The organism is Kosakonia pseudosacchari, assembly GCF_900184035.1.
Taxonomy (GTDB): domain Bacteria; phylum Pseudomonadota; class Gammaproteobacteria; order Enterobacterales; family Enterobacteriaceae; genus Kosakonia; species Kosakonia pseudosacchari.
In genome coordinates, this window is the sequence record NZ_FXWP01000014.1 from 114,235 (window position 1) to 169,764 (window position 55,530).

At 52.5% G+C, this 55,530-nt stretch carries 58 protein-coding genes, 1 tRNA gene and 1 pseudogene (2 of these 60 cut by a window edge); 21 read left to right on the forward strand and 39 right to left on the reverse strand.

The genetic code is table 11. The features are described from left to right. The 3 genes from BN2591_RS13710 to BN2591_RS13720 all read left to right on the forward strand — a co-directional run. Positions 1 to 758 carry the 3' portion of a LysR family transcriptional regulator gene (locus BN2591_RS13710; RefSeq protein ID WP_086872330.1) on the forward strand. It extends 178 nt beyond the left edge of the window, so the window shows 758 of its 936 coding nt (coding positions 179-936); the start codon falls outside the window, past its left edge; it ends in the stop codon at positions 756 to 758. Between the two features lie 78 nt (positions 759 to 836). After that, the gene (locus BN2591_RS13715; RefSeq protein ID WP_086872333.1) at positions 837 to 1,790 is read left to right on the forward strand and encodes an aldo/keto reductase; all 954 of its coding nucleotides are present in this window, start codon (positions 837 to 839) and stop codon (positions 1,788 to 1,790) included. Between the two features lie 494 nt (positions 1,791 to 2,284). Further along, positions 2,285 to 3,178 (forward strand): WYL domain-containing protein, encoded by an 894-nt coding sequence (locus tag BN2591_RS13720; RefSeq protein ID WP_086872335.1) that lies wholly within the window; start codon positions 2,285 to 2,287, stop codon positions 3,176 to 3,178. A 106-nt stretch (positions 3,179 to 3,284) separates the two neighbouring features. Here the strand turns inward: BN2591_RS13720 and BN2591_RS13725 are convergent, their stop codons facing one another. From BN2591_RS13725 to BN2591_RS13735, 3 genes are all read right to left on the reverse strand, one after another. Further along, positions 3,285 to 3,680: a (R)-mandelonitrile lyase gene (locus BN2591_RS13725; RefSeq protein WP_086872338.1), complete on the reverse strand. Its 396-nt coding sequence runs from the start codon at positions 3,678 to 3,680 to the stop codon at positions 3,285 to 3,287. A gap of 222 nt (positions 3,681 to 3,902) precedes the next feature. Then, positions 3,903 to 5,066, reverse strand: a complete 1,164-nt coding sequence (locus BN2591_RS13730; protein ID WP_086872340.1) for a multidrug effflux MFS transporter — start codon at positions 5,064 to 5,066, stop codon at positions 3,903 to 3,905. 110 nt (positions 5,067 to 5,176) lie between these two features. Next, on the reverse strand, positions 5,177 to 5,779 hold the full coding sequence (locus BN2591_RS13735) for a helix-turn-helix domain-containing protein (RefSeq protein ID WP_086872342.1): 603 nt from the start codon (positions 5,777 to 5,779) through the stop codon (positions 5,177 to 5,179). Positions 5,780 to 5,824: 45 nt separating this feature from the next. Here BN2591_RS13735 and BN2591_RS13740 point away from each other — a divergent pair, with 45 nt between their 5' ends. The 4 genes from BN2591_RS13740 to vapC all read left to right on the forward strand — a co-directional run bounded on the left by BN2591_RS13740 (position 5,825) and on the right by vapC (position 8,166). Beyond that, the gene (locus BN2591_RS13740; RefSeq protein ID WP_086872344.1) at positions 5,825 to 6,517 is read left to right on the forward strand and encodes a B3/B4 domain-containing protein; all 693 of its coding nucleotides are present in this window, start codon (positions 5,825 to 5,827) and stop codon (positions 6,515 to 6,517) included. A 10-nt stretch (positions 6,518 to 6,527) separates the two neighbouring features. Next, positions 6,528 to 7,409 carry a dihydrodipicolinate synthase family protein gene (locus BN2591_RS13745; RefSeq protein WP_086872347.1) on the forward strand — a complete coding sequence of 294 codons (882 nt, stop codon included), beginning with the start codon at positions 6,528 to 6,530 and terminating at the stop codon, positions 7,407 to 7,409. Positions 7,410 to 7,519: 110 nt separating this feature from the next. Then, entirely contained in the window at positions 7,520 to 7,762 is a 243-nt protein-coding gene (gene vapB / locus BN2591_RS13750; RefSeq protein WP_162494953.1) for a type II toxin-antitoxin system VapB family antitoxin, read from the forward strand. Further along, positions 7,762 to 8,166: a type II toxin-antitoxin system tRNA(fMet)-specific endonuclease VapC gene (gene vapC / locus BN2591_RS13755; RefSeq protein WP_086872353.1), complete on the forward strand. Its 405-nt coding sequence runs from the start codon at positions 7,762 to 7,764 to the stop codon at positions 8,164 to 8,166. The genes vapB and vapC overlap by 1 nt, the downstream gene beginning before the upstream one ends. On the opposite strand, the gene BN2591_RS13760 is transcribed toward vapC, so the two are convergent. After that, positions 8,163 to 9,233, reverse strand: a complete 1,071-nt coding sequence (locus BN2591_RS13760) for an AbrB family transcriptional regulator (protein ID WP_086872356.1) — start codon at positions 9,231 to 9,233, stop codon at positions 8,163 to 8,165. The genes vapC and BN2591_RS13760 overlap by 4 nt on opposite strands. An 864-nt stretch (positions 9,234 to 10,097) precedes the next feature. Here BN2591_RS13760 and BN2591_RS13765 point away from each other — a divergent pair. Beyond that, positions 10,098 to 10,772: a helix-turn-helix transcriptional regulator gene (locus BN2591_RS13765; RefSeq protein WP_086872359.1), complete on the forward strand. Its 675-nt coding sequence runs from the start codon at positions 10,098 to 10,100 to the stop codon at positions 10,770 to 10,772. A 114-nt stretch (positions 10,773 to 10,886) separates the two neighbouring features. Next, complete coding sequence (locus BN2591_RS13770) at positions 10,887 to 11,990, forward strand: alkene reductase (RefSeq protein WP_086872361.1); 1,104 nt, start codon at positions 10,887 to 10,889, stop codon at positions 11,988 to 11,990. 48 nt (positions 11,991 to 12,038) lie between these two features. Here BN2591_RS13770 and BN2591_RS13775 read toward each other — a convergent pair whose 3' ends face one another. Both BN2591_RS13775 and BN2591_RS13780 read right to left on the reverse strand, forming a co-directional pair. Continuing rightward, complete coding sequence (locus BN2591_RS13775; protein WP_065369673.1) at positions 12,039 to 12,320, reverse strand: hypothetical protein; 282 nt, start codon at positions 12,318 to 12,320, stop codon at positions 12,039 to 12,041. A 274-nt stretch (positions 12,321 to 12,594) separates the two neighbouring features. Beyond that, complete coding sequence (locus tag BN2591_RS13780; protein ID WP_086872364.1) at positions 12,595 to 12,903, reverse strand: SymE family type I addiction module toxin; 309 nt, start codon at positions 12,901 to 12,903, stop codon at positions 12,595 to 12,597. Positions 12,904 to 13,036: 133 nt separating this feature from the next. On the opposite strand from BN2591_RS13780, the gene BN2591_RS13785 reads away from it, so the two are divergent. The 3 genes from BN2591_RS13785 to BN2591_RS13790 all read left to right on the forward strand — a co-directional run bounded on the left by BN2591_RS13785 (position 13,037) and on the right by BN2591_RS13790 (position 14,954). Beyond that, positions 13,037 to 13,228, forward strand: a complete 192-nt coding sequence (locus tag BN2591_RS13785) for a toxin-antitoxin system HicB family antitoxin (RefSeq protein WP_086872366.1) — start codon at positions 13,037 to 13,039, stop codon at positions 13,226 to 13,228. A gap of 308 nt (positions 13,229 to 13,536) precedes the next feature. Further along, a complete protein-coding gene (locus BN2591_RS24280) occupies positions 13,537 to 14,112 on the forward strand; it encodes a hypothetical protein (RefSeq protein WP_143468250.1) in 576 nt (191 codons plus the stop codon). A gap of 479 nt (positions 14,113 to 14,591) precedes the next feature. After that, entirely contained in the window at positions 14,592 to 14,954 is a 363-nt protein-coding gene (locus BN2591_RS13790) for a hypothetical protein (RefSeq protein ID WP_086872368.1), read from the forward strand. On the opposite strand, the gene BN2591_RS13795 is transcribed toward BN2591_RS13790, so the two are convergent. From BN2591_RS13795 to gmk, 11 genes are all read right to left on the reverse strand, one after another. After that, entirely contained in the window at positions 14,951 to 15,784 is an 834-nt protein-coding gene (locus BN2591_RS13795; RefSeq protein WP_086872370.1) for a DUF4225 domain-containing protein, read from the reverse strand. The genes BN2591_RS13790 and BN2591_RS13795 overlap by 4 nt on opposite strands. 15 nt (positions 15,785 to 15,799) lie before the next feature. Next, positions 15,800 to 16,264, reverse strand: coding sequence for an Hcp family type VI secretion system effector (locus tag BN2591_RS13800; RefSeq protein ID WP_086872372.1), 465 nt, complete (start codon positions 16,262 to 16,264; stop codon positions 15,800 to 15,802). Between the two features lie 198 nt (positions 16,265 to 16,462). Continuing rightward, positions 16,463 to 16,557, reverse strand: a tRNA-Sec gene (locus BN2591_RS13805). 506 nt (positions 16,558 to 17,063) lie between these two features. Beyond that, positions 17,064 to 17,972: a lipid A hydroxylase LpxO gene (lpxO, locus tag BN2591_RS13810; RefSeq protein WP_086872374.1), complete on the reverse strand. Its 909-nt coding sequence runs from the start codon at positions 17,970 to 17,972 to the stop codon at positions 17,064 to 17,066. 101 nt (positions 17,973 to 18,073) lie between these two features. Then, positions 18,074 to 19,810: an AsmA family protein gene (locus tag BN2591_RS13815; RefSeq protein ID WP_086872376.1), complete on the reverse strand. Its 1,737-nt coding sequence runs from the start codon at positions 19,808 to 19,810 to the stop codon at positions 18,074 to 18,076. Positions 19,811 to 19,930: 120 nt separating this feature from the next. Next, positions 19,931 to 21,316: a nucleobase:cation symporter-2 family protein gene (locus tag BN2591_RS13820; RefSeq protein WP_086872378.1), complete on the reverse strand. Its 1,386-nt coding sequence runs from the start codon at positions 21,314 to 21,316 to the stop codon at positions 19,931 to 19,933. Between the two features lie 124 nt (positions 21,317 to 21,440). Continuing rightward, positions 21,441 to 23,522, reverse strand: a complete 2,082-nt coding sequence (gene recG, locus BN2591_RS13825; RefSeq protein ID WP_086872380.1) for an ATP-dependent DNA helicase RecG — start codon at positions 23,520 to 23,522, stop codon at positions 21,441 to 21,443. Positions 23,523 to 23,525: 3 nt separating this feature from the next. Continuing rightward, a complete protein-coding gene (trmH, locus tag BN2591_RS13830) occupies positions 23,526 to 24,215 on the reverse strand; it encodes a tRNA (guanosine(18)-2'-O)-methyltransferase TrmH (protein WP_086872382.1) in 690 nt (229 codons plus the stop codon). Between the two features lie 4 nt (positions 24,216 to 24,219). Beyond that, entirely contained in the window at positions 24,220 to 26,331 is a 2,112-nt protein-coding gene (gene spoT, locus BN2591_RS13835) for a bifunctional GTP diphosphokinase/guanosine-3',5'-bis pyrophosphate 3'-pyrophosphohydrolase (protein ID WP_086872384.1), read from the reverse strand. Positions 26,332 to 26,349: 18 nt separating this feature from the next. Next, entirely contained in the window at positions 26,350 to 26,625 is a 276-nt protein-coding gene (gene rpoZ / locus BN2591_RS13840) for a DNA-directed RNA polymerase subunit omega (RefSeq protein ID WP_007369481.1), read from the reverse strand. A gap of 54 nt (positions 26,626 to 26,679) precedes the next feature. After that, complete coding sequence (gene gmk / locus BN2591_RS13845) at positions 26,680 to 27,303, reverse strand: guanylate kinase (protein ID WP_086872386.1); 624 nt, start codon at positions 27,301 to 27,303, stop codon at positions 26,680 to 26,682. Positions 27,304 to 27,560: 257 nt separating this feature from the next. Between gmk and ligB the strand changes: the two genes are divergently transcribed. Continuing rightward, positions 27,561 to 29,240 carry an NAD-dependent DNA ligase LigB gene (ligB, locus tag BN2591_RS13850; protein WP_086872609.1) on the forward strand — a complete coding sequence of 560 codons (1,680 nt, stop codon included), beginning with the start codon at positions 27,561 to 27,563 and terminating at the stop codon, positions 29,238 to 29,240. Here ligB and BN2591_RS13855 read toward each other — a convergent pair. Continuing rightward, positions 29,234 to 29,851, reverse strand: a complete 618-nt coding sequence (locus BN2591_RS13855; protein ID WP_086872388.1) for a trimeric intracellular cation channel family protein — start codon at positions 29,849 to 29,851, stop codon at positions 29,234 to 29,236. The genes ligB and BN2591_RS13855 overlap by 7 nt on opposite strands. Before the next feature lie 649 nt (positions 29,852 to 30,500). Here BN2591_RS13855 and BN2591_RS13860 point away from each other — a divergent pair. Both BN2591_RS13860 and BN2591_RS13865 read left to right on the forward strand, forming a co-directional pair. Further along, complete coding sequence (locus tag BN2591_RS13860) at positions 30,501 to 31,211, forward strand: DUF3800 domain-containing protein (RefSeq protein ID WP_086872390.1); 711 nt, start codon at positions 30,501 to 30,503, stop codon at positions 31,209 to 31,211. After that, positions 31,208 to 31,681, forward strand: a complete 474-nt coding sequence (locus tag BN2591_RS13865) for a hypothetical protein (protein ID WP_086872393.1) — start codon at positions 31,208 to 31,210, stop codon at positions 31,679 to 31,681. Before BN2591_RS13860 ends, BN2591_RS13865 begins: the two co-directional genes overlap by 4 nt. A gap of 1,848 nt (positions 31,682 to 33,529) precedes the next feature. Here the strand turns inward: BN2591_RS13865 and BN2591_RS24910 are convergent. The 13 genes and pseudogenes from BN2591_RS24910 to BN2591_RS13930 all read right to left on the reverse strand — a co-directional run. Continuing rightward, a pseudogene (locus BN2591_RS24910) lies at positions 33,530 to 33,601 on the reverse strand (single-stranded DNA-binding protein); the annotation flags it as partial. A gap of 374 nt (positions 33,602 to 33,975) precedes the next feature. Continuing rightward, positions 33,976 to 36,732, reverse strand: coding sequence for a TOPRIM and DUF927 domain-containing protein (locus BN2591_RS13875; protein WP_086872397.1), 2,757 nt, complete (start codon positions 36,730 to 36,732; stop codon positions 33,976 to 33,978). After that, positions 36,725 to 37,066 (reverse strand): hypothetical protein, encoded by a 342-nt coding sequence (locus tag BN2591_RS13880; protein WP_086872399.1) that lies wholly within the window; start codon positions 37,064 to 37,066, stop codon positions 36,725 to 36,727. The genes BN2591_RS13875 and BN2591_RS13880 overlap by 8 nt, the downstream gene beginning before the upstream one ends. 9 nt (positions 37,067 to 37,075) lie before the next feature. Next, entirely contained in the window at positions 37,076 to 37,666 is a 591-nt protein-coding gene (locus BN2591_RS13885) for a hypothetical protein (protein WP_086872401.1), read from the reverse strand. Then, positions 37,663 to 37,863, reverse strand: a complete 201-nt coding sequence (locus BN2591_RS13890; RefSeq protein WP_086872403.1) for a hypothetical protein — start codon at positions 37,861 to 37,863, stop codon at positions 37,663 to 37,665. The genes BN2591_RS13885 and BN2591_RS13890 overlap by 4 nt, the downstream gene beginning before the upstream one ends. Next, positions 37,860 to 38,123, reverse strand: a complete 264-nt coding sequence (locus tag BN2591_RS13895; protein WP_086872405.1) for a nicotinic acetylcholine receptor subunit beta — start codon at positions 38,121 to 38,123, stop codon at positions 37,860 to 37,862. The genes BN2591_RS13890 and BN2591_RS13895 overlap by 4 nt, the downstream gene beginning before the upstream one ends. After that, positions 38,120 to 38,989 (reverse strand): host cell division inhibitor Icd-like protein, encoded by an 870-nt coding sequence (locus BN2591_RS13900; RefSeq protein WP_244173011.1) that lies wholly within the window; start codon positions 38,987 to 38,989, stop codon positions 38,120 to 38,122. The genes BN2591_RS13895 and BN2591_RS13900 overlap by 4 nt, the downstream gene beginning before the upstream one ends. Continuing rightward, on the reverse strand, positions 38,950 to 39,537 hold the full coding sequence (locus tag BN2591_RS13905) for a BRO-N domain-containing protein (RefSeq protein WP_086872407.1): 588 nt from the start codon (positions 39,535 to 39,537) through the stop codon (positions 38,950 to 38,952). Before BN2591_RS13905 ends, BN2591_RS13900 begins: the two co-directional genes overlap by 40 nt. 13 nt (positions 39,538 to 39,550) lie before the next feature. Next, positions 39,551 to 39,985 (reverse strand): hypothetical protein, encoded by a 435-nt coding sequence (locus tag BN2591_RS13910; RefSeq protein ID WP_048994681.1) that lies wholly within the window; start codon positions 39,983 to 39,985, stop codon positions 39,551 to 39,553. Continuing rightward, complete coding sequence (locus BN2591_RS13915; protein ID WP_047026876.1) at positions 39,985 to 40,203, reverse strand: helix-turn-helix transcriptional regulator; 219 nt, start codon at positions 40,201 to 40,203, stop codon at positions 39,985 to 39,987. The genes BN2591_RS13910 and BN2591_RS13915 overlap by 1 nt, the downstream gene beginning before the upstream one ends. Positions 40,204 to 40,304: 101 nt before the next feature. Next, on the reverse strand, positions 40,305 to 41,201 hold the full coding sequence (locus tag BN2591_RS13920; RefSeq protein ID WP_047026877.1) for a hypothetical protein: 897 nt from the start codon (positions 41,199 to 41,201) through the stop codon (positions 40,305 to 40,307). Between the two features lie 91 nt (positions 41,202 to 41,292). Further along, positions 41,293 to 42,561, reverse strand: coding sequence for a tyrosine-type recombinase/integrase (locus BN2591_RS13925; RefSeq protein WP_060683763.1), 1,269 nt, complete (start codon positions 42,559 to 42,561; stop codon positions 41,293 to 41,295). Between the two features lie 189 nt (positions 42,562 to 42,750). Further along, a complete protein-coding gene (locus BN2591_RS13930; RefSeq protein WP_086872409.1) occupies positions 42,751 to 43,614 on the reverse strand; it encodes a YicC/YloC family endoribonuclease in 864 nt (287 codons plus the stop codon). Between the two features lie 122 nt (positions 43,615 to 43,736). Here BN2591_RS13930 and rph point away from each other — a divergent pair, with 122 nt between their 5' ends. Together rph and pyrE are read left to right on the forward strand one after the other, a co-directional pair. After that, positions 43,737 to 44,453 carry a ribonuclease PH gene (gene rph / locus BN2591_RS13940; protein WP_086872411.1) on the forward strand — a complete coding sequence of 239 codons (717 nt, stop codon included), beginning with the start codon at positions 43,737 to 43,739 and terminating at the stop codon, positions 44,451 to 44,453. Positions 44,454 to 44,636: 183 nt separating this feature from the next. Further along, positions 44,637 to 45,278 carry an orotate phosphoribosyltransferase gene (pyrE, locus tag BN2591_RS13945; RefSeq protein WP_086872413.1) on the forward strand — a complete coding sequence of 214 codons (642 nt, stop codon included), beginning with the start codon at positions 44,637 to 44,639 and terminating at the stop codon, positions 45,276 to 45,278. 33 nt (positions 45,279 to 45,311) lie between these two features. Here the strand turns inward: pyrE and BN2591_RS13950 are convergent, their stop codons facing one another. The 4 genes from BN2591_RS13950 to coaBC form a co-directional block, all read right to left on the reverse strand. Next, on the reverse strand, positions 45,312 to 46,328 hold the full coding sequence (locus tag BN2591_RS13950; RefSeq protein WP_086872415.1) for an SMP-30/gluconolactonase/LRE family protein: 1,017 nt from the start codon (positions 46,326 to 46,328) through the stop codon (positions 45,312 to 45,314). A gap of 179 nt (positions 46,329 to 46,507) precedes the next feature. Continuing rightward, on the reverse strand, positions 46,508 to 47,104 hold the full coding sequence (gene slmA, locus BN2591_RS13955; protein WP_017458168.1) for a nucleoid occlusion factor SlmA: 597 nt from the start codon (positions 47,102 to 47,104) through the stop codon (positions 46,508 to 46,510). Between the two features lie 124 nt (positions 47,105 to 47,228). Beyond that, the gene (gene dut, locus BN2591_RS13960) at positions 47,229 to 47,687 is read right to left on the reverse strand and encodes a dUTP diphosphatase (protein WP_017458169.1); all 459 of its coding nucleotides are present in this window, start codon (positions 47,685 to 47,687) and stop codon (positions 47,229 to 47,231) included. Next, positions 47,665 to 48,879 (reverse strand): bifunctional phosphopantothenoylcysteine decarboxylase/phosphopantothenate--cysteine ligase CoaBC, encoded by a 1,215-nt coding sequence (coaBC, locus tag BN2591_RS13965; RefSeq protein ID WP_162494954.1) that lies wholly within the window; start codon positions 48,877 to 48,879, stop codon positions 47,665 to 47,667. Before coaBC ends, dut begins: the two co-directional genes overlap by 23 nt. A 170-nt stretch (positions 48,880 to 49,049) precedes the next feature. Here coaBC and radC point away from each other — a divergent pair, with 170 nt between their 5' ends. The 4 genes from radC (at position 49,050) to mutM (ending at position 51,244) form a co-directional block, all read left to right on the forward strand. Then, positions 49,050 to 49,718 (forward strand): RadC family protein, encoded by a 669-nt coding sequence (gene radC, locus BN2591_RS13970; RefSeq protein WP_086872417.1) that lies wholly within the window; start codon positions 49,050 to 49,052, stop codon positions 49,716 to 49,718. Positions 49,719 to 49,934: 216 nt separating this feature from the next. Then, entirely contained in the window at positions 49,935 to 50,171 is a 237-nt protein-coding gene (rpmB, locus tag BN2591_RS13975; RefSeq protein ID WP_002436699.1) for a 50S ribosomal protein L28, read from the forward strand. Positions 50,172 to 50,191: 20 nt separating this feature from the next. After that, entirely contained in the window at positions 50,192 to 50,359 is a 168-nt protein-coding gene (rpmG, locus tag BN2591_RS13980; RefSeq protein WP_003024094.1) for a 50S ribosomal protein L33, read from the forward strand. Between the two features lie 75 nt (positions 50,360 to 50,434). Further along, positions 50,435 to 51,244 carry a bifunctional DNA-formamidopyrimidine glycosylase/DNA-(apurinic or apyrimidinic site) lyase gene (gene mutM / locus BN2591_RS13985; protein ID WP_086872419.1) on the forward strand — a complete coding sequence of 270 codons (810 nt, stop codon included), beginning with the start codon at positions 50,435 to 50,437 and terminating at the stop codon, positions 51,242 to 51,244. Between the two features lie 12 nt (positions 51,245 to 51,256). Here the strand turns inward: mutM and coaD are convergent, their stop codons facing one another. From coaD to BN2591_RS14005, 4 genes are all read right to left on the reverse strand, one after another. Further along, positions 51,257 to 51,736, reverse strand: coding sequence for a pantetheine-phosphate adenylyltransferase (coaD, locus tag BN2591_RS13990; RefSeq protein WP_086872421.1), 480 nt, complete (start codon positions 51,734 to 51,736; stop codon positions 51,257 to 51,259). A 3-nt stretch (positions 51,737 to 51,739) separates the two neighbouring features. Next, positions 51,740 to 52,510, reverse strand: a complete 771-nt coding sequence (locus BN2591_RS13995; RefSeq protein ID WP_086872423.1) for a glycosyltransferase family 2 protein — start codon at positions 52,508 to 52,510, stop codon at positions 51,740 to 51,742. After that, on the reverse strand, positions 52,510 to 53,784 hold the full coding sequence (gene waaA, locus BN2591_RS14000; protein ID WP_083126951.1) for a lipid IV(A) 3-deoxy-D-manno-octulosonic acid transferase: 1,275 nt from the start codon (positions 53,782 to 53,784) through the stop codon (positions 52,510 to 52,512). The genes BN2591_RS13995 and waaA overlap by 1 nt, the downstream gene beginning before the upstream one ends. 172 nt (positions 53,785 to 53,956) lie before the next feature. Next, a protein-coding gene (locus BN2591_RS14005; protein WP_086872425.1) for a sulfatase-like hydrolase/transferase crosses the window boundary here: on the reverse strand, positions 53,957 to 55,530 show its 3' portion. The gene runs 61 nt beyond the window's last position; only the last 1,574 of its 1,635 coding nucleotides appear in the window; its start codon lies off the right edge, out of view; its stop codon occupies positions 53,957 to 53,959.

The following is a 55,530-nucleotide window of genomic DNA, read 5'->3' on the forward strand; positions in this document are numbered from 1 at the left end:
CCGAAGGGGAAAAATATCTCCCTTTCGCGCAGGAGATGCTGGCGGTCGTCGCCGCTGGTGCGGAGAGTTTGCACAGCGGCGATAAAGAGATTCAGGGGGAACTGCGCGTGGCGGTGCCTTCCGATATTGGCCGTAATGTTCTGCTGCCGCTGATTACGCGCTTTTGCGAGCAGCACCCCAACGTGTCGCTGCGGCTGTCGCTTTCCGATCAAATCAGCGATGTCTTTCGCGATCCGGTGGATATCGCCATTCGTTACGGCGTGCTGGATAACAACAGCTATGTCGCTTTGCCGATCGCCGAAGATAACCGCCGGGTGCTGGCGGCGGCACCGGCGTATCTGGCGAAACACGGATGCCCGCAAACGCTGGATGATGTGGTCAATCACCACTGTTTACTCTTCACCATGAACAGCCAGGTGTATGACAAATGGAGCTTTCCGGAAAACGGCATGCGCCGCCAGTTGATCGTCAAAAGCCGGATGCTGTGCGACGACGCCGATGTTGCCCGCCGCTGGGCGCTGGAAGGCATGGGCGTTATTTACAAATCGTGGATCGATATCAGCGCCGATGTGCTGGCAGGGCGGCTGGAAGTGTTGTTGCCGCAGCACCCCGGTGAAGCCACGCCGCTGAACCTGATTTGCCCGCATCGCAAGCAGTTTTCTCCGGCAATTCGCCATCTGCATAGCGTGCTGCGTGATCATCTGCGGCCAATCACCGCGCTATTACATACTCACCCGGCCTTTAAACCGCACGGATGACCAAAAAATGTACGCCACGGCGCGCCAGGATTAACCTCTTTGCGTAGAACATTACGCACTCTTACGGAGGTTAAGCACATGGCTTTACGTTCACTGGGCACAACAGGGTTACAGATCCCGACACTGGTTTTCGGCGGCAACGTTTTTGGCTGGACGGTTGATGAAAAACAGAGCTTCAGCTTGCTGGATGCGCTGCTGGAGCGAGGTTTTACCGCTATCGACACCGCCGATGTTTACTCGCGCTGGGCTGCGGGCAATCAAGGCGGCGAATCGGAAACCATTATTGGCAACTGGCTGGCGGCGCATCCTGCCGCGCGCGACAAAGTCACGCTCTTTACCAAAGTCGGCGCGGATATGGGCGAAGCGGGTAAAAAAGGGCTTTCGGCGCGCTGGATTGCCCAGGCGGTGGAAGATTCGCTTCGCCGCCTGAAAACGGACTATATCGATCTCTACTTTTCTCACTGGCCGGATAGTGAAACGGCCTATGACGAAACGCTCGACGCGTATGAAAAACTGCTGAAAGCCGGGAAAATCCGCGCCATTGGCGCATCTAACCTGAATGCTGAGCAACTGAGCGAATCGCTAAAAGTGGCAGATGCCAACGGCCTGCCGCGCTACCAGGTGCTGCAACCGGAATACAATCTTTATGACCGTTCCAGTTTTGAAGGCGCGTTGCAGGATTTAACGATACGGGAAAACATTGGCGTGGTGACCTATTACAGCCTCGCGTCCGGTTTCTTGTCCGGCAAATACCGCAGCGAAAAAGATTTGAGCCAAAGCCAGCGCGGACAGGGCATTGCCAAATATCTTAACCCGCGCGGTTTCGCCATTGTTGAGGCGCTGGAGAATGTCGCGGCAAACCACCAGGTGAAACCCGCCGAAGTGGCGCTCGCGTGGCTGATTCAGCAACCGGGCGTGACCGCGCCGATTGCCAGCGCCACCAAACTGGCGCATATCGACAGCTTTGTCACTGCCGTGTCGTTAAACCTCTCCACCGATGAAATCGCCGCGCTGAATAAAGCGGGTGCCTGATGCCCTCGCCCGGCGGCGCCTGCTGCCGGGCTGCATAATCTTGTGCGCAATTGAGCTATCACTGCGCACCACTCCAGATTTCCCTGCCCGCTTTAAAACAATGCGAAGCAGAAAGGTGACGCGACTTATCTGCCCTCTTTTTGGCGGCGCGGGTTTTGCGCTTTTTTGCACGCCGGGTTTACACCCTGCCCCTTCCTTTGCTCATCGAACCGTCGTCTGTCTCGCGTATACCTTTCGCCATGAGCACGATGGTAACGCACAAAAAATCCCCGAATGACACGCCCTGTCAGCACGATCATTTACCTTTCCCTGAGCGAAATCATGGCGTTGTGTAATTGTTGCGCTTTGGGCGGAAATTTCATTTTAGTTTTTCGCATTCCTGCCGTTAACCACTATGAAAAAACAAGGTTTTATCTGAAAGCAGGGCCGTGGCGCGAGGGTCAGGCCGTAACCGTTAACGTCCTCTGAGACTTTGTATTCCGGAACCCGTCACAATGAAGGAAAGTCACGACAGAAAACACGACCCGTTGATTGAGCGGCTGTGCGAGATCTTCGCGGCGTTGTATCAGGGAAAGATCATCGATAAAGCGTGGTTGTGCGAAAAATTCGGTATCACTGAACGTACGGCTTATCGCGATCTGGCCCGGCTTGGGCATATTCTCGATCAGGTTTCGCCGGGGCGGTATAAGCTCAGCGTCCATCTTCTTCCTGCTTTACATAACGGCCATTTGGCAGAGTTCGCCGATTTTACCGGCGTGGCGCACCTTTTTCCGCGCAATGATGGTCAATCACTGCGTAACAGTATGCAGCACCGCAACAATATTACGTTTCACGCGCCCACTAGCCGGGAGAACCGGCAAATCGAAGATCTGCTTAACCAGCTTAATCACGCCATTACCGGACATTGTGAAGTGGAATACCACTATCGCGATAAACCCCGGTGTGCGCAGCCCTACCGGCTGATTAATCAGTACGGCCTCTGGTATCTGGCGGCGGTGGAAAATGGGCGACTGAAAGCGTTTGAAGTGGCGAGAATCGAAAACCTGAAAAGTACGACGCGTCATTTTGCACCCCACGCAGAGGTGCTGGAGGAGCTGGAGAACAGCGTCGGTATCCGCTTTGGCTCGCGGGTCGAAGCGCTGCTGCGCGTCTCAGCGCACGCCGCCGAGTATGTTACCCGTCGGGCGCTGTTTCCGGCACAACGCATTGTTGAACAGCATGATGACGGCAGCTTAACGCTTGCCACCGCCATCACCGATCCGCACACGCTGTTTCGCTGGTTGCGCTACTGGTTGCCGGATATTGGCATTCTTTCTCCGGCGTCGCTGCGTGAACAGTTCGAGCAGGATCTGCACCTGCGCTACGCCCACGGCGTGGCGCAGAGATAGCGCCGCGCTTATCACGCTTACTTACTGGTCGGGAAACTGACACTGTTTGGCCAGTAATACCGGGTCACGCGGCGAATACGCCATTAAGCGGCGGGTGTTCGGGTGATTAGCCGTGATACTGCTCGTCGGTAACATGCTCAAGCCAGGTAACCGGGCTGCCGTTCAGTGATTCGGCAATAGCGATGTGGGTCATTGCGTTTGTGGCTGTTGCGCCGTGCCAGTGCTTCACGTTTTCCGGGATCCAGACAATATCGCCCTGGTTCATCTCCTGAACGGCTTCACCTTCGCACTGAATCCACCCTTTACCGTGGGTAATAATCAGCGTTTGGCCCAGCGGATGGGTGTGCCACGCGGTTCTTGCGCCGGGTTCAAACGTGACCGTCGCGCCGCCAACGCGTGCGGGTTCGTCGGCTTTAAAGGGCGCGTCGATACGTACGCGGCCGGTGAAATAGTCCTGCGGCCCTTGCGCAGAGGGAACCGATGCACTGCGGATGATTTTCATACTGCTCTCCCGTATTTGGATACGTTTTAAAGCGTAGCTGGCAGGCGAGAAATTATTGCAGGCAGCGCCCGTTCGCGATCAGAACCGCGACTGACGCCGGTCATTAACCCGGTTTTCTGCGCCCTTATCCACTTCGTCTGAAAAAGTGACAGGGCGATCATAATCCTCACCGATTACCGGCACTATGGTGGTAAATCGGCATGATCTTATGCGTAACACTCATTAATGGCGGCGTAGCACCATTACGGCACTCGCAAGGGTAAACAGCGCCATGATCCACGCCATCGCCCAAGGCGTTCCGTCGCGAAACCACGTCAGTAGCAGCGACGAGATAATACCGCTGCCATATTGCAGCGAGCCAATCAGCGCCGAGGCGGAACCGGCGATAGCGGGTACGGCGTCGAGCGCGGCGGCGGTTGAGGTGGCAGCGATAATGCCGTTCATAGAAAAAAACAGGAACACCGGAATGATCACCGCAGCAATACCGCCGAACTGCAACTTCACCGCCAGCGCCAGGGTCACCGTTGCCAGCGCAGCAATCGTGACGGCAATTTTCAGTAACTTATCCAGCGGATGGCGCTGCACCAGCCGCCGGTTCAGAAAGCTCACTCCCATTAAGCCGACAATATTGATGGCAAACAGCCAGCCGTAATATTGCGGATCAATGCCGTAATAGCGGATGTAAACAAACGGCGAACCGGTAATAAAGGCATAGGCGGAGACGTAGAAAAAGGTCACACACAGCGTGTAACGCATAAACGCGCGGTTACGCAGCAGTGCGAAGTAGTTTCGAAACGCGCCCGGCAGCGAGGCTTGGGTGCGCTTTTCGGTGGGTAAGGTTTCCGGCAGGAAATAGAGAGAAAGAAACATCAGCGCGCCAATCCCTGCCAGCAGCCAAAAAATGGCATGCCAGCTGGTGATTTGAATAATTTGTCCGCCCGCCAGCGGCCCAACGATCGGCGCAATCGCCATAATGATGGTTAATGTGGAGAGCATTTGCGCCGCGCGGGTGCGGGCAAACAGATCGCGGATCATCGCCCGCGCCAGCATCGGGCCGGTGCAGGCACCGAAAGCCTGAAACACGCGCCAGAACACCATCTGATGGATTTCAGTGGAGAGCGCGCACCCGGCAGAACCTATGATAAACAACAGCATACCGATAAACAGCGGAATGCGGCGGCCGATCGCGTCGCTGATTGGCCCCCACACCAGCTGCGCCAGCGCGAAGCCGACCAAAAACCCGGTGATGGTCAGTTCGATATCGCCCTGGAGCTCTTTTGCCATCAGGGGCATTGCGGGCAGGTAAATGTCCGTCGACAGGGAGGTAAAGGCCATCAGCGCGCTGAGGATCGCGAGAAATAGCGGCCCGTGGAGCTTGTTGTTCATAAAATCCTGATTAAGTCACGAAGGGAACGCCGACAAAGGCGGAACGGTATCTTAATCAGTGCGGCACAAATGATAACGCCATTAAATCATAATGACGTTATGAGCCAGATTCATGAGTGGCGCTCGCTTACCGTCATGGTGAAAATAACCGGTTGGCTGCTTTCATTGGCGTAGTGGTGCGCGGTGTCGGTTTGCGCCACGGCGGAACAGCCTTCACCCACAACGAGCGCCGTTTGCCCCACCTGAATGTGCAGCGTACCGTGCTCAACGTGCAGCAGTTCCATGGTGCCGGAAGGGTGTCCTGGCGAGGCGAACCGTTCGCCGGGGAACATCTCCCAGCGCCACATCTCCAGCATATCCGGCCCGCTGGTGCCTGCCAGCAACCGCGCAGTGCCACCATTTTCGCCCTGCCACAATGTGGGAATGTCTTCTTTTTCTATCAGATGCGCGGTCGGTTTACTGGCGACATCGACAATATCTGCGACGGAAACCCCCATCGCGGCGGCGATTTTACACAGCAGGGCGATGCTCGGATTGGCGAGACATTTTTCGATCTCTACCAGCATGCCTTTGCTGACGCCCGCGCGGCGGGAAAGCTCATCCAGCGAGAGTTTTTGTTGTTTACGAAACGCTTTAATACGCGTTGCCACCGCTTCACTGACGCGATGCACATCTGCGCCGGAGTCGGTCGGTTTATTGACTTTTTTGGTCATCGGTCGATACTGTGCAATAAAATGGTCACTAAAAAGGATTATCCGATGCTTTCCGTTCAGCCGTCAATCGATGCCCGTCTTGCCGCCATCGCCCCTGGTTTTCGCGCGCTTAGCGTGTATGTTGATGCCGCACCGCTACTGAACCCGCACGTGGGCGAAGCGGCACTGGCGAGTGCGTGTGAATGTGTCGCGGCGGGCGACCCGACCTGGTCGGACGCGCATCTGGCGGCATGGGATGAGGTGTTTAAGCGCTTCGGCGCGAAGCCAAAACGTACGCCCTGTTCGGCGCAGGCGCTGCGAAAACGTGTGCAGCGCGACGGCGTGGTACCTGCAATTGACCCGGTGGTGGATCTCTATAATGCCATCAGCCTGCGCTACGCTATTCCGGTGGGTGGTGAGAACATTGCCGCCTATCACGGCGCGCCGCGTCTGACGCTTGCTGACGGTACTGAGCTGTTCGACATGATGAAAGAGGGCGAGCTGGCGCACGAGTCGCCGGAGCCGGGGGAAGTTATCTGGCGCGATGACACAGGCGTAACGTGCCGCCGCTGGAACTGGCGCCAGGGTGTGCGCACCCGCCTGAGCGCTGCCGACAGCCAGATGTGGTTTATCCTCGAAAGCCTGCCGGAAATGCCGCTGGACGCATTATGTGAGGCAGGCGACGAACTGATCGCCGGATTGCAACGTATGATGCCGGGCTGTCGTGTTGAAAAAACCATGCTCGGATTTGATCTCTGAAGGGGGAAGAATGGATTTCACAGGATTGAGCGCATTTCCGCTGTCGCCGCTGCGCGATGAACGGCTGGATGAAGCGGCTTACGTGAAGTTGATTGAACGGCTGCGTGTCGCCGGCGTCGATTCGATTGGCGCACTGGGTTCGACGGGGTGCTACCCCTATTTCAGCCGCACCGAGCGAGCCAATGCGCTGCGCCTGGCGACGGAACATTCCGGCGCGGTTCCGGTGATTGCAGGAATTGGCGCCTTGCGCACGCGCGATGTGCTGTGGCTGGCGGAAGATGCGCAGAAAGCGGGCGTTAGCGCCGTGCTGCTGGCACCCGTTTCCTACCACGCGTTGACCGAAGACGAAGTGTTCAGCCTGTTTGCCGCTGTGACGCGCGAACTCTCCGTGCCGCTCTGCGTGTACGATAACCCCGGCACCACCCATTTTACCTTTAGCGACGAGCTGCTGCTTCGTATTGCGCAGTTGCCCAATATCGGCTCAATCAAAATTCCACCGATTTCCGCACCCGAGCGGGCTGCGCGCCTGCGCCCGCTAATCCCACAGAGCATCACGCTGGGTATTAGCGGCGATGCCGTCGCGGTTGACGGTCTTAGCGCCGGATGCGGCGTCTGGTATTCAGTGCTGGGCGGCCTGTTCCCGCAAGCGGCGCTGGCGATTTCCCGCGCGGCGCAGGCCGGTGATTTTGCACAGGCGCGCGCCCACTCTGACGCATTGCAACCGTTGTGGGACATCTTTAAACGTTACGGCGGCAGCTTGCGGGTAATGGCCACTGCGGCAGAACTGCTGGGTTTAGCGGGCGCATCGTCCCTGCCTGCGCCATTGCGGACGCTCACCGGCGATGCGCGCCGCCAGGTGGCGGAAGTGATTGAGCAACTGCGGTTAGTCTGACGCTTACTCGTTGAACGTTCCGTTTTGCTCCGTTGCATGAGGTATTTTGTATATCCCATTGACATATCCCATTGATAAATTATGCTGTCATTCAGTGTGAAATTTCACCAATGGAGGCGCGTGTGGAAAAAACGACAGTTTTCAAAAGCAACCGGAGTCAGGCCGTGCGTTTGCCAAAGGCAGTTGCGCTGCCGGAGGACGTGAAACATGTTGATATCATTGCCGTAGGAAGAACACGCATCATTACCCCCTCCGGGGAGGCCTGGGATAGCTGGTTTGATGGTGAAAGTGCGTCACCAGATTTTATGGCTGCACGGGAGCAGCCAGAGGAGCAAGACAGGGAAGACTTTTGATGCTCAAATTTATGCTGGATACGAATATTTGCATTTTCACTATCAAGAACAAACCTGAAATCGTCAGGCAGGCTTTTAATCAGCACAGCGGGCAGATGTGTATCAGCTCTGTCACCTTGATGGAGCTGATTTATGGTGCCGAGAAATCGGCCATCCCCGAAAAAAATTTGCGGGTTGTGGAAGGGTTTACAGCACGCCTGGAAGTGCTGCCATATGGTGTCGATGCTGCTGTTCATACAGGCCAGTTGCGTGCGGAGTTAGCCAGAGCAGGTACGCCAGTAGGGCCATATGATGCCATGATTGGCGCACATGCTCGCTCACTGGGACTGGTACTTGTCAGCAATAACACTCGCGAGTTTGCTCGTATACCTGGCTTGCGCTTGCAGGACTGGACCTCGCATTAACCTGATGATTGCGCCCCCAGCCGTTTCGCCACAAACCGTGAGATTGCCGGGCCGGTTATCAGCACCAGGATAAACCGCCCGGTCTGCATCGCCATCACAAACGAGATATCCACATGGCTTGACGAGGCGATAATCGCCACCGTATCCGCGCCGCCGGGGCTGGTGGCAAGGTAGGCGGTAAGCGGGTCGATTCCGGCGAACTGCACCAGTAGCCAGGCAAAACCGCAGCACACCGCGACGAGCGTCAGCACCGACAGCAGCACGCGCGGCAGTGCGCGGGCGGCGTAGCAGACAATTTCGCGTGTAAAACGCAAGCCGATACTCCAGCCAATCATCGCGTAGGAGAGCGCCAGCAGCCATGGCGGCAACTCCAGCGTCAGCAAACCGGTATCTTCAACCATTATCCCCAGCGCTAACGTTATCAGCATTGGGCCGGAGGGGATTTTGACGCAGCGGGCAATCAGATAACCTGCGGCAATCACCAGTAATGTCCCGGCAAATGGCAGCCAGCGCACCGGGCTAAATAAGGTGAAAGTGGCGACCGCATGATCCGCGCTCTCCGTTCCCATCCATATGCGGGTCACCAGCACCGCGACCAGCGCCACGATCATCACCCGCAGATACTGCATAAACGCCACCAGGCGGACATCCGCGCCAAAGCTCTCGGCCATAATCGTCATCGCCGCCGCCGCACCTGGCGACGATCCCCAAATCGCTGTTGAACCGGGGAAAACCTGCAATTTCGCCATGATCCAGCCAAGAATGGCGCTGGCGAAAATAACGGAGAAAATACAGCTGATAAAAAGCGGCCAGTCGGCGGCGATGCGGCCAAACACTGACGGCGGGATCGCATGCGCAATCATCGCGCCGACCACCGCTTGCGCGGCGGCGAAGGATTTTTTACTGACGGTAACTGGCCGGTTGAAGATGGCGAGAAGAATGCCGGAAAACATCGGACCCAACAGAAGCGCTGCGGGCAGATGGATCAATTCCATCACAGCAACGAAGAGCAATGAAAGGACGATAAGCTGTAACCAGTTGCGAAACCAGGGGACATGTGTCGCCATTAGCGGCACTCCCTGCACGCTACCGAAGCGGCGGTAAAATCAATCAACGGCATAGCGCTTCCCGAAAAATAACATGTTGAAAAGCAAGGTTGGGTCTTTGAATGTAAGTGTTCTTCACCCTCCCTGCAAATGTGCTGTTCCTCACGGCAACCGGGTTTAACAGACCTTACTCGCTTCCCGGCGGAATTTGCCGGCCGCGTATTCGCAGTTGTCTGCCATTGATTAACCCTGCGCCACCAGTCGATTTAGCTCGCGTTGGAACGGAGCGGTTTATTAGCGGAGAGTATTTATTCAAGAGAATATATTTTTTCTAATTCAACTATTTTCTGCTTTCGTAATAAATTGATTGGTATAGGCTATTCTAGCTATAGGTTTTGATATTTATGAAAATTCCTAATCTCTTGTTAGCTTCCTTGCGTTATGTAACCGCAGTGACTAATTTTTTATTACTCTGTGTCACTGTTGTTATTTTAGAAGTGTTAACTTATTAATTTTTTAATGTTTTTTCTTATTGATGATTACATCAATTTTTAGTGCTGTATTTTTATTTAAGTTAAAAATAATACTTTTGGGCCATTGCTTCCTAAAACTTCGTTCTTTCCTAAGCGAAATTGAACTCAGGCACCCATGATTTCTGTTATGGATTAAATGGCTATCTTTATGGATTTTGTGGCTGCTACTGGGGTGTTCGTTTCATCTTTTTTTGGCGAAAGCCAGGGGCGGTAGCATTTTTCATTTTAATTATTTTCCAGGTTAATAATGGTATCTCGTTGCCAAACGCGATATAACATTCCAAATTAAACGGAAGCATAATTTCGCTTTCGCTAAAATTCGCTGGCAAATAATATTTCCCGGAGGTTGGATATGTATATCATCTCTCAGGATAGCTATTTTGTCATGGGCATGGATAAGCTGCTTAAAGCCATTAACCCGCATGCAACGCATACACTGGTTGCCTTTGATCGCGGTGATGGAAAGATATTGTTTTTTAGTATGAATTCATTGCTTTATATTTTAAGTGAAGAAAAAGGGTTTAATTCATTTATTTGCACTCGATTTATTTCAATCGATAAATCTTCATCTGTATCTTTGCTACGGCACGAGATCAGAAAGATACTTAATTTCCTCAAGGGTCATGAGGATATATATTCCTTTCGCGAAGTCCATTTTAGCGCGACGGAGTATAAAATTATGCTGCGGTTTCTTGAGTACCAGTCCAGCGACACCATTTCGCAATCGCTCGGCATTGATAAAAAGATCGTCAGTAATTATAAAAACGCGATACTGCGTAAACTGGGTTTAAACAGTATGGCGGAACTTATCCATATTTATAATAACTGGAACGACTGTTTTTGCTGCTCCGAAGGAAAAGTCATGGCAGATGCGATATTTCTTCCCCGCGTCGGGACGAATGAGCTAAAGATGATTAGACGCGGGAATAACCACGTTTCAGAACCTGTGGTTTCGTCTCTTTATTCTGGCAGCTTTTCTCATATACCCGCGCTGCGGACTGGTCAGCGTTCTTTATTAACCATATAGCAATAGTTTATTGCTTTTATTGCTGTTTATTCAAAATTCTTGTGCGCTTATCCTGCTTCGTATCGGGTTGCTAACCGCAGCCACAGTGACCGAATCAAGAAAGGATAAGCCATCATGTTATTCGATAACTATTCCCTGAATACGCTCGCATTGACTAACCGTATTGTTATGCCACCGATGACCCGCTCCCGCGCCGGAGCTGGCGATGTGGCAACCGATATGATGGCGGATTACTACGCCCAACGCGCCAGTGCCGGGCTGATTATCAGCGAAGGCACGCAAATCAGCCAGCAGGGTCAGGGCTACGCCTGGACGCCGGGTATTTACAGCGACGCGCAAATTGCGGGCTGGAAAAAAGTGACCGATGCGGTGCATCGCGCAGGCGGTAAAATCTTTGACCAGTTGTGGCATGTGGGGCGCGTGTCCCACACCGTTTTGCAGCCGGGTAATGCGGCACCGGTTTCCTCGTCGGCGATTCAGGCCGAAGGCGTAAAAGTGTTTGTCGATGTGGAAGGGCGCGGACCGGAAAATGGCGTCGGTGATATGGTTCAGCACTCGATGCCGCGCGCATTAACGGTGGAAGAAATCCCCGCCATTGTTAACGATTACGCGCAAGCGGCGCGTAACGCGATGGCCGCCGGTTTTGATGGTATTGAACTGCACGGCGCTAACGGCTACCTGATTAACCAGTTTATTGATTCGCAATCGAACCTGCGTGACGACGAATACGGCGGTTCGTTGCAAAACCGTCTGCGCTTTATGAAAGAGGTGGTCGAAGCCGTTTCGGCGGCGATTGGTAAAGAGCGTGTCGGCATTCGTCTGGCACCGCTGACTACGCTGATGGGTTCGCGCGACGATACGCCGGAAGCCACGTATCTCGCGGCGGCCAGCGTACTGAATGAGATCGGCATTGCTTACATTCACATCGCTGAAGCGGACTGGGACGACGCGCCGGTGATGCCTGCGGCTTTTAAAGAGGCGCTGCGTATTATTTTTCACGGCACGCTGATCTACTCTGGCAAATACACGCCGGAGCGCGCCGAAGAAGCGCTGGCAAAAGGCTGGGCGGATCTGATTGGTTTTGGCCGACCGTTTATCGCTAACCCGGATTTGCCGTACCGCCTGCAACATAACCTGCCGCTCAATGAACCGATCAGGGAGAAATTCTTCGGCGGCGGCGCAGAAGGCTACCTGGATTATCCATTGCAGAAAGCGTAATAACGAACGGGGGCAAATACCCCCGTTTTTGCGTGCCGCAAACCGCTGTCAGAAATCGTAGGCATTAATCACTTTCATTAATGCCGCGTCATTCTTATATTTTTCCCGCAGCGTTTTGAGCTGTACCACTGCTTTGCCACAGGTGGCTTGCAGGCTGGCATCCAGCTCTTTCTGGCGCTGCTCGTCAAGATCCGAATCCTGTTCGCCGGCGAAATGCTCGCACTCTTCGGCAAGATTACGAAAATCCTGAACGTCTTTCGGCAGCGGGGCGGCGGCAAAACTGGTGTTGAAAATAAAGGCGGTGGAAAGAATAAAAAGGAAGCGCTTCATCGGTTGTTGTCTGTCGGAATATCGGGGCGCTTATTTTACGCCTTAATAGTGGCGATGAAGAGAGGGAAACGAACGACTTTTTACGCGTTTTCTCAGGTGATGATGTGTAGCTGATGCCGTCGTTATACCTGACCACGACGTTTGCGGGTGCTGTGTTTTTTATCGCTTTTTCTGTCTATACCTGAGCAGGAAACCATCTGGATTTATTTCCGTCAGTGCCAGCAAACAGAGCCTGTTGCAGGCTCTGTTTGAGATGCGGCAAACGCGTCGGGATTCACTCTGACCGTGATTGCAGCCAGGCGTTTTTCACCACCCCTTTCACTTCCCTGAGCTGCTTGCGCGTTTTATCAAGCGCCGTCGCCAGCCACTCCTCTTTATCACTGTATTTCACCAGCACGATGCAGCCCTGCATCACTTTCACCAGAATATGTTGCCCGGTATTAAACCCGGCATCGCGCAACCACTTGCCGGAAAGCGTAATACTCGGCGTGCTCGCGTCGCCCTGATTCGGGCGATATCGCACAATTACGTTGTGCTCGGTTCCGGCGATGGTGAAGTCTGAGGTAGAATGCGGATCAGCCATTATCAACTCCTTGATAGTTGGGGATGGTTAGACGCTCCGGTTGTGTTCCTGCACATCGGGGCGTTGTTTAGATAGGAAGGAATCCTTTTAGGTGGCCTCCTATAAAGGTGAGAATAGTTAAATAGGTGGCCCCATGTCAATCATATCCCGCGAGAAAAAACCGAAAGGTGGCGGCCAGTCACCGCAGTTTAAAATGCGCATAGATCCAGCGTTGAAAGAACAGCTTGATGCCGTGGCGGCAGAAGAAGGGGTAAGCCTCGCCAGTTGGTTAAAGGAACTGGCGAGGGAGGCTTTGCGGGCTAAGGGGATAGAGCCAAAAGGGTAATATCTTCGATATCCAAATATTATTATCTTTGTTGTTTTGCTTTTATCCTGTATTTGATGCGGTTCAAACTAATTTTTGAGTAAAGCCCTTTGTATTAATGAAAAGACTTTATTATTTTATAATCGGCAAAACAATTAAAAATCTAGTCTTTTAATTTTGTTAGGCGGTTTTGATATTTAACTTTGGAAGAAAACTTGAGCCATTAATGGGCTTTTATTGTTACACGTTGATTAAATTAGCTGTGATATGATTATTTCAATTTCATGTATTAAACTTAATTACTATATTAATGTATGTTGAGGTATGCCATGGATAATAAAGAATTTGCTGAAGCGCTAAAGGCAAAAAAGGCGTTAATCGTTCATTTTTCAAATCTTGCAAGTATGTCAAGGAATCAGCCATTCCCCGATGATCTTAAAAATGTGATCGAATCACCCACTTCAAATCCATTATCATGTTGTATTGTCTGGCCTGGTCATACGATGAGTCTGCCTGGTAGCATTGGTGTAATAATTGAACCTGCTTTACCTAATATTCATGGCGTTTGTGCAACAGATGCTGGAACTTCTGATAATAATGGAGAAATAAATTCATTCGCGAAGCCACTCTCGCAAGAAATTTTAGAAGAAATATATGCATTTTCAGATCCGTATAACGAATGTATCGTTATCAAACCTAAAGTCATTGGTATTTATATTGATAATATAAATTATATTAGTGTCAGGAAGAAACAAGAATTGCGATGTGGTGATTATTTCGAAAGTAATATCGGTCCAATGGAGGGATATTTATCAGAAATTTTCGATTGTTTTGAAGGTCTCAGTATTTTTACTTTCATTGATGGCGAAATCGTTTCAATCAATAGACAAACACCTTATTTATAGCCCATCTCTAACTTTTGGCGGAAGATCACAGGAGTCACCATTTATTCATAACTATTTGATTTTATTGATTTTATATTTTTATCGTTATTCATGTTATACACATTTCTATACATGTTTATAACGATGTTTATTTTTTCATCAAGCGTTGCTATAAGAAAAAGTTTTTGAATTTAACTGTTCACACTATACATCTTGCCATTTTATGATTTTTAATCAATGGGATAGCAGGTTATGAGTTGATGAAGAGTGCACAGCTTAGTGTTCACTGTTTACGAATTCTAAGCAGCGGCTTAGAAGTTAAATCGTGAGTGGAGAGATTGATGCTTTTTAACAGGCACAAGAAGAGAGAAGGGGCTAAGATAGAGCTTACTATGCTGAGGCACACGTCAACGTTTTTAACACTTTAAGCAGAACTCTGATCCTTTTGAAGGCTTTTTATCGTAAAATATCAAGGTATAGATATGCTATAGGAACAGATAATGTCAGATTACAAAGCAAAGGTTGCAAATGCCGGGTTTAGTAAACAAGAGCTTTTAGGGTTCAAGCGCCAGTTCGGACAATTAAAAGCAACTTATCATCCTAACCTTACCGCCGAACTGACGCTTCCAGCACTGATAAAGGAAGAGGCGAGAAAGTCAATTATCATGACCAGATATTATATTCTTGCGATTTTCTTGTTTACCCTTGCTGCGGCTATGTTTGGTAATTGGTCTTATCTGTACATGCCTGCCGGTATGCTCTTTTTTGCTTTACTGGACGTACGTTCCTCCGCCAGAGAGGAGGATCGCACGATAGCCTGCCAAATCAAGCTCATGATATTGGCTGTAAAGTTGTGGTTTTAATCGTCGAATTTATAGCCACCATCAATAAACTCGGCTTTAAATTTATATACAGTGCTCCCGGTAAAATATAGTTTCATTGCAGCGTTTTTACTAGCCCATTTAGATATAAAATCATTACTCACATGTCGGAATAATTTTCCGGTTCCAGGCTGTTCACCCAGATATTTAAGGACAAGTCTGTTTGGGTTTTGGCTAAGTACCGGGGTTCTGATTGCGGCATATAATGTCAATGAAAGCTCAACACCACTATAAGCTAAGTCCCCCGCATCATCATCAAACCCTGCTATTTTTGCCGCTTCTCGGTAAATTTTGCGTAATACCCCTGCTTCATTATGTTCATATATTAGGGGAGAAACCGATTCGTAGACGTTATTTGTACCGTGGGCTACTAACATTAAACCTACTCCACGCATAGCTTTAAGGTTGAGAGATTTACCTAGTTTGGTTAATCGATATCCGCCCCATGCTTCAAGTCCACCACCAACCACGCCACCAGCGATCTTTGCATATTTCAGTACTCCATGTTCTTCGAACACATCTGTAACAGCATAGATTACTCGGTCTTTCATCCTTAGCATCTGATACTCTCTTTGCGTGAGTTTCAGTTCTGCTTTTAGCTCTTCGATTATCTCCATCTTTTTTTGCGGATTCATCTCCGCATCAAAACGGGACTGATAATCTCTAACACTCGCATCAATATCACGTAAATATTCATTACGAATTATTGAATCTTTTATTATAAAAGAGGCAGCAATAGTAGCCACACGTTGTAATTCAACTATGTAATTATTAAGATCATATCTAAGGTGAGAATATGCACTAGTACCCATGTTAGCCTCTGCATATCAGAAGTAAGATGTTGAGTTCTTTATATCCCAACCCATGCGTGTCTCTGCGCCTTTTCCTCCCATTCCACCTTGTTCCCAGTACTGAAATTTCACTTTTTCTGCTTCAAACTCGTATTCAACGTCAGTTGTAACACCATGATCACTCAGTAGAACTTCTACAAGAATGACATTCTCTAGTGTAATTCTGTAATACTCCATTTGCCCACCGCCTGCTTTACAGGCTGACAACTCAACAGTTCTGATCCTGTTACCATTTGAGGAGTATAATAGAGCACCTGCAGTCGTCTTATCTACTTGGCAATGTACACTCAGATTATGGTAATTCACTTTCCCCGTTCCTCCGGGGGCACCGTTATTTCTTTTTGAACCCCAAGAATAGGAGTTCACATCAGTCCATCCTGGATGCTGAGCATCTTTTGATTCACCGTTAATTCCATCAATTCTCAAGAAAATATTGTTCATCTAGTATCTACCTTATGGTTATTTCAGCCTTTATCTTAATATGTTGCAGAGAAGTGAGATAGTAGCTGCTTCTTTGTTGTAGTAATACCTCGTAAAGCGACCTCTAACACAGTCTGTATTGGGTGGGATCAGTCCAAACTATAGGGCAGGATCGTCTACCGGGGGTCAGTCCAATGGGGGAATTCAGGGGAGGCAAACTGGCGGAAGATCACAGGAGTCGAACCTGCCCGGGACCGCTGGCGGCCCCAACTGGATTTGAAGTCCAGCCACCTCACCGGAGATGACGATCTTCCGCGCCTGCATTGCTACATGGAGGCGGGGCGCATTATAGCTACTTTCAGGCATTTACCACATACCCTCGCCATAAATTTTCTCATTGTGCTCCCGCCGCAAACGGCTGTTTAAGATAAATCCTCATCGTTTCCAAGGCTTAGCGATTTTATGCCGCAAAGGAAGTGCTGTGATACATAAGGAGAAAGGTTCGCTAAACACCGAAAATTCGCATGAGCTGACTGAAATTCAATCAGTCACCCTCTCTGAAAAGGGCTTTCTGAACATTTTGCAGACGCATAGGAAACAAAATGGACAGTCCAGTAAGAAAAGCTGGCCAGGGCGTATTTCTTGCCCGCTACGCTGTTTTAAGGCGGTAAAAGCGCGCCGCAACCGAACGCTGTACTTGCCTAATCTGGATGTACTGGAAGCCGCGCAATCTGTCTGCGAAAGGGAGGCGCATCGGCGAAAAACTATTACGCCGTGCTTTCCCGTGACTCCCCGCTTAGCGGTGCGGATAGGGGCTTTGTTATAGCAGGCTTGGGACAATAATGGCGGCGAAAATTGCCGCAATAGCGAGATATTTCACCGCATAGTAGAGCTTGCGGCTGCGTTTTTTCAGCCGCTGGCCGCCTTCGCGAAGGGCATAAACATATTTGAAGATGCGATTGATCGCACCGGTGCGGTCGCCTTCGTCATTTGGCGAACTGGCGGCGGACATTACCGTTGAGCCAATCCAGTGATTTACCGCCTGCGCCCAGCGCCATTTCATGGGGCGCTCGATATCGCAAAACAGAATAATGCGCGTCTGGTCGGTTTTATTTTCTGCCCAGTGAACGTAGGTTTCATCAAAGATCACCGCTTCGCCGTCTCGCCAGCTATGACGCTGGCGGTCTACTTCAATAAAACAGCGGTCATCATTTGGCGTTGCTAACCCAAGGTGATACCGCACAGAGCCCGCATAAGGATCGCGATGTTTTCCCAAATACGCGCCCGGCGGCAGTTCGGCAAACATTGCCGCCTTAATCGAGGGGATCTGATTCACCAGCCTGGTGGTGACCGGGCAAAGGGGTTGCGCCGAAGGGTGCGCGTCGCTGTACCATTTCAGGTAGAAGCGTTTCCAGCCGCGTTTAAAAAAGGTGTTAAAGCCCGCGTCATTATTCGCCTGCGCCGCTTTAATGTGATCCTGCAAACGCAGCGCCTCTTCACGAATAATCTGCCAGTTAGCCGTAATTTCCTGCAGTTCCGGAAAAGTCGCGTTGTCAAAAAACGGCTGTTTCGGCGGCAGGCGCGAAAAGCCGGTCATAAACATATTGATAGGCGCCATAAACGTTGAATGATCAAACAACTGGCGTGAAAGTTTCTGCTTCTCTATGCCACGGGAATGCGCATAGATCACGCTGATAACAAAAATGGCGAGAATAATAACGGCAACCATCGTGACTTTCCTTCCTGAAAAATTCAGAAAAAGCGTAGATCACCGTTTTAGCGCCTTCCACGTTCCCACGCGAAAGGCGCAATTTTTGTTAAAGCCATGTTTCAGGGGTTCGCGGGGGCGGGTTGAGAAGGTGTTTCCGTGGCTGGCGGAGTGACCACACCCCCGGTTACCACGCCGCCATGCATGCTCTGCTTGATTTGCTGTTTCTGCACGTTAATGGCAGAAAGCTCGGCGTTCACCGACGGTTTAAGCGGCGCATCGGCGCGTACGCTGCCGCTGGCGGTGAGCTGTAAATTCCCGTCGCCGCTGATCGGCAGCGCCGGCCAGCCCCACTCCTGTAACACATTCACCGGCACGCCGCGCCCGTTCAGGCTGAGATTGACGCTGCGATCCGGCGTTTGCGCAACCACGGCTTTGGCTTCCAGCAGGCCCTGGCCGGTAAAGGCGCTCAGTTCGGTGATGTTAACGACACTGCTGTTGGCATTCAGCGCCAGCGACGGGCGGCGCACATCCACGCGGTTAAAGGTGGCGGCGGCGGCATTCAGCTTCGCTGTGCCACCCCATACGCCCCATTTGCGCTCGCGCACCAGTTGCAGGTTATCGCCGTAGCCGTCCAGCGCCGTCAGTTGCCACGGGAAAGCCGGATCGATATCAATCACCAGATTGCGGCTGGCGCTGAATTTTTTCAGCGTTACGGTGTTCAGCCACGGTGGTAAATCCTCCATCCATAGCTGCTTCCAGTTTTCCGGCAGGGTGTATTCCAGCCCGGCGAAAGCGGTGTCGTCCAGCACCAGCGCATGACCCGCGCGATACCAGTTGCCGGAGGTGCGCACCATGCCGTTTTCCCAGCGCGAAGTGAACTGTTGCAGTGCAATGCCCTGCGGCGAGAAGTTAGCATTGAGGATCGGATCGAACAGATGCAGCGAGCCGTAAATAAATTCGCTGGCATTCATCGACAGCCTGCCATCTTCGCTTTGCCAGTCGCCTTTGGTCAGCGTCAGGTTGCGCAAACTTAAATCCAGATCGGTGACGGCCCAGCCCGGCCCCTGCAAACGGGCGTCTGTCACTTCGACACGGCCAATTTTCAGCGAGGGTAGCGTCATCAGTGGGCTAAAGAAATCGAGCAGGGATTTATCACTTTGCAGGCGGATATCGTTCAGCCGCAAATTATTCACTACCCAGCTTCCATCCGCTGCGCGTTGCGCATCGCCGGTCAGAGAGCCGCGCGCCATATCCGCGCCAATAGTGGTGAGCGTGACGACATCTTTATCGATACTACCCTGAATAAGCACATTACTGGCGGGAACGCCGTTTAAGGTCAGCGAACCGGCACTCATCTGAATTTGCGCCTTGCTACCCAGCACATTGCCAGCAACCGGCTGCCACGGCGCAACGCCGCCGGTGACGCGTTGAGCGCTGAGATCCCAGCCGGTGGTCGGGCTGTTAAAGGCCATATTGGTCAATTGCAGGCGATCGGCCTGGAAGGGCAGCGGCGCGGCGGACGGGGAGAAATTCAGCGTGCCGTCCTGTAACAAAATGGTGTCGGCGTGCAGCGGATCGGTAATCTGGCGGCTGCTCAGGCCAATATCCACCGTTTTGGCGACCAGCGTTGCTGGTTGACCTTTGCGGCCAAAATTAACGCCTTTTAACAACACATGGGAAGGGGAGGAGAAGCGGTGATCCATCGCTTCAAAGGTCAGGTGATAGCCGCTGTTATCATTCACCCACTTGCTGACCTGCGTTGCGCCCCAACGGGTTTGCAGCAGGAAATAGCAGGCGATGACCGCCACAAGCAGAGCGATAACAACGAAAAGGAGCAGCTTTCCAAGAAATTTCATGATCTTCCATCCCCAGTTGCCAGTCTGGCAGTTATGCACGATTTATGCGCAATGCTCAAGGGCGGAATGATGAAAGGAGATTACGGCGGCAACGGTTTCGCCCCGTTGCCGCGGGGGTTATCAGTTTTTCTCTGGCGGAAAAATCAGATTCAGTACAATCGCGGTGATCCCACCTGCGGCAATACCGGAAGAGAGCAGGTTTTTCAGCCAGTCCGGCGCGAATTGCAGAATTTGCGGCTGCTGGGAAACACCCAGGCCCACAGCCAGCGACAGCGCGATAATCAGGATCGCACGGCGGTTCAGCGGTTCGCGGGAAACAATGCGCACACCGGATGCGGCGATAGTGCCGAACATCACCAGCGTTGCACCGCCCAGTACCGGCTCAGGCAGTTGCTGCACAAACGCACTCACCGCCGGGAACAGGCCGAGCACCATCAGCATCACCGCGATGAAGAAGCCGATATAGCGGCTGGCAACGCCGGTCAACTGAATAACGCCGTTGTTCTGGCCGAAGCAGGAGTTCGGGAAGGTGTTAAAAACCGCGGAAACAAAGGAGTTAAGGCCATTTGCCAGCACGCCACCTTTCAGGCGTTTCATATACAGCGGGCCAGCGACGGGCTGCTCGGAGACGTCAGAAGTGGCGGTGATGTCACCGATGGTTTCCAGCGAGGTGATCATAAATACCAGCATCAGCGGCAGCAGCAGGGTCCAGTCAATGCTCAGGCCGTAGTAAAGCGGCGTTGGCACCATAAAAGACGTTGCCGGTGCGCTATATTCCGGCAGCATGCCCATAAACATCGCCAGCACATAGCCAACCGCCATGGCGATCACCAGCGATGCAATGCGCAGATACGGGTTGCGCTGGCGGTTAAGCAGAATAATCAGCCCTAAAACCACGCCTGCCAGCAGCAGGTTTTTCGGCGCGCCGAAGGTGTGGTTGCCCATCGCGGCAAAACCGCCGCCAACGGAGGTCAGCCCCACCTGGATCAGCGACAGGCCGATAATCATCACCACCACGCCGGAAACCAGTGGAGTAATAATGCGACGCGCAAACGGCAGAATGCGGGAGACGACCATTTCAGTGCAGCTGGCCAGCATCAGGGTGCCGAACAGCGCAGCCATCATCGTGGGCACGTCCGCACCGCCGGTTTTCAGCGCGGTACCACCCATAATCAGTGGCGCAACAAAGTTAAAGCTGGTGCCCTGAATCGAGAGCAACCCGGAGCCGACCGGTCCCCAGGCTTTGATCTGAATAATAGAGGCGACGCCCGAGGCGAACAGCGACATGCTGATAATGTGCTGAGTGTCCTGAGCCGGTAAACCCAGCGCCTGGCAGATGAGCAGCGCGGGCGTGATAACGCCAACAAACATCGCCAGCAGGTGCTGTAACGCGGCAAACAGGGTCTGCGGCAGCGGCGGGCGATCTTCAAGGCGGTAGATCAGTTCGCTGGGTTGAGTCTGCGCAACCGGTTGCGCACTTTCTGACTCGATGGTGTTTACGGACATCTCAAGCAATCCCCTGATGGAAAAGCGCTGATTTTATCGGACTGTTTGGTAAAAGCAAACGGTTGCTTTGCTAAAAACATACTTTTCTAAGGGGTGTTATTTTTACGGGATAAGGTTCTAAAACTCAGGCGTTGGAATAGCGTTCTGTTTCCGGCATCCAGCGGTCAATCAGCGCTTCGGCAAGCTGCGGATAACGCTCATGAATATGACGCGCCACGCGTTGCACTTCCGGGATCATCGCCTGGTCGCGCAGCAGGTCGGCGACTTTGAACTCCGCGTTGCCGGTCTGGCGGGTGCCAAGCAGTTCGCCGGGGCCGCGAATTTCCAGATCTTTTTGCGCAATCACAAAGCCATCGTTACTGTCGCGCAGCACTTGCAGACGCTTTTGCGCGGTTTTGGAAAGCGGGGATTTGTAGAGCAGTACACAGTGCGACGCAACCGCGCCGCGCCCAACGCGACCACGTAGCTGGTGGAGTTGCGCAAGTCCCAGCCGCTCCGGGTTTTCGATAATCATCAGGCTGGAATTCGGTACATCGACGCCCACTTCAATTACCGTGGTGGCGACCAGCAGATGCAGCTCGCCCTGTTTGAATGCCTGCATTACCGCCTGTTTTTCTGCCGGTTTCATGCGGCCATGCACCAAGCCGACATTTAGCTCCGGCAACGCCCGTTTTAACTCTTCCCAGGTCGCTTCCGCCGCTTGCGCTTCCAGCAGGTCGGACTCTTCAATCAGGGTACAAACCCAGTAGGCCTGGCGGCCTTCACCGGTGCAGGCGCTGCGCACGCGGTCGATAATCTCGTTGCGGCGCGTATCCGGAATGGCGACGGTAGTGACCGGTGTACGGCCCGGCGGCAGTTCGTCGATCACCGAGGTGTCGAGATCGGCGTAGGCGGTCATCGCCAGCGTGCGCGGGATCGGTGTTGCGGTCATGATCAACTGATGCGGGTGAAAACCCTGCTGCTGACCTTTTTCCCACAGCGCCAGCCGCTGGTGAACGCCAAAGCGGTGCTGTTCGTCGATAATCACCAGCGCAAGGCCGTTAAACTGCACCTGTTCCTGGAAAATCGCGTGGGTGCCCACCACCATTTGCACCTGACCGCTGGCGATCGCTTCCTGCTGCGCCTGCCGTGCTTTACCTTTTTGCTTACCCGCCAGCCAGCCCACTTCCACGCCGAGCGGGGCAAACCAGGTGCGGAAATTGTTGGCGTGCTGCTCGGCGAGCAGTTCGGTAGGCGCCATCATCGCCACTTGTTTGCCATTGGCAATCGCCCGCAGGGCTGCCAGCGCGGCAACCAGCGTTTTACCGGAACCGACATCACCCTGCACCAGGCGCATCATAGGTATATCCAGCGCCATATCGCGTTCGATCTCCGCGACCACGCGCGCTTGTGCGCCAGTGGGTTTAAACGGCAATGAAGCCAGCAGGCGGTTTTTCAGTTCATCTTTGGCGCTGAGCGGTTGCGCATGATATCGCTGCGCGCCAGCGCGCAACGCCAGCATGCTGAGGTTGTGCGCCAGCAACTCTTCAAGGATCAAACGGCGCTGCGCCGGATGCTGCCCGCTTTCCAGATCGCTTAATCGCAGCGTTGGTGGCGGGCGATGCAGCGTGTGCAGCGCCTCTGGCAGGCTCATCATGCCCTGCGCCAGTTCCGGCGGCAGCAGTTCGTTGATAGCACAGGTCGCCAGCAGTTCCAGCGCCTGGTCGGTGAGCTTGCGCAATGTCGCTTGTTTGACGCCTTCGGTGGTCGGATAAACCGGCGTCAGGGTTTCCTGCAATTCCGGTGTGCTGAGATCGCCCTGCACGCGGTATTCGGGATGGATCATCTCCGCGCCATACTTCCCGCGTTTCGCTTCCCCGTAGGCCAGCACACGGCGACCGGTGGCGAGACTGTTTTTCATCGCCGCGTTGAAGTTGAAGAAACGCATGGTGAGGATGCCGGAACCGTCGCTAATCTGGCAGGTCATCATCCGGCGGCCGCCGAAGGTGATATTGCAGTTCAGCACCTCGCCTTCCACCGTGGCGTAAACGCCCGGCAGCAAGTCGGCAATCGGGTAAAGCTGGGTGCGATCTTCGTAGCGTAGCGGGAGATGAAGCAGGAGATCCTGAACGGTATGCAGGCCGATTTTCGCCAGCTTGCTGCTCTGCGCCGCGCCGACACCCGTCAGCGAACTTAATGGCACCGCATCGAGCAGCTTACCTTTCATTGTTTATCCTGCCGCCTGCATGGTTGCCCACCACGTCGGGTCGGCTTCGATTTGGCCTTCCGTATTAACGTGAGGGTAAGGCAGGCCCTTGCGTTTCGCGACTCTCGCCAGCACCGGGTAGCCGCCTTCAAACAGCAGGCGTTGCTGAACTTCATCCGGCAACATGCTGTTTTCACGCTCATACATACCGGTGTTTTGCCGCTGGCGCTGCGCTTCGTAAAGGATCAAGGCGGATGCCACAGAAACATTCAGCGACTGCACCATGCCAGTCATCGGGATGATGATGTCCCGATCCGCCAGATCCAGCGCTTCCTGAGTGATCCCGGTTTTCTCCTGGCCCATCAGAATGCAGGTCGGGCGGGTGTAATCGATCTCGCGAAAATCAACGGCGTTATCAGACAGATGGGTGGCGAGGATTTGCATGCCGCGCGCTTTCAGCACGCTGACGGCATCGGCAATGGTGCGGTGGGTTTTCACTTCCACCCAACTGTTGCTGCCCGCAGCGGACGAGGCCATGGTGCGCATGCGGTTACCCGGCCAGACGGCGTGGACTTCATGCACGCCAACGGCGTCTGCGGTGCGGATAATGGCGGAGACGTTATGAGGTTTGTGAACCTGCTCCATGCAGACCGTCAGGTCAGGCTGACGCCTGGCGAGCATCTCGCGGATACGCGCATAACGCTGAGAATTCATAAAGTTAGTTTCGGTTGCGGGTGACTTTTATCACATCCGGCATCACGCGGATTTTACGCATGATATTCGCCAGATGAACGCGATCGCGCGCCGTCAGACGGATGAACGCGCTGTAGACGCGGCCGTCCTTCTCTTCGGTATTCAGGCTTTGAATGTTCGAAGAGGCCGTATTAATCGCTGCCGTCAGGTTCGCCAGTGCGCCCTGATGGTTAAACATATCTACCTTGATCTCGGTGATAAATTCCTGCGCGGTCTCTTTATCCCACTCGACTGCCATGAATTTCTCTGGCTCTTTCTGGTAGCCACGAATGTTGCGGCAGGACTCATGGTGAATAACCAGCCCTTTGCCGGGGCTGACGTGCGCGACAATCGGGTCGCCAGGAATGGGGCGACAGCATTTGGCAAAGGTGATCAGGACGCCGTCTGCGCCTTTAATTGGCAGATGACCGCTGCCTGAGGTGGCCTGTGTTGCTTGTACGGCTTCCCCTTGTTGCAGGTTTTTTGCTACCACGACGCTCATAGCGTTGCCGAGGCCGATTTCTGCCAGCAGATCGTCGAGCGAAGCGAGTTTCATGCGATCCAGCTCGCGCTGCACATGTTCCTGCGGGATTTCAGCCAGTTTACGGCTGCCGCCCAACGCGTGATTCAGCAGACGGCGGCCGAGGCTCACCGAGTCGTCACGCTTGAGGTTTTTCAGCATCTGGCGGATTTTGGCGCGCGCTTTCGAGCTGACGACAAAGTTCAGCCACGCGGCATTCGGGCGTGCGCCTGGTGCGGTGATGATTTCTACCGTCTGACCGCTGGAAAGCGACTGCGACAGCGGATACGGCTGGCGGTCAACGCGCGCACCAACACAGGCATGACCGATATCCGTGTGCACCGCATAGGCGAAATCCACCGGCGTCGCGCCAGCGGGCAGCTCGACAATACGGCCTTCCGGGGTGAAAACATAAATCTCATCGGGGAAGAGATCAGATTTAACGCTCTCGATAAATTCAAACGAACTACCGGCGCTCTGTTGCAGCTCCAGCAGGCTTTGCATCCAGCGCTGGGCGCGGATTTGCGCGGTGGTACTGCTTTCGCCATGCTCTTTATATGCCCAGTGCGCGGCAACCCCCATCTCTGCCATCTGATCCATATCTTCGGTACGGATCTGCACCTCAACCGGCACGCCATGCGGGCCAATCATTGAGGTGTGCAGAGATTGATAGCCGTTCGCTTTGGGAATGGCAATATAGTCTTTCACGCGACCAGGACGCGGCTTGTACAAGCTGTGCATCTGGCCCAGAACGCGATAACAGGTATCCAGATCGTGAACAATCACGCGGAAAGCGTAGATATCCATAATCGAGTGGAAACGCTGCTCTTTCAGCACCATTTTGCAGTAAATCGAATACAGGTGCTTTTCGCGACCGCTGACGCGGCAGGGAATGCCCGCTTCCTGTAAACGCCCTTCGATTTCCGAGAGGATTTTTTGAATCATCTCTTTACGGTTGCCACGCGCGGCTTTCACCACTTCTTTAATAACGCGGTAGCGGTTCGGATACAGCGCTTCAAAACCCAGCTCTTCGAGTTCGGTTTTGATGTGATGGATACCCAAACGGTGCGCCAGCGGACTATAGATTTCGAGGGTTTCACGGGCGATGCGGCGACGCTTGTCCGGGCGAAGAGAGCCCAGCGTGCGCATGTTATGAGTGCGGTCGGCAAGCTTGATAAGAATGACGCGAATGTCCTGCACCATCGCCATAATCATCTTGCGAAAGTTTTCAGCCTGCGCTTCTTTCTTATCCTGAAACTTGAGCTTATCAAGCTTCGACACCCCTTCCACCAGCTCGGCAACGCTTTTGCCAAACAGCTGCTCCATATCCTGGTAGGTGGCGGGGGTATCTTCAATCACGTCATGCAAGAGCGCAGCCATCAGCGTTTCGTAGTCGAGTTTCATCTCGGCCAGAATACAGGCCACCGCGACCGGGTGCGTGATATAAGGTTCACCACTTGAACGTGTCTGTCCCTCGTGAGCGTCACGTGCAACGAGATACGCCTGCCTGAGACGTTTGATTTGGTCTTCAGGCAGATAGTGTTGAATCAGCTGATTCAGGCTTTCAAACAGATACAAGGGTGACCTGCAGGTTAATTAACGACGACCTTCAGCAATGGCGGTTACGGCCTGCAGTTCTGCGGCTTCCTGCTCTTGCTGTTCCTGACGCTCACGGACATCGAGGATCTGGTTGTTGATCAGACCTTCTTCGATTTCGCGCAGCGCGATAACGGTGGTTTTATCGTTTTCTTCCGGGACTAACGGATCTTTACCGCCAACCTGCATCTGACGAGCGCGACGCGCGGCGACCAGCACCAGGTCAAAACGGTTACCTACTTTCTCTACAGCGTCCTGAACAGTTACGCGTGCCATAATTAAAATGCTCCACAGGTGAAGAAATGACTGGGCATGATACTGAAACCAGGCTCAGTCTGCCAATAGTTTGCTGATTAAAGCGTCATGTCGCTGCTTTTGGCGGCTCATGCGCAGACGTTCGGCGCGAATAATGGTTTTCAGATCGCCTAAAGCGGTATCGAAATCATCATTCACAATCAGGTAATCATATTCTGCGTAATGGCTCATTTCCGCAACTGCCTGCGCCATACGTTTCGCAATGACCTCTTCGCTATCCTGGCCGCGCCCGCGCAAGCGGCGATCGAGCTCCAGCTTCGACGGCGGCAGAATAAAGATGCTGCGCGCCTGCGGCATACGGGTACGAATTTGCTGCGCACCCTGCCAGTCGATATCAAGAAACACATCTACGCCAGTTGCCAGCACTTGCTCAATGGCGGCGCGAGAAGTGCCGTAATAGTTACCAAAGACTTCGGCATGCTCAAGAAACGCATCGTCGTTAATCATGGACTTAAATTCGTCATGGTTAACAAAGAAATAGTGTTCACCGTGCACTTCCCCCGGACGCGGAGCGCGCGTGGTGTGCGAAACAGAAACTTGTGTGTCGTATAACGGTTGGGTTTTTAGCAAAGCCTGGATGAGGCTTGATTTACCCGCGCCGCTAGGGGCGGAAACAATATAGAGCGTGCCTTGAGCCATGAGAGTCTTTTGTATGTGAATTGCGAAAGGAAACTTACATACGTGCCTATTATACACATCGCCGCTATGTGACGTAGCCTTTGTCACACTTTTTCCCGCTAAGTTTGACATTTTGCGGCCTGCTTTCCTGTTTTGTTTGCAAATTTTCATAGCGGTAGTGAATTGCCGGAACCCTTCTCGCAATCTCTCTCTTTCCACGTCGTCAGCACCGGGTTGGCCACGCTATAACAGCGGCGCTATCACAAGGAGAAGGGATGATGTGGAAAAGAACCGGATTCGCGGTATGTCTGTTGCTATGGAGCCTGTCCAGCCTGGCGGTGTGTCCTGTCTGGTCGCCCTCAAGAGCGCAAGATGAGGTAAGCCGCCTTCAACAGCAGCTTGCCCAGTGGAATGAGCACTACTGGAAGCAGGGAGCAAGCGAGGTCAGTGACGCGGTTTACGACCAGCTCAGCGCACGGCTGGCAGCCTGGCAACGCTGTTTTGCACTTGAACCCGTAAATTCAGCACCTGTCTTACCCGGCGGCAGTGTGAAACATCCTGTCGCACATACGGGTGTACAAAAACTGGCGGGTAAGCAAGCGCTACGGCGCTGGATGGCGGGAAAAACCGATCTTTGGGCGCAACCAAAAGTGGATGGCGTCGCGGTGACGTTAATCTATCGCAATGGTGAACTGGCGCAGGCGATCAGTCGCGGCGATGGGCTGGCGGGCGAAGACTGGACGGCAAAAATACGCGCTATCCCATCGATTCCTGAAACGGTGAGTGGCGCGCTGGCAAATAGCGTATTGCAGGGTGAACTGTTTTTACGCACAGAAAACCATATTCAGAAACAGGCCGGTGGACTTAACGCCCGCGCAAAAGTTGCCGGTGCGATGATGCGCCGCGATGAGTCCTCTATTCTCAATGATCTGGCGTTTTTCGTCTGGGCATGGCCAGACGGCCCGGCAACGCTGGCGCAAAAGTTGGTGGAACTCAGCAAAGCCGGGTTTAATCATGAAGCGCAATATAGCGTGCCAGTAAGTACGGTAGAAGATGTGGAAAAACTGCGTAGCCATTGGTTTACCTCTGAATTACCTTTCGTCACCGATGGCGTGGTGGTGCGTTCGGGAACCGAACCGGCGGAAAATACCTGGCTACCGGGGCAGGGCAATTGGGTGGTGGCATGGAAATATGAACCGCCCGAGGAAATTGCAACCGTAAAAGATATTCAGTTTGCCATTGGACGTACCGGTAAAATTTCCGTGGTGGCTCTGCTGGAACCGGTACAACTCGATGACAAGCGTGTTCAGCGGGTCAATTTGGGTTCAGTCAGACGCTGGCAAGAGCTGGATGTTGCGCCTGGCGATCAAATCGCTATCAGCCTTGCCGGACAAGGGATCCCGCGCATCGACAGCGTGGCGTGGCGTTCACTTGTTCGCGATAAACCCGTGCCACCTGCGCCTCGTTTTACTCCGTTGACCTGTTTTTATGCCTCAGCGGAATGTCAGGAGCAATTTATTGCCCGCCTGGTGTGGCTTAGCTCACAAAAAGCGCTGGGGATTGAAGGGTTTGGCGAAAGCGGCTGGCGGGGTTTAAATCAGGCGCATAACTTTGAACATCTTTTTTCATGGCTGGCGCTGACAAAAGAGCAATTACAGTCGACGCCTGGCATTTCGCCGGAACGCGGTTTACAGCTCTGGCATCGCTTTTCGCTGGTACGAGAAAAACCGCTTATTCGTTGGCTAATTGCACTGGGAGCACCGCTGCCGCAGCCTGCGCTGAAAGTCACTGCTGATACAACATGGCAGCAAATGCGCACGCGTAATGAAAAGGAGTGGCAGCGTTTTCCGGCAATTGGTGCTGAAAAAGCCCGGCAGATCGTTGCCTTTATGCATGCCTCCGAAATTGAAAAACTTTCGGCCTGGTTGAGTGAACAAGGAATAAAGGCATTTCAGTGAGTGCTGTGCTTGTAGTGGAACACGGGCAAGCCGAGCTTCCAGCGGATAGCCAGTAACCGTGTAATAAAGCCAAACAGCAAGGTTGCAATTACCACCATATCGTGGCTGGGAACCATATGACCCAGAACGATATAGAGTACGGCAGAGGCGAAGGCGATCCCGGCGTACAGCTCTTTTTGAAATACTAACGGGATACGTTTGCAGAACATATCCCGTAAAACACCGCCGAAGACGCCGGTGATCACTGCAGCAATCACGGCGATAACCGGGCCTTCACCCATATCGAGGGCAATCTGTGCGCCGATGATGGAAAACACCACCAGACCGAGGGCATCAAGTACCAGAAACAGACGGCGCAGATGCGGCATCACCGGCGCGAAGATCGTCGTTAATACTGCCGCGGCGGCAACAATAACGACATATTCCGGGTGTTTTACCCAGCCGAGCGGGTAGTGGCCCAGCAGGATATCGCGTACCGAGCCGCCGCCCAGCGCCGTTGCTGTGGCGATAATTATCACGCCAAAAGTATCCATTCTGCGCCGGCCTGCCGCCAGTGCGCCGGTCACCGCCTCGGCCGTGATGCCAATCAGATAGAGAATGTGTAACAGCATGCGCTCCCCCGTAAATCAGAAGCGGCAGGGTAGCGATTAACACTCAGGGATGCGATTGAGATTTTCTAAGGGGTGTGGTTTTGAATAAGTTTAACTAATGTGTTGTTCGGAGTTTGTATTGGATTATCTGTATGATTTTAAAATTTAAATAGAAGTGCGTAGGGCAGGTAAATGGCAGCGATGAATAAAATTCAGCATAAGTTAATTACAGGCGGCGTGATAAATGAAAAGGCCCCACCGGGCCTTTTCAACGTGCTGCGAAGAGGTTACTCTTGGATCTGTTTATTGAGTAGTACTGTTAATGCTCCATTAATACTGAATTTTGTTTATTGATTTTTTTCATTGTGTACACCCTTGTGTACATGGCTGTTTAAGGTGCTCTCCCTTTTTGTTCGTTTTTCATCCTTGCCGCACTCTTGTCGTTCTCACCCTTACAGTATGATAGTTCCGTCCCACTATAAGGAGTGAACCACCGATGATAGTTACCAAGCGCAAGAAAGAGAGGCTCGGCTACTTTTGCAAGTACTGCCCTTAACCGGGTCATACACACTGTATGGATTTCCAAGCTATCGTTTTTTTTGGTAGTTGAGGTATCTTGTTAGTAACGAGCACACTTTGTGCATTAACCCCAGCCAGATCGTTACTACACATGATTCAAACTTATAACGTTTATTGTGATGAATCTTGTCATTTAGAAAACGATGATGAGAAAGCAATGGTACTGGGCGCTGTTTGGTGCCCAGTTAGCAAGCGCCTGAGTATTGCTAATCGTTTGCGTGAAATAAAGAAAAAGCATGGTCTTGCCGCTGATTTTGAAACAAAGTGGACCAAAGTTGGCATGTCTAAGATCGCGTTTTATATGGATCTTATTGACTACTTTTTCGATGATGATGATTTGCATTTTCGCGGGCTTGTGATACCTGATAAATCAACACTTGATCACACTAGTTTTGAGCAAAGCCATGATGAGTGGTACTACAAAATGTATTTTGTCATGCTGAAAACTATTTTCGATCCGGGCAGCCAATATCGTGTCTTCATTGATATCAAAGATACATTGGGGCACGAAAAGATTCGCAAATTGCATGACGTGCTTTGCAACAATGCCTATGACTACTCAAGAAAGACAATCGCCCATATCCAACGAATAAACTCACACGAAGCTGAACAACTTCAACTGGCTGATCTGCTTATTGGCGCGCTCAGTTATTTGCACCGTAACCTAGAAGGAAGTAAAGCCAAACTCCTCCTAATTGAGAGAATTCGTGAGAGAAGTGGCTACCAACTAACGCGGAACACTTTACTCAGAGAACCCAAGTTTAACCTCATGATATGGGCTGCTAATGGAGGATGGAAATGAACCCACTTTCCTTACCATTACTTATACTATTTGAGCATTACAAAGGCGTGTGGGATGACTACTTTGAGGCTATCTATGAGGTTTTTCATCAAGACTTTGTCCTCTCAAAACCTGTTTTCAGAGGAAAGCGATTGGGTCTCAAGCGTTATCCCGAATATGACGGTAAATCAGCAACGTTCTGGCATATGATCAGTACCGGAGATCAGGAAGATGAAAGGGTCCCTGATATCCGTCGCTGCGAACGAATTGCTTGGCCTAAGCCTATTATCGATAACTGTGATGAGCCATGCTTAAAGGTTTGGGCTGAACCAAAAGGGAAAAATCAAAGAATCCATATATGGTTCGAAAACGAGAATTACTTGGTCGTTTTGGATGATCGCGGGAACTACATTTTACCGTGGACAGCTTTTTACATTCAGGAAGAACACAAGAAGAAAAAATATAATAAAAGATGGGAAAGATATAAATAACCGCTGTTTAGGCTGGCCGCGCCTTCCTGAGAAGACGGGGCCGTAACTCCTTCTACACTGACACCAGAGGATGGTAGATGAGATAGGCTAAATGTAAGTAAAGTTTCGACGATAGTCAATTAGTCTTGTATGCGTCATATGAGTTACCGACTCGTACTTTACGCAAACAACACAACATGTTGTTGTTTTTCAATAGAACCATACATGCAGGTTGCGTTAATAGGTTTTACCTATCATTTGGCTTGGCTTAATTAAAATCCTTAAAAATCGAAGGTCAAAGCCCCTCGTACTCAGCCTTAAATGTAGGCGCTAGATAGTACAGGTAACAATATAACTCTGTTGGTCAGGTCTGCTGGGTGAAGCTGGTGGCCTTCGTGCTCCAGTTTGGCGGCAGCTAATAAAGCTATCACGCGTGGCGTCATGGTGATTGTTCCTAGTTAGTGGGACTAAATCATTGTATTAGCAGTTCGGTGAACTACTACCGTACACGCCCGGTGATCTTGTCCACAACCGGACTAAACGCTCGCCAGTATGCAGCCTCGTACATTATAAGCCTGCCTAATTTCCGCTCGAACGTATCCCATCGCATACCCTTTGGCTTAGGAAAAGTGTTCGGGTGGTTAAACAGGTTACGAAACTGCTCACCGTCTCCCCAAATGGCGAACCGCTGGCGGCGTATGTTCATACGCATCCGATCTAACTTATCCCCGCTTTGGCTTTTGTAGTGGAGTTTCCAGCATTCCCGGCAGCCTATATCCTTCAAACCGATATACAGCTTCGCTACCCGTTTCACGCAATGGGGGCAAACGTACCATTGCCGAATGCCGTAGCCAGCCTGTGTTGTCGTGGTTCTGATTGTCCGTGTAACGCCGTTGATTGTCATGGCGTAGCCGTCTGCCTGTCGGAAGATATACAGGGTTCCGCACTCTGTCTGGCAGGAAAGCTGTGTACCGGGTACTGCGTCCGCCAAATTGCTGCGGATGTGCGCGAGGAATTTCAGACCAATGCGGGGTAAGGCCGTGGTATAGCTACGCGTTCTGTCTCTCACTGGCTGGCCTCCTGCGAATTACTGCGCATTAACTGCGAACGGTACGCAAATTGAATACGAAATAATATGTGTATTTAACTACGAATTGCGCACTATTTTGCGTACTTCGCACCTATAAAGTCAGCAATGGCGCGGCTTTGAGGATGGTTTTCGTATTGGTATCCGTTTCGTTTTTCAAAGATTTTTTGTGAACTGCGCAATTCGCAATTTACTGCGCAATATTTGGGTTTCGTATTTGGAGGATTTTCCACTTTGTGTACTGCGTACGGCTGTAGAAACCCAGCGATGATGCGCCTTACAGGCTGGTACGCAACTGCGAATCGGTTTCGTATCGCGCAATTAAGACTTAGTAAATCTTAGGAATCCTTATCAAAACTTATCACCTCCGTGGCGCTACCAACTGCGAATGGATAACACCAAAGCCAGCAATACTAGGCCTCTCCGCTATTTTGCGAATACGCAATTCGCCCGGCGTAACTTACTGCGAATTCGCAGTGCGCAATTTCTGTTTGCAATGCCGTAGTTAGAATTCGTCAGGTGGTACGCACGTTGAATGCGCCGTTTTGCTGCGTACCTGACTGCGTACTGCGAACCAATGGCGCGAACCAGAATATTCTGGACAACCTAAATCCTGATCAGGCGTAAAGCCCGCGACTGGCACGGGTTTAGCGCCATGAGGGTTTAAAAATCCGTCAAGAACAGTCCAAAATTTACAGCCGTTTTGGTGCGAACTTTACTGCGAATCATCACCTTCCGCCGGTGGCCTGCCATTGTCTCTTACCACCATTGAACCGGAAGGCGTTACCGTTCGTTGTGGTGTAGGTCTGGGGATCTGCCACAAGCCGCCCGTATGCTGAAATTTGTGCTGTCATTGTTACCTCACCGGATTATTAGTTTTGCTAATAACGATTTCTTAACGTGGGACACCTGCCGATTTTTTTTCATAGTAAGCAGAAATAGTGTTGTCTCAGTTGTCTTTGTTGTCTCACCGCGCTACAGGCCGCGCCACGTCTGAATTTTGCCGAGACAACATTGATGATTTTGTGTTGTCTCACGCAGGGTAAATGTTGTCTCACTGCCAGCCAGGCAAAAAATCACACTTTCACTATGTTGTCTCAAAACAGCTAAATGTTGTCTCGCTGTTGTCTCAGAAAATGAAATAAAAACCTTATAAATCAATCAAATTTACAATTTGAGACAACAAAGACAACTGAGACAACACTAAAACTACGTATGTGAAAAAATATCACTCCTCTGGCTGGGTGGTTTCCTCTGCCATGAAGTTGAGCACATAAACGCGGATTTGCCTGCCATCCTCTCGCACACGCCCCTGATAACCTCTGCCGCTGGTCGGTGGGGTGAGCATCCCGACGCGTTTAAGTACCTCGGCAAACTGTTTGGCATTGAATCCCCGCGCTATCTCCTGCTCGAAGGTCGCCGGGAAGGTGTAGAAAATTATCGGGTCGCTGTCGTGGTTCCCCTTCTTCCTGTATCCGGCTAAATCACGGATGGGTAAATCACGGGGGTCATAACCCAACGGTGCGTAGCGACTCAGGCCATGCGCATTCAAAAACGCCTCCGTTTGCTCAATAATCTGCTGGTGTTCTTTGTTCCCCGTACCGAACTCACGCAACCATGCGTTGTAGCTATGCTGTATCGCATCGCGGCACGTCTGAGCATCCCACCCGGTGACTACTTCACCCAGCAGCAAAGCAGCCTCCAGAATGGCAAAACGTGCGGCCACGCGGTGAACCTGCTCGCCATAGTCAGCAGGAATAAGACTGCGCCAGCGGGCTTCACACTCACGCACGGTATCAATGGCCTGCTGCTGGTGGTCTGCCAGCCACCTGATCCACTCCCGCCCGGCAGTGCCGTGATGGTGCTGGTAAGCATCTTTCAGCGCGTCGGCGTGCTGTTTGCCGTTCTGGTGGTCGTGGAAGCGTACCGCCTTACTCAGCGGGATATTTAGCAGGCGCACCAGTTGCCCGGCTTTGGTCTTGCGTCCGGCGGTGGCGATGAAGGTTTCCAGGTCCATTTCCCCGGTGCTGATCGCCACGGTTCGCCAGCGTTTTAAATCGCGGTTGCCACCCTCTTTTGCGCCCTGCAATTTCCCCACGCCGTTAAACAGCGCATAAGCAGACTGTGACACGCTTACCGGGTCTGCCCCCTGTCCGACTTCATCCAGCGGCATCAGTCCGTCATTGTGTGCGGCGGCTTCGTTCGCCAGACCCAGCGCCGTGCCGTACCACGTCAGGCGTAGTAAGTCCGGGTTGCCGTATAAGCTGCTCGCCACGTTCGCCGTGGTGGTTTTACCCGCGCTCGACTGTTCATAGAAGTGAATGCCGAACCCGTCAGCGCCAGCCAGCCCGATTAACGGTGCTGCCAGTGCGGCGGCAATGCCTGTCATCATCGCGTAGTTACCGTATGCCAGACGCGCAACGCTGTTACGCCAGCTCTCAGCGGTGCCCTTTAAGGTATAACCAGCGGCGGCAGAACTGCGTCCACTGAATAAAACGGGGTGCGCAGGTGCGCCAATAATCTCCCCGTCCGGCATGATGTACGCCCCGCACTGCCAGCCAGTAGCGTGAGCAACGCGCCACAATTCACGCGAGCCGCTACGCTGTAGCCAGTCGGCCAGAATCGCCCGTAAGCTGCTTTTGGTGGTGACATTAACCCCACCCGCTTTCAGGGTGCGCCAGCCTTCACGCTCCCCAATATCAGCCAGGGGGATAGCCGCTGTTGTCGGTATGCCTGCGCCAAAGGCTAGCCAGCGCAGTATCAGGTACTGATCCTTATCGTCCCTCCCGGTGCCGATAACGTCCATCGGTGAAGCCAGCCAGCTTTCATTGTTGATAATCTCGCCGCTTTCCTTGTCCACCTTAGGCGTGATCCAGTAAATGCCATCTTTGCGGCTCTCAATGCGGGGTTTTAGCGGGTCTTTCTCTGGCTGGTCAGTTTTACCGCCATCAATGGTCTGTAGTTGTGGTTTCGCGCATTCCCCCTGCGGCTGGTACATCGAATCGTTGAACGCAGCCGTAGCGACTTCCAGCCCGTTTTGCTGGTGATAGTCGTTCCAGTCGGCTTTGTAGTCTGTTGGCGGTACAGCAACCCAGCCCCTGACGGCAAGCGCAGCCTTTTCTGCGGCATCCGTGCCGGTATTGGGTTTGTCGTCCAGTTGGTCGTTATCCGCCGCAATGATGATTTCCGCCTGTGGGTGCTGCTGGCGTATCTGTATTGCGACGGGTAGCAGGTTGCCCGCGTCTATGGCACACACTGCCAGCGCGTCAGGACGCATCAGGTAAGCGGATAAGGTCGTTGCCAGTCCCTCAGCAATAATCACCTCCTGCGGCTGTTCCGGTGCGTTTACGGCGTGATATGCCCCGCGCTTTGCTGAACCTGTCAGGATTCGCTTATCTCCCTGCGGCGTGATGGTCTGTGCCGCCACTACTGCGCCGGATTCATCCACCAGCGGCAGGAGTAGCGAACCATCGGACATAAACGGGTAATTAAACCCGGTCAGCCCTTTTGATTGCAGGTAATCAGATTCGCCCTGTGTGACACTCTGGCGCATTCCGGCATACAGACGGGCAAACGTAGCCCTTCGCTGCTCTGCGTCCTCTGCTGCCTGCTGCTGGCGCTCCAGCTCACGCTGCTGGCGGTCAGCTTCCAGTTGCTCCCTTCTCTGGCTCGCTGCCGTCGGGTCGGTTTGCGCTGCCCGGTAATCAATACCCAGCACATCAGCGGCAAGCTGTGCCGCCTCTGTGGTGTCGCAGTTGTTCACCTTCTTAATCAGGTCTAAGCCGTCGCCCGCGCCGCATTGGTTACAGATAAAGCTACCGCGGCCGTTGTCGTCGAACCGGAAGCGATCCGTACCCCCACATGCAGGGCAGGGGGCATGACGGCGTGATGAATCAGGCACGTCGATAGACAGGCCAGCCAGCACATAAGGCCAGTTACCAGCAGCGGCGGCGGTCACTTCGCGGATAAGGTCGATATTACGCATGGTTGCCTCCTGCCACGGTCGCGCCCATATCATTAATCATGCTTTGCCATATCTCGCGCCCGGTATCAGTCAGGCCACCAGCATTGACGCATTTCTCCAGCATGGTGATCCCGATGCTTTCCCACTGAGGGTATGTCTCTTTGAGTGCTTCGAGCGCGTAACCATCAATAAGCTGGCGCGTGCCACTGATGCCGCCCACCAGTTCCACACGGATTTGCTGGCCTGCCGCGTCAACCATGAAGTAATTGCCACCATTGATAGCCGTGATGTGGTTGTAAAGTGCCGCCGCGTACTGGTTCGCCAGCGCATTCAGTCGGAAGTTTTTGGTAATCATGCCGCCCCCTCAGTGCGCCGCTGGCATTTCAGGCCAGCCGTTTTCATCCAGATCGGCAATGAAGTGATCGTGTAGCTCTGCCAGCGTTTCACGCCCGAATGGGGTCAGCTCTCCGCGTTCCGCATCCAGCATGGCGCGGTAGAACACAATGGCGTTCTCTGTTCCCTGCTCAACGCCGTAGCGCTCAATCATTGCGCCCTCGATGTTGTTCGCCATCGCCAGCCGTTCAGCAAACGGGTAAACCACCATGCACGCATTACCATTGGAGTAAATCGTCACCTGCGATGTTGTGCCGTCAGCCTCAGTGACGGAGGTTGTGCCGTTATCACGCTTCATTTCGGCAACGAAACAGGCCGTAATCAGCCAGCGCCACATAATGACGTTATGCTGCGCGGTGAAGTCGAACCAGCCACGCGCCCCGCCGTCAGCCACTGCAAAATGCAGGGCAAATCCTTCATCGGGCTTATTGTCATACTCACCCGCATCCAGACGTACTACGACTTTTTCGTAGTTGATAAGAGCAACATGCTCATACATCCCGGCATCGTTGCGGGTCATGATGTTTACGCCGTGGGGTGTGGCTTCTGCGCGATAATTCATGCTGCCACCTCTATGCCCTTACTGATTTTTCTCTGCTGTACACAAATAATTGCCACAACGCTCCAGCCGTTGCGCTGTGCTTCGTGGGTCATTTGCAATTTGGCATCACTGGAGCTGACGGCATTGCCGTGCCATGTGACCGGGATCGGCGCACCAGAGCCATCAAAGCAGGTGGCAATAACGCGGAAATTGCTCATGCGCTGGCCTCCGCATCAATTCTGGCTATATCGACAATCGTCAGGACTTTACTCAACCAGCAATACACGATAGCGGCCTGTTCATCGTTTAGTTGAGTGGCTAAATCGGTCATAACGTGAGCCAGCCCATTACGGGCACGGGTCATACGTTCTGCTGTTCGGTCTGCCAGCGTAAAATCATCCGGGTAAGCCTGCTCGCGGGATAACATAGCTTCGGCTTCAAGTTCGGACGGATGGCGGTATAAAGCGTTAATGTTCATGCGGCCACCTCCTGACGGATCCGGCCTGCAAAGAAACAGACGTGATCTCGTGCCAGAGTGCGGCGGGCTTCGCGCTCAGATTCAGCAATAATGTGATGGATTTTGGCGGTAATTGTCGGCATATCGCGGCGAACGGCTGCGATTAACCAGATGAATTGCGGATTTTGGGTAGGGACAGTAGCCAGCATAGCGGCAGCCTCCATTCGATTTGGGATTAACCCACCACCGAAGAGACCAATCTTGCTGGTGGTGGACTGCGCAGAGTTGGTCTTACCGGCTCGAATGGTCACCGGCGCTTCCGAAGAAGCCCCCACGCAGCCCACCATAATTTTGCGAGCGACACGGATAATACCCGTACCGCTGAAAAAGAGGTGTACTGAGCTAACGACACAAAAAAAGACGCTAGGCGCGTCGTGTGTCGCCATTCGATTTACCGGGAGACCAATCCCGGCACCAGATTTTGCTGGTGCGATATAACCATAAACCGGGTTGGCAATAGTCGGCAAGCCCTTTTTTCTGGACTCCAGAAACTCACCTTCGCGCGTGCGCGTACTGTTGCATAAATTCCCTGCATCTCGTGGTGATGTCAGAAAAATCTTCCCGCCTCGTGTAGTGATGATGGAAAAATCTTCCTCGCGTAGTGACCCCCAATAAATCTTCGTGCGCGTACTGGTCTCGAAACTCTCCTCGTCACCACGACGAGAAAATGAGGAGCTGGCATTAGCTGGCACTGTTATGCCAGCTTTACCCTCATGCGTGTGCGCGATCCCGCGCAAGGTACACATCAGGCCAGCCAGGGGAAAGGCTCTTCTCTGGACGGCGGGCATTAGTGAACCTCCGGCAATTGAGGCTGATATTTGCGCCATAGCTCCGCTTCTTCGGCGATCAGGCGGGACTTCTCACCTTTGCAGGCTTGCAGGTCTTTACCGCGCTTGCTGGCCTTCTTGTCGTAAGCTGCTTTGCGTTTGCTGTGGTCGTTCAGGAAGGCGAACGGCACACCATAGGAGCCAGTTTTACGAATAGACGGGATAACCTCGCGGAATACCCAGTTAGTGAAACGATGGGCGAACGTTCCGGCAGTGGTGGCCTTGCGGCTGCGGGCGATCAGTTTGTAGAAGCCCGATTCGCAGACGGTACGCATAACCTGCAATCCACCGGGGGTGGGTGTTAAACACTCCCCCTTTTCATCGGCATCTAATCGCCTCAATGCGACTTTGTGATCGACTATTTCCAGTGCCTCACAAACATCTTTGGCGATAAACCACGGATCGCCATCCATATTGACGATGCGAACTTTGATGCCCTCAAACCGGATAACGGAAATATCCCCTTTGACTGCTTGAGGAATTTTTTTCTGGCTAACGTAGGATTGTGGGACGGCCTCCGAATTGAATCGGCTTTTTTCGATTTTCATTTGTCAGGCTCCGTTAGGCGGCGTTAAACGCGTCCGGGTAGAGGTTCAGAATGTCGGTAATATCCTGCTGAGATAACCCGTGATGTTCATTAATGGCGGCGTTATGGTTCACAAGCTGGATCACCTTGAGAACATCGCCACGGCAGGAAAAGCGGTAGCGCAGGTGTGCGCCGATACCATCCGGGTTTTTCTCGTCGATACGCTCCAGTTGAATATCAAGCTGGCGCTCCAGTTCAGACGCATAATTACGCCCGGATGAAAGACGGCAGTAGCGCAGAATATCATTTTCTGTCCATCCCTCTACGCCAGTGCGCAGCATATAGACGCGGGCGCGGTGTTTCTTTGGGGTTCGCTTAGGTACTTGTACCGGGCTGGTGGTCGGCGTAATATCAGACGTGCGAATATCTGAGTTAGCCGCCTGCTGTACGGGGCGGTTTTTCTTTTCCATTACGCTACCTTTCCCCGGCGCTCAGCCAGCCAGTTATTAATCTCTACCGCATCAAAGGCGGTCACGTTATCGGTAAGTTTCACCGGGCGCGGCAGCGTGCCGTTCTTAACCCAGCGGTCAATGGTTGGCATGGAAACACCCAGAAGTTCCGGCATACGAAAACGGCGGATGTATCCAGTAGTGGGAAATGCTGATTGTGCTGCGTGGTGTACTGTCATATGTCCCGTAACTCCTGTGATAGCTGTTGTTACGGTATGAGGTTAGCGGCAAAAAAATGAGAGCATAAGGTACAGTAAGCGCACTGTACCCTTACACTAAATTAACTCTGCCCCTTCCCGTTGACTGAGGATCTTAGATGTTTAAGGATCACATCACCATTGGTAATCATTAATGGTGGAATTTCATCTTTGTGTTTAAGTAAGCAGTCCCGCCATTTTTCAGGACTGACTTCTTTTCTTTCCCCTCGGCAGTCGTCAGGATATTTACTTAGGATATAAATAGCAGCTTTCAATAGCCCCTCTCTATTGGAAGCATGTCTCTCAGCTTTTTTATTAACTGGTAGTGGTGAGGTGGATAAAATATTGGGGCTATTTCTTGTTGCAAGATTGGTTTCTGATGTGATTTCCTTGCCGCCATTGCATAGCAATTCAAGCTCATAACTGGTTATATACATATCCTTACTATGAACAGTATACCAGTCATCGAAATAAAATCGTCCAGCAACGTAGCCATCTCTAAACGTTGCGTTTTCGCATCTGGGCACATCAAGAGTATCGATAGTTATATCCCAATCATCCCAATAATCAGATAAATACCTCTCCTCTGCTTCGATAAACTCTTGAGGGATCGCCAGAAAACCACTCCATTTTTCAATGGATTTATTTCCTGAGTTCATATCATATTGCTCTGTAACAGAGAAATAATCTGACTTATAGCTAAATCTTAGGCAGTGTAGATCAGCATTAGGTTCAGGCTTAATATCATATTTTTCTTTTAAGTAATCGACAGGCAAAATACTATCAGACTCAACATTAATTAACTTTACTTCCTCGTTCTCATTTTTTGGCGAGCTATCGAATAGAAATTCAATATGAGGCATCTTAATACAAAACTGTAATAAGCCTATTGAAGCAAAATGTATTAAATCAGACACTTCGCACTTAGTGATTTTGGCTACTTTTTCAAGCGAATAATATCTATGCTTTGGTAAGATCATCACGCTACCTTTCACGCTTTGCCTTTCACTTGATTGAGCCAGGCGGTAAGGCTTCCGCTTTTCATCCCGTCGGACTAGGCTCAATCTATTCTTACGATAGCTTATGCGTCTTTATAATAGGCGTCACGTTGTAATCTTCGCCACTCTCTAATGCCACCAGCAAATCACACCACAACATAAGTGCGGCTTTGCGCTCCTCAAAATATTGGTAGCGGTTATAAATCCCTTCAACACCCTTAATTCTGTGGTTAAGACAGCGTTCGGCCACCACTGGATCAACGCCCAGCGCAGCAAGATGGGTACGGGCAGTACGCCGGAAATCATGAATGGTGTAGTTGGGTACATCGGGCATTTCAGCGCGAACCTTTGCCAGCGCAACGGGCAGGGTGCTTTCCTGAATATGTGGGATCATGCGGTTTTGCATCTTTCTGGCAGGTAATACCCATTTGCTATTGCACGAAAAGGTGCGCAGTTCTCGCAGCCACTCTACTGCTGGTGACGGCAACGGTATGTCGATGGCATCGCCGTTTTTACTTCGTTCTTCTGGCAGATGCCAGATTGCCCCGTCTAAGTCGAATTCTTCCCAGCGGGCAGCGCACAATTCCATCTTACGCACGCATAAGGTCAGCAGTAGCTTGAAGGTAAGCTCGTTCTGGCGGCTGAATCCCTTCGCCATACGCATGGCCTGAAACAGCCTGATCAACTCGTCACGGGTAAGCCATCGTTCACGGGCAACCTCTTTCCCGCCAGCGTCCGAAACCTCAAAGGCTGAGCACGGATTTATCTCCAGCGCGTGCCGTTTAATTCCGTAATCAAATATGCGGCGCGTCCAGCGCAGAACGTCCGTCGCTATGGTTGGCGCTCCACGGTCAACAATGCCTTTTAGCATGTCGTCAATGTGGCGTGGTTTCACGTCCTCCACCCTCATTTGACCAATGCAGGGGTTTATATCTTTGTCGATGCGGCGACGGAGAATGTCAGGGTGCTTCCAGCGTGGCAGGATCTGACGCTCGAAATATTCTGCTGCAAGCTGAGAAACACGCATGGCGTTTTTGTCATCTTCAATTTTTGCCAGTGCTTTGGCTTTACGTTCCTGTTTCTCCCCGGCAACGTCATAACCTAACGATACGCGGGCGGATAGCTCTTTGGCGGTTTCTCTGGCTTTGGCTAATGACAGTTCAGCATAAGAGCCAATTAGCATAGCGCGTGACTTCCCAGCAAGCTTATATCGGAATCTCCATGTGGGGGTTTTATCAGCTTCACGGTAGCGGAGATATAACCCGTTCCCATCAGCCCGCCCCTCGAATCGCTCCCCGGCCTTTATCCATGCGCGGATCTGCATATCTGTTAGTTTTGGCATTTTGCGAATATCCAAACTTTGAAGAGGTGGTGTACCCAAAATGATGTACACAAATTTCAATGGGTACACCATTGTGTACACACTAATCATGCGCTTTGTTGCGTTGTCATGATAGCCCATGATAACAAAAAAGCCCGCAATTTCGCGGGCTTCTCAGTATTTTGATGTTTGGTGTGAGCTGCTGATAGCTTACTCGATGTTCTGGATCTGCTCGCGCATTTGCTCAATCAGTACTTTGAGCTCGATAGCGGAGTTAGTTACCTCTGCATTAATCGACTTGGAGGCCAGCGTGTTCGACTCACGGTTGAACTCCTGCATCATAAAGTCGAGACGGCGGCCAACCGCTTCTTTTTTCTTCAGAATGTTGTAGGTTTCTTTAACATGCGCTTCAAGGCGATCCAGCTCTTCGGCGACATCGATGCGCTGTGCCATCAGGACCAGTTCTTGCTCAAGACGGTTATTCTCAAGCTGCACTTGCGCTTCTTCCAGTTTGGCGACCAGGCGCTCGCGCTGCCATTGCAGGATTTCTGGCATATGAGCGCGGACTTTGCTGACTTCGGTGCTCACGCCTTCCAGACGCTGTTCAATCAGCCCTTTCAGCGCCTGACCTTCGGTTTCACGGGCGATGATAAAATCATCCAGCGCGCCGTCAAGTGCGGCGAGGATCTGCGCTGCAATGGCGTCCAGATCCTGCTCCTGGGCAGCCATTACGCCAGGCCAGCGTAGAATATCAACCGGGTTGATTTCCCCTTCGTCGCTCTGCATTTTGACCCAGTTCGCTGCATTCACCAGCTGTTTGGCCAGTTTTTCATTGAGGATCAGTTCGCCCTGCGCACTGGCATCTGGCTCAAAACGGAGATTACACTCCACTTTACCGCGCGTGAGACGGGTACGCAGACGTTCACGGACAACCGGCTCAAGGCTGCGAAATTGCTCCGGCAGGCGGAAGTACGTTTCCAGATAACGCTGGTTAACCGAGCGCAGTTCCCAGGAGGCAGAGCCCCATTCACCCTTGATTTCACGCCGGGCATAGGCGGTCATACTGCGGATCATAGACGTTCCCGTTTTCAAAGAGAGATGCGGGGATTATAGCTTTCGTGGCCTTATCAGGATAGGAATAACCTTGGTAAGCCAGTATAATGCGCAGCCACATTCGATAAGCCGGAGAAATTATCATGCGTCCAGCAGGCCGTAGCGCCAACCAGGTGCGCCCCGTCACCCTGACCCGTAATTACACAAAACACGCAGAAGGCTCCGTGCTGGTTGAATTTGGTGATACCAAAGTGCTGTGCACTGCGTCCATCGAAGAAGGCGTTCCGCGCTTTCTGAAAGGTCAGGGCCAGGGCTGGATCACCGCCGAATATGGCATGTTGCCGCGCTCCACTCATACCCGTAACGCGCGTGAAGCCGCGAAAGGCAAGCAGGGCGGGCGTACCATGGAAATCCAGCGGCTTATTGCCCGCGCGTTGCGTGCAGCAGTGGATTTGAATGCGCTGGGTGAATTCACCATTACGCTTGACTGCGATGTCATTCAGGCCGATGGCGGTACGCGTACCGCATCGATTACTGGCGCGTGTGTGGCGCTGGCGGACGCGCTGAACAAACTGGTCGCCGCCGGGAAGCTGAAAACCAATCCGCTGAAAGGCATGGTTGCCGCGGTCTCCGTGGGTATTGTTAATGGCGAAGCCGTTTGTGATCTTGAATATGTGGAAGACTCCGCAGCTGAAACTGACATGAACGTAGTGATGACGGAAGACGGCCGCATGATTGAAGTTCAGGGTACGGCGGAAGGCGAGCCATTCTCCCACGAAGAGTTACTCACCCTGCTGGCGCTGGCCAGAGGGGGGATCGAATCGATTATCGCGACGCAGAAGGCGGCGCTAGAGAATTAATTTTAAGGGCGACTGATGAGTCGCCCTTTTTTTTGCGCTTTATACTTTATGCGGCTTCTTTGTCGGCTGTTGCGAGTCATGCCTGCGTTATTTACCAGGTATGATTTACGTGGTTTGCGCGAGGTCGCGCGAGGTATTTTGCGTAATCTGTAAATAATGAAAAGTGAGATGAGGAGCGGATCCATGAAAGCGTATCAGCGTCAGTTTATTGAATTTGCGCTTAACAAGCAGGTACTGAAGTTCGGCGAGTTCACGCTGAAATCCGGGCGCAAAAGCCCCTATTTCTTCAACGCCGGGCTGTTTAATACCGGGCGCGATCTGGCTCTGTTAGGGCGTTTTTATGCCGAAGCGCTGGTGGATTCCGGTATCGATTTTGATCTGCTGTTTGGCCCGGCTTACAAAGGCATTCCTATCGCCACCACCACGGCCGTAGCGCTGGCGGAACATCACGAGCGCGATGTGCCTTACTGTTTCAACCGTAAAGAAGCCAAAGACCATGGCGAAGGTGGCAATCTGGTGGGCAGCGCCTTGCAAGGCCGCGTGATGTTGGTGGATGACGTGATCACCGCCGGAACGGCGATTCGGGAATCGATGGAGATTATCCAGGCCAATGGCGCAACGCTTGCTGGCGTGCTGATTTCACTGGACAGGCAGGAACGCGGTCGTGGTGATATTTCGGCAATTCAGGAAGTGGAACGCGATTATGGCTGCAACGTAATTTCGATTATCACGCTCAAAGAGTTGATTGCGTATCTGGAAGAGAAACCGGAGATGGCCGATCACCTGGCTGCTGTGCGTGCCTACCGCGAACAGTACGGCGTTTAAATGTGTTCCCGGCAGGCGACTGCCGGGGCAGTTTTATACCAGCTTCGCGCCCTGAGTGTTTACATAAAGTGAATAGACCGAGGTGCTGGCGGCCATAAACAGGCGATTGCGCTGTTCGCCGCCAAAACACAAGTTAGCGCAGCGCTCCGGCAGGTGGATCATCCCAATCGCTTTACCTTGCGGATTGAACACGCGTACGCCGTCCAGCTCCTCAGTACCCATTCCCCAGCCACACCACAGATTGCCATGCATATCGATGGCAATGCCGTCTGCCGTGCCGTTACCGCAGTCGATATGTACTCGCCGGTTTTTTAGCTGATCACCTTCGATATCCCACGCCAGAATTAAACGATTAGGCGTCGCGCGGCTTTCTACCACAAACAGCGTTTTTTCATCCGGCGAGAAGCAAATGCCGTTTGGACCTTTAACATCGCCCAGCACCACTTCCAGCTTGTGGGTTTCAGGATCCAGGCGGTAAACGTTTTGCGGCAACTGCGGCGTGGCTTTGTGCCCTTCATAAAAACCAGCAATGCCAAATGGCGGATCGGTAAACCAGATGGAGCCGTCGGATTTCACCGCTATATCGTTCGGTGAATTCAGCGGCTTGCCGTCATAGCTCTCTGCCAGCACGGTGATCGTGCCGTCATACTCTGTGCGCGTAATGCAGCGGGTATCATGCTCACAGCTGATTAAACGCCCTTGTCTGTCGCGGGCGTGCCCGTTGGCGTTATTGGAAGGCTGGCGAAAAACGCTGGTTGCGCCGGTGGCTTCATCCCAGCGCATGACCGCGTTGTTGGGAATATCGCTCCACAACAGCATGCGGGTATCGCCAAACCAGACTGGCCCTTCTGTCCAGCGGCAGCCGGTCGCGATCTGCTCTACTTTGGCGCTGGAAACCATATAGTCGCGAAAGCTATCATCCAGCGCGACGATGCTGGGATCGGGGTAGCGGGCCGAGGGTGCCCAGGCGGCAATACTCTTTTGGCTTAAAAGCAGTGATGCGGTGGCAATACCGCTGAGTTTAAGCAGTTCCCGACGTGATGTTGCCATCAAGCGTCTCCTTATTTGTAGGGTATTTATGAGGATGTTTCGCTTAAGTGGAAAGATACTGCCAGAGGGAGGTTAGGGAATCCGCGACGCCACGACATCTGGCATCTTAACGAATTGTGTTGGGCTTTTTCACAGATTGCGGAGAAATGAGAATGCAGCCACAAGGGCTGCATGAGGTATTACTGTAATTGTGCGGCCAACAGCGGCCAGCGAGCGTCGAAATCTTCGGTCGGACTGTATTTAAACTCACTGCGCACAAAGCGCGATAGCATCCCTTCGCAAAACGCCAGCAGCTGGCTTGCGAGTAACGTTTCATCCGTCGCGTAGGCTTCGCCTTCACGCATCTTGCGTTCGCGCAATACCTGGCGCAGCTGCGCTTCAATGCGTTCGAACAGCTGGCTAATGCGCCCTTGCAGGCGGTCTTGTTCGAACATCAGCGCGTGGCCGGTCATAATGCGTGTCAAACCCGGATTACGTTCACCAAAGCCCAGAATCAGCAGCACAATCAGACGCAGACGCGCAGTGGTGTCTTTTTCGTCCTTTAAAATCAGATTGATACGGGTAATCAGGCTATCTTCGATAAATTCAATCAGGCTGTCGAACATGCGCGTTTTACTGGGGAAATGGCGGTACAGCGCCGCTTCAGAAACGCCAACGGACGCCGCCAGTTTTGCCGTCGTAATACGCTGGCTTCCATCGCTGGATTCCAGCATTAGCGCCAGAGATTGAAGTATTTCCTCGCGACGATTCCTTTTCGCAGTTTGTTTTTCTGCCATGTTCCAAAATACCCCTGAAAATAAGCACTTGTCAGGCGAGCAACCACAGGGCGACCGCAAACGGAGTGCGTTTGCGGTGATGTTATCGCGTTATTTCGCCGTGTGATGCGTTAAATAGGGCTGCTTATTGGCGCCCGGAATGGCCGAAGCCGCCTTCGCCGCGCTCGGTCGCGTCGAAAGATTCTACAAGGTTAAATTCCGCCTGAACGACCGGCACAAAGACCATTTGCGCGATGCGTTCACCCGGCACGATAGTAAAGCTGTCCTGGCCGCGGTTCCAGACGGACACCATTAGTTGGCCCTGGTAATCCGAGTCAATCAGCCCCACCAGGTTGCCCAGCACGACGCCATGTTTATGGCCCAGACCGGAACGCGGCAGAATGACCGCAGCCAGTGAGGGATCGGCAATATGGATTGCCAGGCCAGTCGGCAGCAACGTGGTCGCACCCGGCGCCAACTCTACGGCGTCGTCGAGACAGGCGCGCAGGTCAAGTCCGGCGGAACCGGAGGTGGCATATGTCGGCAGCGGGAATTCCTTGCCAACACGCGGGTCCAGAATCTTAACGTCGATTTTTTTCATCATAACGGGTAACGATCTCGTCCAGTAATAGGTGTCCCAGAAGTTCTTTACGCTCCAGCGGCAAGCGTTTGTCGCCATCCTGCCAGAAAAGGTGTAACGCGTTGTTGTCGCTATTAAACCCCTGATTCGATTGCGAAACATCGTTGGCGCAAATCAGATCAAGGTTTTTGCGGGCGCGTTTTTGCCGGGCATATTCTTCCACATTATTTGTTTCGGCAGCAAACCCAACAACATAAGGGCGATGAGCAGAAAGTGCGGCAACGCCAGCGACGATATCCGGATTTTTCACCATTTTTATCGTGATTTCATCGCCTTGCTTTTTGATTTTTTCTTCAGCAACGCTGGCGGCGCGATAATCCGCAACGGCGGCGCAGCCGATAAAAATATGCTGCTGCTGAGCACGGCTCTGGACCGCGGCCTCCATCTCCAGCGCAGTGGTCACATCCACACGTTGCACCAGCGGCGGCGTAGCCAGCGAAACAGGACCGGAAACCAGCGTGACATTCGCACCACGGCTTGCAGCGGCGGCGGCAATGGCGAAGCCCATCTTACCGGAACTGAGATTGGTGATGTAACGCACTGGATCTAACGGTTCACGCGTCGGACCGGCGGTAATCATGATGTTCAGATGTTGCAGATCTTTGACCGGCGAGAAATGCGCGGCGGCCATATCCACAATGGTCAGCGGATCGAGCATTCTTCCAGGACCCACATCGCCACAAGCCTGGCTGCCACTGTCCGGGCCCCACAGCAACAGCCCGCGCGAGGCCAGCACCTGCAAATTATGCTGGGTGGCGGCGGCGCGGTACATCTGCTGATTCATTGCGGGGACAACAGCCACAGGCGACGGTGTGGCGAGGCAAATAGTTGAGACCAGGTCGTTTGCCATACCGGCGGCGACACGGGCGATTAAATCTGCAGTGGCGGGGGCGAGAATCACTAAATCAGCCCATTTGCCCAGCTCAATATGGCCCATTGCCGCTTCGGCGGCGGGATCCAGCAGACTATCGGAAACCGGATAACCGGAAACGGCCTGCAGACTCATCGGCGTAATAAAGGCTTTGGCCGCCTCGGTCATTGCGACACGGACTTCCGCGCCGCGATCGCGCAGACGGCGCACCAGCTCGGGCGCTTTATAGGCCGCAATACCGCCACTCACGCCGAGGACAATCTTTTTACCCGCCAGACTGATCATGATTCTTTCCTGTTGGATTTCACCAGAAGCTGGGCATTTTATCACAATCCTTAAGTTGTCGTGCTGTTGCCCACAAACCACTTTGCGAGGCACTACGCAGAGATATGACTCCCTGGTCGAAGGGAAACGGCAGCTATGGCAGCATTGGCGAGCCTGAAGGAGAAATGAATATGGATATTGTTTTTACGCCCCAGAAACCGCGTGAAAAGATGTTGAAGTTTGGTATTGAATCACTGACCGATGTGGAACTTCTGGCGCTTTTTTTGCGCACCGGAACACAGGGAAAAAGCGTACTCACCGTGGCGCGTGAAATGCTCAAGCAGTTTGGTTCGTTATATACGCTGCTCTCCGCCGATCTTGATGATTTTAAGGAGGTGCATGGCATTGGCCTTGCCAAATACGCTCAACTACGTGGTATCGGTGAACTGGCGCGGCGCTATTATAATGCGCGCCTGCTGGAAGAGAACTCACTGCTGAGCCCGGAAATGACGCGCGAGTTTTTACAAAGTCAGCTGGCGGGCGAAGAGCGCGAGATCTTTATGGTGATCCTGATGGATAACCAGAACCGGATACTCAAACATTGTCGGCTTTTTACCGGCACGATTAACCAGGTTGAGGTGCATCCGCGAGAAATTTTGCGTGAAGCGTTAAAAGTCAATGCGGCCGCCGTGATCCTCGCGCATAATCACCCCTCTGGTAACGCTGAGCCGAGTAAAGCGGACAGGCAGATCACCGAGCGGGTCATAAAATGCTGCCAGTTCATGGACATCCGGGTGCTCGATCATCTGGTTATTGGCCGTGGTGAGTACGTTTCTTTTGCCGAACGTGGCTGGATTTAGACCACTTTGCGCGATCCATCGGGATCTTTGTCTGTTCGGGACTTGAGCACACCGCCGACTCAGCGTATACTACGCCACCTTTGAGAATCTCGGGTTTGGCATTTGGGCCTGGCAATCGAGAGTTCACATAGAACTGCGATGACCGGGCTGTAAAGCCTGACGAGGCGCCGATACCCCATACGAAGCTCGAGCTAATTTGATTTTTGGAGAATAGACATGTCCCGAGTCTGCCAAGTTACTGGCAAGCGTCCGGTGACCGGTAACAACCGTTCCCACGCACTGAACGCGACTAAACGCCGTTTCCTGCCGAACCTGCACTCTCACCGTTTCTGGGTTGAGAGCGAAAAGCGTTTTGTCACCCTGCGTGTATCTGCTAAAGGTATGCGTGTAATCGATAAGAAAGGCATCGATACAGTTCTGTCTGAACTGCGTGCCCGTGGCGAAAAGTACTAAGTACTTAAAGGATATAAATCATGGCTAAAGGTATTCGTGAGAAAATCAAGCTGGTTTCTTCCGCTGGTACTGGTCACTTCTACACCACCACGAAGAACAAACGTACTAAGCCGGAAAAACTGGAACTGAAAAAATTCGATCCAGTTGTCCGTCAGCACGTGCTGTACAAAGAAGCTAAAATCAAATAATTTTAGTTTTCTTGCACAAAAACCCCGCTCTGTCGGGGTTTTTGCATTTCTGACCACCCATAAACCGGAGACGAGATGCCTGAATTACCCGAAGTCGAAACCAGCCGCAGAGGTATTGAACCACACCTTGTTGGCGAAACCATTCTTCATGCGGTGGTGCGCAACGGGCGATTGCGCTGGCCGGTTTCCGAAGAGATCCACAGCCTGAGCGACAAACCGGTACTGAGCGTTCAGCGCCGCGCCAAATATTTGCTGCTCGAATTGCCCGACGGCTGGATCATTATTCACCTTGGCATGTCCGGTAGCCTGCGCATTCTTCCCCATGAGTTGCCTGCGGAAAAACATGACCACGTCGATTTGGTGATGAGCAATGGCAAAGTGCTGCGCTACACCGATCCGCGTCGTTTTGGCGCGTGGCTGTGGACGAAAGAGCTGGAAGGCCACAATGTACTGGCGCATCTCGGCCCGGAACCGCTCAGCGACGCTTTCAATGCCGATTATTTCCGGCAGAAATGCGCGAAGAAGAAAACCGCCATTAAACCCTGGCTAATGGACAACAAACTGGTGGTCGGCGTGGGGAATATCTACGCCAGCGAATCGCTGTTTGCCGCCGGGATCCATCCCGATCGGCTGGCTTCGTCACTCTCGGCGCAGGAGTGCGAAATTCTGGTGCGGGTGATCAAAGCGGTGCTGCTGCGCTCTATCGAACAGGGCGGAACCACGCTAAAAGACTTTTTGCAAAGCGACGGTAAACCGGGCTATTTCGCTCAGGAGTTGCAGGTATATGGTCGGGAAGGGGAACCTTGTCGCGTCTGCGGCACGCCGATTGTTGCCGCAAAGCATGCACAGCGTTCAACGTTTTACTGCCGACGCTGCCAGAAATAAGAACCAGAAAGCTTATTTAAGCTTCTCTAACAGCGCCTGGTGAACGTCAGGCGGCAGGAAGTGGGTAACATCGCCCTGATGACGCGCCACTTCTTTGACCAGCGTAGAAGAGATAAACGACCACTCTTTCGATGGCATAAGAAAGACGCTTTCCAGCTCCGGCATCAGGTGACGGTTCATATGCGCCAGCTGCATCTCATATTCGAAATCCGCTACCGCCCGCAAGCCGCGAATAAGGATATTTGCCTGCTGGGCGCGGGCAAAATTGGCCATCAAATCACTAAACCCCACCACGGAAACATTCGGCAGATGCGCCGTCGCCGCTTGCGCCAGCGCCACGCGCTCTGGCAGGTCAAACAGCGGTTTTTTGCTCGGGCTGGCGGCAATCGCTAACACCACCTCATCAAACATCGTGGCGGCGCGGGCCACAATATCAATATGCCCGTTGGTGATGGGGTCAAAGGTGCCGGGATAAATCGCTTTTGTACTCATCGCTTATTCTTTCTCTGAATAACCGTGGTTCAGCGCCCACAGCTCGGTGTATTTATTGAAAGTATACTGCGCGTTAACCACCGCCAGCAGCCAGCCCTGTTTACCATCCAGCACGCCGCCGCGCAGTAACAATGTTTTGGCGAATGCGCCCAAAGTATGCGCGAAAATTCCCGGTAGCGACGTTTTTTTACCGCGCTGATGGCGTTCCTGCGCCCACGCCGTGGCGTAATTGAACTGTTTGCGCTGAAAGCTGGCGAAATCCCGGCAGGTCAGATGCAGCAAATCACCACTGAGCGCAATGACCGGCGCTTGCGGCGCATCCAGCGATTCATGCACCAGATTGCCGTTGTACTGATAGCGCTCACGCTCGTACAGGCGGGTAACGCGATCCGGATACCAGCCGCTGTGACGCATAAAGCGACCAAGGAAATAGTTACGTCGGGCAATGCTGTAAACGGCGCCCGGCTGCGGTACGGCGAGCGTGGTGCGAATTTGCTCTGCGAGTTCCGGGGTGACGCGCTCGTCGGTATCAAGCATCAGGATGTAATCGCCGCTGGCGTAACGCTGTGCCAGCTGACGCTGTACGCCATAGCCTGGCCAGTCGGTATGAGTGAAAACTTTGGCACCCGCGCGGCTGGCAATGCCAACCGTGTCGTCGCTGCTACCGGAATCCAGCAGCACAATTTCATCTGCCCAGGCAACGGACGCCAGGCAGTCGGGCAGCAGATCCGCCGCGTTTTTGGCGATCATCACCACCGACAAACGTTTGGACATTAATGGCTCCGCTGAGGTAAATACGGTTGCAGAAGTTGCAGCAGACGCGCGAGCGCCCCCTGGTTCTGGTGCAGCACTTCCACCGCGTGGCGGCCGTACCATAAACGGTAATCTTCATCCGTCAGCAGGGTCGACACCTCTTTCACCAGTGAATCCGCATCGGTGACGGTGATCAACCCTTCCGCCTCCTGCAGGCGTGCGCAGATATCTTTGAAATTAAATGTATGCGGCCCCATCAGTACGGGAATCGCGTGCGCAGCAGGCTCCAGCGGGTTGTGGCCTCCGCGCTCAACCAGGCTGCCGCCGACAAACGCCAGATCGGCAATGCCGTAAAGTAGCATCAGCTCGCCCATGGTATCGCCAATCACCACCTGCGTGCTGCTGGACGGGATTTCGCCCGAGCTGCGTAAGGTGTAGCTGAACCCGGCTTTCTGCGTCAGATTGCGCGCATCCGGGAAGCGTTCCGGATGGCGAGGCACCAGGATCAACAGTAAATCAGGGAAGGTTTCCAGCAGCTTGCGGTGCGCCTGTAAAATAATCGCTTCTTCACCGTCGTGCGTGCTGGTGGCAATCCACACCTGGCGGCGTGGCGCCCACTGGCGACGCAGTGTTATCGCACGGGCGGCGAGTTCCGGCGTCACGGAGATATCAAATTTCAGGCTGCCGGTGACGGTCAACTGGCTGCGTTTTAAGCCTAATTGCAGAAAACGGTCGGCATCTTCCTGGTTTTGCGCGGCGATTAGCGTGATTTTGCTCAGCAGACGGCGCATGAATTTGCCCAGCTTGCCGTAACCTTTTGCCGAGCGTTCTGACAGCCGTGCGTTAGCGATAACCAGTGGGATTTGGCGCGCTTTCAGCGCGGAAATCATGTTCGGCCACAGTTCGGTTTCCATCACGATCACCAGCTTCGGGCGAACATTGTTGAGGAAACGGTTCATGGCGCAGGGCAGATCATACGGGAGATAAACATGATGTACGTCTTTGCCGAACGCGGACATCACTCGTTCTGAGCCAGTTGGCGTCATGGTGGTCACGGTGATGGGCAGCGAAGGATAACGGTGGCGCAGCGCGCGCACCAGTGGGATCGCCGCCAGCGTTTCTCCCACGGAGACGGAATGGAGCAGAATACCGTCCGGCTTCACTTTGTTACGACAAAAACCATAGCGTTCAGCCCAGCGTTTGCGGTAAGCAGGGGCTTTGCGGCTGCGAAGTAATAATCGCAACCACACCAGAGGCTGAATTAAGTAAAGCAGGGTGGTATACAACAATTCCAAGCGACTATCCGTTTTTTTAAGATTCGGCGGGCAAATTCTAAGCATTTAGGGCGGCTAAAGCTATACCTTTGGCGCGCCAGCCACTTCTTTTGAGGGTGTAACGTCCAGTAGGGAAATGATTCTGGTAGAAAATTAAGAAAAGACGGGCATTTCTGCCCGTCCCGGGCGGTAATTATGGTTTAACGTCCGAAAGTGAATCCAGATGATAAGTCACTTTTTCGGAAAGGCCGCGGATATCGCCGCCGGTGATGTAGTAGCTGTCATCTTTTTGATTGGGGTTGCGCACATCAAAGCCGATCATTTTGTTTATCAGGGTTGCCAGTTGGTAATGATTGCGTGGCGCTTGGGGCGAAATAGCGCTTAACGACATTGTGGGATCGTTACTGAAATAGATAAACGGCACTTCTGCGATCGGCATTTCAACGACCGAATGTCCAAATAAACCGCCTTCTCCAACCCGCTCGCCGTGGTCGGAAGTAATAAAGACCAGCACTGGTAGCTTTGATTTCGCCATAACAGTACGGATGGCGGATGCTAACTCTTTGTCATAAAAGCGCACTGCGTCGTCATATTCATTTTTTTTCTGTGCCACGGAATCGCTAAGCGCTGGCGTAGAGAATTTAGCAAACCCTTGTGGGATATTGCTATCGTAAGGAATATGCGGTGCACGGCTGTTTAAAACCATCAAGAACGGCTTATCCCAATTCATTCCCGCGTCTTCAACCGATGGGGTTAACACTTGATCCGCTCCGATGTCTGGTGCCGGGCGAATCTGCGTGTCTTCCCAGAGATCGATATCGTGAATACCGATCCAGTTGCTTAACCCTTCAAGCCCTTGCGCCGAAATAAACGCAGTCTCAAACCCCTGCTTGTTCGCATTAGCGAAAATATTCGTCACTTTTGACTTGTAGGCAAAATAGTTGTCTGGCTCGCGCAAATTATTCACCAACATCGGGATTGCGACGCGGGTAGAAACGGCATTGGAGACGATCAATTTGCTACTGCCATGATATTGCTCCATCAATGCCTTCAGCTCCGGCGTCGTATCGCGCTCATAGCCGAGAGCACTGATACGGTGCGGGTTCAGGCTTTCACCAATTGCCAGAATGATTGAATATTTGCCAAACTGGAAATCACTTCTTGGTGTCACCTGATAAGGCTCGTAACTCGCTATATTCTGATTCTCGCCAGACATGGCTTCAGGAATCAGACGCATGGCACTGAAACTGATTGCAGACAAACCATTACGTAGCAAGGAGTGGCGCAGATCCGGGTTGAATTTGTACATCTGCCCATCTTTGGCTTTATAAAACTGGCCGACAAACATCACCGTAATGGCTAACAGGCACGGTACCGCCAGTGAATTTCGCCACTGTGGCGCAAGGCGGCGGGTAAAGCCGAGAATGAATACAAGCGCAATCGCCAGGATAGAAAAGAAAATTCCCAGTGAGCTCAGGCTGTCAATCATGCCTCTGGCAATATCTTTCGTTTCAACGAAAGCCAGCCAAACTTCGCTTGGCCCATAGAACTGACCATAAAATTGATAATAAATGGCCTCTGTAGCCTGAACGATAAAGGTTACGGACAGCAATAAACGCGTAATGATAAAACGCGCGCTGATAGCTGCCAGCAGAGCAATGATGAGATAAAGCGCAATATCATCACTCTTGGGACGATAGACATGATCCTTCGCGATAACAATGAATTCAGAAAAAGAAAAAAGCACTACAAAAGATAACGTCAGGA

What these genes read in the sequence shown, in the direction of transcription:
- BN2591_RS13770 (WP_086872361.1), top strand. Translation starts at nt 10,887, where the DNA reads ATGTTATTCGATAACTATTCCCTGAATACGCTCGCATTGACTAACCGT.
- gmk (WP_086872386.1), bottom strand. Translation starts at nt 27,303, where the DNA reads ATGGCTCAAGGCACGCTCTATATTGTTTCCGCCCCTAGCGGCGCGGGT.
- BN2591_RS13855 (WP_086872388.1), bottom strand. Translation starts at nt 29,851, where the DNA reads ATGCTGTTACACATTCTCTATCTGATTGGCATCACGGCCGAGGCGGTG.
- BN2591_RS13950 (WP_086872415.1), bottom strand. Translation starts at nt 46,328, where the DNA reads ATGGCAACATCACGTCGGGAACTGCTTAAACTCAGCGGTATTGCCACC.
- pyrE (WP_086872413.1), top strand. Translation starts at nt 44,637, where the DNA reads ATGAAAGCGTATCAGCGTCAGTTTATTGAATTTGCGCTTAACAAGCAG.
- BN2591_RS13725 (WP_086872338.1), bottom strand. Translation starts at nt 3,680, where the DNA reads ATGAAAATCATCCGCAGTGCATCGGTTCCCTCTGCGCAAGGGCCGCAG.
- radC (WP_086872417.1), top strand. Translation starts at nt 49,050, where the DNA reads ATGGATATTGTTTTTACGCCCCAGAAACCGCGTGAAAAGATGTTGAAG.
- vapC (WP_086872353.1), top strand. Translation starts at nt 7,762, where the DNA reads ATGCTCAAATTTATGCTGGATACGAATATTTGCATTTTCACTATCAAG.
- BN2591_RS24280 (WP_143468250.1), top strand. Translation starts at nt 13,537, where the DNA reads ATGGATAATAAAGAATTTGCTGAAGCGCTAAAGGCAAAAAAGGCGTTA.
- recG (WP_086872380.1), bottom strand. Translation starts at nt 23,522, where the DNA reads ATGAAAGGTAAGCTGCTCGATGCGGTGCCATTAAGTTCGCTGACGGGT.
- BN2591_RS13930 (WP_086872409.1), bottom strand. Translation starts at nt 43,614, where the DNA reads ATGATCCGCAGTATGACCGCCTATGCCCGGCGTGAAATCAAGGGTGAA.
- rpmB (WP_002436699.1), top strand. Translation starts at nt 49,935, where the DNA reads ATGTCCCGAGTCTGCCAAGTTACTGGCAAGCGTCCGGTGACCGGTAAC.
- BN2591_RS13875 (WP_086872397.1), bottom strand. Translation starts at nt 36,732, where the DNA reads ATGCGTAATATCGACCTTATCCGCGAAGTGACCGCCGCCGCTGCTGGT.
- BN2591_RS13745 (WP_086872347.1), top strand. Translation starts at nt 6,528, where the DNA reads ATGGATTTCACAGGATTGAGCGCATTTCCGCTGTCGCCGCTGCGCGAT.
- BN2591_RS13865 (WP_086872393.1), top strand. Translation starts at nt 31,208, where the DNA reads ATGAACCCACTTTCCTTACCATTACTTATACTATTTGAGCATTACAAA.
- lpxO (WP_086872374.1), bottom strand. Translation starts at nt 17,972, where the DNA reads ATGGTTGCCGTTATTATTCTCGCCATTTTTGTTATCAGCGTGATCTAT.
- BN2591_RS13995 (WP_086872423.1), bottom strand. Translation starts at nt 52,510, where the DNA reads ATGTCCAAACGTTTGTCGGTGGTGATGATCGCCAAAAACGCGGCGGAT.
- slmA (WP_017458168.1), bottom strand. Translation starts at nt 47,104, where the DNA reads ATGGCAGAAAAACAAACTGCGAAAAGGAATCGTCGCGAGGAAATACTT.
- BN2591_RS13910 (WP_048994681.1), bottom strand. Translation starts at nt 39,985, where the DNA reads ATGGAAAAGAAAAACCGCCCCGTACAGCAGGCGGCTAACTCAGATATT.
- coaBC (WP_162494954.1), bottom strand. Translation starts at nt 48,879, where the DNA reads ATGATCAGTCTGGCGGGTAAAAAGATTGTCCTCGGCGTGAGTGGCGGT.
- BN2591_RS13895 (WP_086872405.1), bottom strand. Translation starts at nt 38,123, where the DNA reads ATGAACATTAACGCTTTATACCGCCATCCGTCCGAACTTGAAGCCGAA.
- dut (WP_017458169.1), bottom strand. Translation starts at nt 47,687, where the DNA reads ATGATGAAAAAAATCGACGTTAAGATTCTGGACCCGCGTGTTGGCAAG.
- rpmG (WP_003024094.1), top strand. Translation starts at nt 50,192, where the DNA reads ATGGCTAAAGGTATTCGTGAGAAAATCAAGCTGGTTTCTTCCGCTGGT.
- BN2591_RS13890 (WP_086872403.1), bottom strand. Translation starts at nt 37,863, where the DNA reads ATGAGCAATTTCCGCGTTATTGCCACCTGCTTTGATGGCTCTGGTGCG.
- BN2591_RS13905 (WP_086872407.1), bottom strand. Translation starts at nt 39,537, where the DNA reads ATGAAAATCGAAAAAAGCCGATTCAATTCGGAGGCCGTCCCACAATCC.
- BN2591_RS13795 (WP_086872370.1), bottom strand. Translation starts at nt 15,784, where the DNA reads ATGGGTACTAGTGCATATTCTCACCTTAGATATGATCTTAATAATTAC.
- trmH (WP_086872382.1), bottom strand. Translation starts at nt 24,215, where the DNA reads ATGAATTCTCAGCGTTATGCGCGTATCCGCGAGATGCTCGCCAGGCGT.
- BN2591_RS13775 (WP_065369673.1), bottom strand. Translation starts at nt 12,320, where the DNA reads ATGAAGCGCTTCCTTTTTATTCTTTCCACCGCCTTTATTTTCAACACC.
- BN2591_RS13900 (WP_244173011.1), bottom strand. Translation starts at nt 38,989, where the DNA reads ATGGCGCAAATATCAGCCTCAATTGCCGGAGGTTCACTAATGCCCGCC.
- rph (WP_086872411.1), top strand. Translation starts at nt 43,737, where the DNA reads ATGCGTCCAGCAGGCCGTAGCGCCAACCAGGTGCGCCCCGTCACCCTG.
- rpoZ (WP_007369481.1), bottom strand. Translation starts at nt 26,625, where the DNA reads ATGGCACGCGTAACTGTTCAGGACGCTGTAGAGAAAGTAGGTAACCGT.
- BN2591_RS13715 (WP_086872333.1), top strand. Translation starts at nt 837, where the DNA reads ATGGCTTTACGTTCACTGGGCACAACAGGGTTACAGATCCCGACACTG.
- BN2591_RS13780 (WP_086872364.1), bottom strand. Translation starts at nt 12,903, where the DNA reads ATGGCTGATCCGCATTCTACCTCAGACTTCACCATCGCCGGAACCGAG.
- BN2591_RS13785 (WP_086872366.1), top strand. Translation starts at nt 13,037, where the DNA reads ATGTCAATCATATCCCGCGAGAAAAAACCGAAAGGTGGCGGCCAGTCA.
- BN2591_RS13820 (WP_086872378.1), bottom strand. Translation starts at nt 21,316, where the DNA reads ATGTCCGTAAACACCATCGAGTCAGAAAGTGCGCAACCGGTTGCGCAG.
- ligB (WP_086872609.1), top strand. Translation starts at nt 27,561, where the DNA reads ATGTGGAAAAGAACCGGATTCGCGGTATGTCTGTTGCTATGGAGCCTG.
- vapB (WP_162494953.1), top strand. Translation starts at nt 7,520, where the DNA reads ATGGAGGCGCGTGTGGAAAAAACGACAGTTTTCAAAAGCAACCGGAGT.
- BN2591_RS13800 (WP_086872372.1), bottom strand. Translation starts at nt 16,264, where the DNA reads ATGAACAATATTTTCTTGAGAATTGATGGAATTAACGGTGAATCAAAA.
- BN2591_RS13730 (WP_086872340.1), bottom strand. Translation starts at nt 5,066, where the DNA reads ATGAACAACAAGCTCCACGGGCCGCTATTTCTCGCGATCCTCAGCGCG.
- BN2591_RS13760 (WP_086872356.1), bottom strand. Translation starts at nt 9,233, where the DNA reads ATGGCGACACATGTCCCCTGGTTTCGCAACTGGTTACAGCTTATCGTC.
- BN2591_RS13765 (WP_086872359.1), top strand. Translation starts at nt 10,098, where the DNA reads ATGTATATCATCTCTCAGGATAGCTATTTTGTCATGGGCATGGATAAG.
- BN2591_RS13920 (WP_047026877.1), bottom strand. Translation starts at nt 41,201, where the DNA reads ATGATCTTACCAAAGCATAGATATTATTCGCTTGAAAAAGTAGCCAAA.
- BN2591_RS13720 (WP_086872335.1), top strand. Translation starts at nt 2,285, where the DNA reads ATGAAGGAAAGTCACGACAGAAAACACGACCCGTTGATTGAGCGGCTG.
- BN2591_RS13885 (WP_086872401.1), bottom strand. Translation starts at nt 37,666, where the DNA reads ATGAATTATCGCGCAGAAGCCACACCCCACGGCGTAAACATCATGACC.
- BN2591_RS13880 (WP_086872399.1), bottom strand. Translation starts at nt 37,066, where the DNA reads ATGATTACCAAAAACTTCCGACTGAATGCGCTGGCGAACCAGTACGCG.
- BN2591_RS13740 (WP_086872344.1), top strand. Translation starts at nt 5,825, where the DNA reads ATGCTTTCCGTTCAGCCGTCAATCGATGCCCGTCTTGCCGCCATCGCC.
- BN2591_RS13860 (WP_086872390.1), top strand. Translation starts at nt 30,501, where the DNA reads ATGATTCAAACTTATAACGTTTATTGTGATGAATCTTGTCATTTAGAA.
- BN2591_RS13735 (WP_086872342.1), bottom strand. Translation starts at nt 5,779, where the DNA reads ATGACCAAAAAAGTCAATAAACCGACCGACTCCGGCGCAGATGTGCAT.
- BN2591_RS13790 (WP_086872368.1), top strand. Translation starts at nt 14,592, where the DNA reads ATGTCAGATTACAAAGCAAAGGTTGCAAATGCCGGGTTTAGTAAACAA.
- BN2591_RS13815 (WP_086872376.1), bottom strand. Translation starts at nt 19,810, where the DNA reads ATGAAATTTCTTGGAAAGCTGCTCCTTTTCGTTGTTATCGCTCTGCTT.
- BN2591_RS13915 (WP_047026876.1), bottom strand. Translation starts at nt 40,203, where the DNA reads ATGACAGTACACCACGCAGCACAATCAGCATTTCCCACTACTGGATAC.
- BN2591_RS13925 (WP_060683763.1), bottom strand. Translation starts at nt 42,561, where the DNA reads ATGCCAAAACTAACAGATATGCAGATCCGCGCATGGATAAAGGCCGGG.
- mutM (WP_086872419.1), top strand. Translation starts at nt 50,435, where the DNA reads ATGCCTGAATTACCCGAAGTCGAAACCAGCCGCAGAGGTATTGAACCA.
- coaD (WP_086872421.1), bottom strand. Translation starts at nt 51,736, where the DNA reads ATGAGTACAAAAGCGATTTATCCCGGCACCTTTGACCCCATCACCAAC.